General features: G+C 46.5%; 43 protein-coding genes and 8 tRNA genes (2 of these 51 cut by a window edge). 35 read left to right on the forward strand and 16 right to left on the reverse strand.

Features of this window, described 5'->3' with window-relative positions; all coding sequences use genetic code 11:
* Positions 1–375, forward strand: partial view of a pyruvate kinase gene (gene pyk, locus L5M37_RS15250; protein WP_105252459.1) — the 3' end only. The gene continues 1,065 nt to the left of window position 1, outside the view; 375 of the gene's 1,440 nt are visible here — the last part of the coding sequence; its start codon lies off the left edge, out of view; the stop codon is at positions 373–375.
* 256 nt (positions 376–631) lie between these two features.
* On the opposite strand, the gene L5M37_RS15255 is transcribed toward pyk, so the two are convergent.
* Positions 632–2,911, reverse strand: a complete 2,280-nt coding sequence (locus L5M37_RS15255) for an acyl-CoA dehydrogenase (protein ID WP_168825236.1) — start codon at positions 2,909–2,911, stop codon at positions 632–634.
* A 16-nt stretch (positions 2,912–2,927) separates the two neighbouring features.
* Positions 2,928–3,566, reverse strand: coding sequence for a TetR/AcrR family transcriptional regulator (locus tag L5M37_RS15260; RefSeq protein WP_028760001.1), 639 nt, complete (start codon positions 3,564–3,566; stop codon positions 2,928–2,930).
* 220 nt (positions 3,567–3,786) lie between these two features.
* Here L5M37_RS15260 and L5M37_RS15265 point away from each other — a divergent pair, with 220 nt between their 5' ends.
* Positions 3,787–5,661, forward strand: a complete 1,875-nt coding sequence (locus tag L5M37_RS15265) for a M2 family metallopeptidase (RefSeq protein ID WP_263201031.1) — start codon at positions 3,787–3,789, stop codon at positions 5,659–5,661.
* A gap of 84 nt (positions 5,662–5,745) precedes the next feature.
* On the opposite strand, the gene smrA is transcribed toward L5M37_RS15265, so the two are convergent.
* Positions 5,746–6,336: a DNA endonuclease SmrA gene (gene smrA, locus L5M37_RS15270; RefSeq protein ID WP_198573474.1), complete on the reverse strand. Its 591-nt coding sequence runs from the start codon at positions 6,334–6,336 to the stop codon at positions 5,746–5,748.
* Positions 6,337–6,454: 118 nt separating this feature from the next.
* On the opposite strand from smrA, the gene L5M37_RS15275 reads away from it, so the two are divergent.
* Positions 6,455–7,030 (forward strand): nuclear transport factor 2 family protein, encoded by a 576-nt coding sequence (locus L5M37_RS15275; RefSeq protein WP_263201032.1) that lies wholly within the window; start codon positions 6,455–6,457, stop codon positions 7,028–7,030.
* 104 nt (positions 7,031–7,134) lie between these two features.
* On the forward strand, positions 7,135–7,650 hold the full coding sequence (locus L5M37_RS15280; RefSeq protein WP_263201034.1) for a YchJ family protein: 516 nt from the start codon (positions 7,135–7,137) through the stop codon (positions 7,648–7,650).
* Positions 7,651–7,804: 154 nt separating this feature from the next.
* Here the strand turns inward: L5M37_RS15280 and L5M37_RS15285 are convergent, their stop codons facing one another.
* The 3 genes from L5M37_RS15285 to L5M37_RS15295 form a co-directional block, all read right to left on the reverse strand.
* Positions 7,805–9,988: a putative bifunctional diguanylate cyclase/phosphodiesterase gene (locus tag L5M37_RS15285; protein ID WP_263201035.1), complete on the reverse strand. Its 2,184-nt coding sequence runs from the start codon at positions 9,986–9,988 to the stop codon at positions 7,805–7,807.
* Between the two features lie 244 nt (positions 9,989–10,232).
* Entirely contained in the window at positions 10,233–10,520 is a 288-nt protein-coding gene (locus L5M37_RS15290; RefSeq protein ID WP_113939682.1) for a DUF406 family protein, read from the reverse strand.
* A gap of 208 nt (positions 10,521–10,728) precedes the next feature.
* Positions 10,729–11,217, reverse strand: coding sequence for a VC2046/SO_2500 family protein (locus L5M37_RS15295; protein ID WP_263201037.1), 489 nt, complete (start codon positions 11,215–11,217; stop codon positions 10,729–10,731).
* Positions 11,218–11,342: 125 nt separating this feature from the next.
* Between L5M37_RS15295 and L5M37_RS15300 the strand changes: the two genes are divergently transcribed.
* The 4 genes from L5M37_RS15300 (at position 11,343) to L5M37_RS15315 (ending at position 13,186) form a co-directional block, all read left to right on the forward strand.
* A tRNA-Tyr gene (locus tag L5M37_RS15300) sits at positions 11,343–11,427 on the forward strand.
* Between the two features lie 71 nt (positions 11,428–11,498).
* Positions 11,499–11,583, forward strand: a tRNA-Tyr gene (locus tag L5M37_RS15305).
* A 141-nt stretch (positions 11,584–11,724) separates the two neighbouring features.
* Positions 11,725–11,809: transfer RNA gene (locus L5M37_RS15310), tRNA-Tyr, on the forward strand.
* Between the two features lie 231 nt (positions 11,810–12,040).
* Complete coding sequence (locus L5M37_RS15315) at positions 12,041–13,186, forward strand: PLP-dependent cysteine synthase family protein (protein ID WP_263201038.1); 1,146 nt, start codon at positions 12,041–12,043, stop codon at positions 13,184–13,186.
* Between the two features lie 98 nt (positions 13,187–13,284).
* On the opposite strand, the gene queE is transcribed toward L5M37_RS15315, so the two are convergent.
* The gene (gene queE / locus L5M37_RS15320; RefSeq protein ID WP_263201040.1) at positions 13,285–13,953 is read right to left on the reverse strand and encodes a 7-carboxy-7-deazaguanine synthase QueE; all 669 of its coding nucleotides are present in this window, start codon (positions 13,951–13,953) and stop codon (positions 13,285–13,287) included.
* Positions 13,954–14,124: 171 nt separating this feature from the next.
* Between queE and queC the strand changes: the two genes are divergently transcribed.
* Positions 14,125–14,847, forward strand: a complete 723-nt coding sequence (gene queC, locus L5M37_RS15325; protein WP_263141931.1) for a 7-cyano-7-deazaguanine synthase QueC — start codon at positions 14,125–14,127, stop codon at positions 14,845–14,847.
* Entirely contained in the window at positions 14,844–15,440 is a 597-nt protein-coding gene (rrtA, locus tag L5M37_RS15330; RefSeq protein WP_263185585.1) for a rhombosortase, read from the forward strand. The genes queC and rrtA overlap by 4 nt, the downstream gene beginning before the upstream one ends.
* 76 nt (positions 15,441–15,516) lie before the next feature.
* On the opposite strand, the gene uvrB is transcribed toward rrtA, so the two are convergent.
* Entirely contained in the window at positions 15,517–17,523 is a 2,007-nt protein-coding gene (gene uvrB / locus L5M37_RS15335; RefSeq protein ID WP_028760013.1) for an excinuclease ABC subunit UvrB, read from the reverse strand.
* Positions 17,524–17,828: 305 nt separating this feature from the next.
* A complete protein-coding gene (locus L5M37_RS15340; protein ID WP_158497640.1) occupies positions 17,829–17,981 on the reverse strand; it encodes a hypothetical protein in 153 nt (50 codons plus the stop codon).
* A 610-nt stretch (positions 17,982–18,591) separates the two neighbouring features.
* Between L5M37_RS15340 and L5M37_RS15345 the strand changes: the two genes are divergently transcribed.
* The 13 genes from L5M37_RS15345 (at position 18,592) to nth (ending at position 28,508) form a co-directional block, all read left to right on the forward strand.
* Positions 18,592–18,667 (forward strand) — tRNA-Asn (locus tag L5M37_RS15345).
* A 57-nt stretch (positions 18,668–18,724) separates the two neighbouring features.
* A tRNA-Asn gene (locus tag L5M37_RS15350) sits at positions 18,725–18,800 on the forward strand.
* A gap of 32 nt (positions 18,801–18,832) precedes the next feature.
* Positions 18,833–18,908, forward strand: a tRNA-Asn gene (locus tag L5M37_RS15355).
* A gap of 43 nt (positions 18,909–18,951) precedes the next feature.
* Positions 18,952–19,027, forward strand: a tRNA-Asn gene (locus L5M37_RS15360).
* A gap of 50 nt (positions 19,028–19,077) precedes the next feature.
* A tRNA-Asn gene (locus tag L5M37_RS15365) sits at positions 19,078–19,153 on the forward strand.
* A gap of 210 nt (positions 19,154–19,363) precedes the next feature.
* Positions 19,364–21,268, forward strand: a complete 1,905-nt coding sequence (locus L5M37_RS15370; protein WP_263201042.1) for a GGDEF domain-containing protein — start codon at positions 19,364–19,366, stop codon at positions 21,266–21,268.
* A gap of 125 nt (positions 21,269–21,393) precedes the next feature.
* Positions 21,394–21,972 carry an electron transport complex subunit RsxA gene (rsxA, locus tag L5M37_RS15375; protein ID WP_006081543.1) on the forward strand — a complete coding sequence of 193 codons (579 nt, stop codon included), beginning with the start codon at positions 21,394–21,396 and terminating at the stop codon, positions 21,970–21,972.
* A 1-nt stretch (position 21,973) separates the two neighbouring features.
* Entirely contained in the window at positions 21,974–22,588 is a 615-nt protein-coding gene (gene rsxB / locus L5M37_RS15380; protein WP_028760015.1) for an electron transport complex subunit RsxB, read from the forward strand.
* Complete coding sequence (gene rsxC, locus L5M37_RS15385) at positions 22,582–25,194, forward strand: electron transport complex subunit RsxC (RefSeq protein ID WP_263201043.1); 2,613 nt, start codon at positions 22,582–22,584, stop codon at positions 25,192–25,194. Before rsxB ends, rsxC begins: the two co-directional genes overlap by 7 nt.
* Before the next feature lie 26 nt (positions 25,195–25,220).
* Positions 25,221–26,270, forward strand: a complete 1,050-nt coding sequence (gene rsxD / locus L5M37_RS15390) for an electron transport complex subunit RsxD (protein ID WP_263201044.1) — start codon at positions 25,221–25,223, stop codon at positions 26,268–26,270.
* 74 nt (positions 26,271–26,344) lie between these two features.
* On the forward strand, positions 26,345–26,983 hold the full coding sequence (rsxG, locus tag L5M37_RS15395) for an electron transport complex subunit RsxG (RefSeq protein ID WP_263201045.1): 639 nt from the start codon (positions 26,345–26,347) through the stop codon (positions 26,981–26,983).
* Positions 26,976–27,674 (forward strand): electron transport complex subunit E, encoded by a 699-nt coding sequence (locus L5M37_RS15400; RefSeq protein ID WP_028760019.1) that lies wholly within the window; start codon positions 26,976–26,978, stop codon positions 27,672–27,674. The genes rsxG and L5M37_RS15400 overlap by 8 nt, the downstream gene beginning before the upstream one ends.
* 192 nt (positions 27,675–27,866) lie before the next feature.
* Positions 27,867–28,508 (forward strand): endonuclease III, encoded by a 642-nt coding sequence (gene nth, locus L5M37_RS15405; protein ID WP_168825144.1) that lies wholly within the window; start codon positions 27,867–27,869, stop codon positions 28,506–28,508.
* Positions 28,509–28,519: 11 nt separating this feature from the next.
* Here the strand turns inward: nth and L5M37_RS15410 are convergent, their stop codons facing one another.
* Complete coding sequence (locus L5M37_RS15410; protein ID WP_226058513.1) at positions 28,520–28,777, reverse strand: hypothetical protein; 258 nt, start codon at positions 28,775–28,777, stop codon at positions 28,520–28,522.
* A gap of 463 nt (positions 28,778–29,240) precedes the next feature.
* On the opposite strand from L5M37_RS15410, the gene gloA reads away from it, so the two are divergent.
* Complete coding sequence (gene gloA, locus L5M37_RS15415; RefSeq protein WP_006087315.1) at positions 29,241–29,651, forward strand: lactoylglutathione lyase; 411 nt, start codon at positions 29,241–29,243, stop codon at positions 29,649–29,651.
* Between the two features lie 157 nt (positions 29,652–29,808).
* Here the strand turns inward: gloA and msrQ are convergent, their stop codons facing one another.
* Positions 29,809–30,480 carry a protein-methionine-sulfoxide reductase heme-binding subunit MsrQ gene (msrQ, locus tag L5M37_RS15420; protein ID WP_263201046.1) on the reverse strand — a complete coding sequence of 224 codons (672 nt, stop codon included), beginning with the start codon at positions 30,478–30,480 and terminating at the stop codon, positions 29,809–29,811.
* 46 nt (positions 30,481–30,526) lie between these two features.
* The gene (gene msrP / locus L5M37_RS15425) at positions 30,527–31,561 is read right to left on the reverse strand and encodes a protein-methionine-sulfoxide reductase catalytic subunit MsrP (RefSeq protein ID WP_263201048.1); all 1,035 of its coding nucleotides are present in this window, start codon (positions 31,559–31,561) and stop codon (positions 30,527–30,529) included.
* A gap of 264 nt (positions 31,562–31,825) precedes the next feature.
* Between msrP and rmuC the strand changes: the two genes are divergently transcribed.
* The 10 genes from rmuC (at position 31,826) to L5M37_RS15475 (ending at position 51,218) form a co-directional block, all read left to right on the forward strand.
* Positions 31,826–33,400, forward strand: a complete 1,575-nt coding sequence (gene rmuC / locus L5M37_RS15430; RefSeq protein ID WP_263201051.1) for a DNA recombination protein RmuC — start codon at positions 31,826–31,828, stop codon at positions 33,398–33,400.
* Between the two features lie 81 nt (positions 33,401–33,481).
* On the forward strand, positions 33,482–35,407 hold the full coding sequence (locus L5M37_RS15435) for a transglycosylase SLT domain-containing protein (protein ID WP_263201052.1): 1,926 nt from the start codon (positions 33,482–33,484) through the stop codon (positions 35,405–35,407).
* 239 nt (positions 35,408–35,646) lie between these two features.
* Positions 35,647–36,351 (forward strand): EAL domain-containing protein, encoded by a 705-nt coding sequence (locus L5M37_RS15440; RefSeq protein WP_219250463.1) that lies wholly within the window; start codon positions 35,647–35,649, stop codon positions 36,349–36,351.
* 185 nt (positions 36,352–36,536) lie between these two features.
* Positions 36,537–37,448: an AAA family ATPase gene (locus L5M37_RS15445; RefSeq protein WP_028760026.1), complete on the forward strand. Its 912-nt coding sequence runs from the start codon at positions 36,537–36,539 to the stop codon at positions 37,446–37,448.
* A gap of 71 nt (positions 37,449–37,519) precedes the next feature.
* Complete coding sequence (locus L5M37_RS15450; protein WP_263161078.1) at positions 37,520–38,617, forward strand: DUF58 domain-containing protein; 1,098 nt, start codon at positions 37,520–37,522, stop codon at positions 38,615–38,617.
* Positions 38,614–40,785 carry a DUF3488 and DUF4129 domain-containing transglutaminase family protein gene (locus L5M37_RS15455; protein WP_263201054.1) on the forward strand — a complete coding sequence of 724 codons (2,172 nt, stop codon included), beginning with the start codon at positions 38,614–38,616 and terminating at the stop codon, positions 40,783–40,785. The genes L5M37_RS15450 and L5M37_RS15455 overlap by 4 nt, the downstream gene beginning before the upstream one ends.
* A gap of 155 nt (positions 40,786–40,940) precedes the next feature.
* Complete coding sequence (gene recC, locus L5M37_RS15460; protein WP_263201056.1) at positions 40,941–44,738, forward strand: exodeoxyribonuclease V subunit gamma; 3,798 nt, start codon at positions 40,941–40,943, stop codon at positions 44,736–44,738.
* Complete coding sequence (gene recB / locus L5M37_RS15465) at positions 44,735–48,532, forward strand: exodeoxyribonuclease V subunit beta (protein WP_263201057.1); 3,798 nt, start codon at positions 44,735–44,737, stop codon at positions 48,530–48,532. The genes recC and recB overlap by 4 nt, the downstream gene beginning before the upstream one ends.
* Positions 48,529–50,727: an exodeoxyribonuclease V subunit alpha gene (gene recD / locus L5M37_RS15470; RefSeq protein WP_263201060.1), complete on the forward strand. Its 2,199-nt coding sequence runs from the start codon at positions 48,529–48,531 to the stop codon at positions 50,725–50,727. Before recB ends, recD begins: the two co-directional genes overlap by 4 nt.
* A gap of 95 nt (positions 50,728–50,822) precedes the next feature.
* On the forward strand, positions 50,823–51,218 hold the full coding sequence (locus tag L5M37_RS15475; protein ID WP_217363085.1) for a hypothetical protein: 396 nt from the start codon (positions 50,823–50,825) through the stop codon (positions 51,216–51,218).
* 164 nt (positions 51,219–51,382) lie between these two features.
* On the opposite strand, the gene L5M37_RS15480 is transcribed toward L5M37_RS15475, so the two are convergent.
* A complete protein-coding gene (locus L5M37_RS15480; RefSeq protein ID WP_263201061.1) occupies positions 51,383–51,853 on the reverse strand; it encodes a GNAT family N-acetyltransferase in 471 nt (156 codons plus the stop codon).
* A gap of 321 nt (positions 51,854–52,174) precedes the next feature.
* Between L5M37_RS15480 and L5M37_RS15485 the strand changes: the two genes are divergently transcribed.
* Positions 52,175–53,188, forward strand: coding sequence for a D-alanine--D-alanine ligase (locus L5M37_RS15485; protein ID WP_263201063.1), 1,014 nt, complete (start codon positions 52,175–52,177; stop codon positions 53,186–53,188).
* 187 nt (positions 53,189–53,375) lie between these two features.
* Here L5M37_RS15485 and L5M37_RS15490 read toward each other — a convergent pair whose 3' ends face one another.
* The 3 genes from L5M37_RS15490 to L5M37_RS15500 form a co-directional block, all read right to left on the reverse strand.
* Positions 53,376–55,640: an EAL domain-containing protein gene (locus L5M37_RS15490; RefSeq protein ID WP_263201066.1), complete on the reverse strand. Its 2,265-nt coding sequence runs from the start codon at positions 55,638–55,640 to the stop codon at positions 53,376–53,378.
* 148 nt (positions 55,641–55,788) lie between these two features.
* Positions 55,789–57,003, reverse strand: coding sequence for an RsmB/NOP family class I SAM-dependent RNA methyltransferase (locus tag L5M37_RS15495; protein ID WP_263201067.1), 1,215 nt, complete (start codon positions 57,001–57,003; stop codon positions 55,789–55,791).
* Between the two features lie 143 nt (positions 57,004–57,146).
* Positions 57,147–57,671 carry the final stretch of a sugar MFS transporter gene (locus L5M37_RS15500; RefSeq protein WP_263201068.1) on the reverse strand. It continues 747 nt past the right edge of the window, so the window shows 525 of its 1,272 coding nt (coding positions 748–1,272); its start codon lies off the right edge, out of view; the stop codon is at positions 57,147–57,149.

Here is a 57,671-nt window from a genome sequence, read left to right on the forward strand (position 1 = left end):
TTCACTTCAGTTGAAGAGACCATTGCGCTATCAACTATGTATGCAGCAAACCACCTAGAAGGCGTTAAGGCGATTATCGCTCTGACTGAATCAGGTGCAACACCACAGTTGATGTCTCGTATCAGTTCTTCACTGCCAATCTTGGGTTTATCACGTCACGCAACAACCCTAGCCAAAATGGCCTTGTACCGCGGCGTGTTGCCAATCTACTTCGATTCAACTATCCACCCAGCCGATGAGCTAGCGCAAAAAGCGTTAGAAGCATTAACAGCGGCTGGTTATTTGAATAGCGGTGATATGGTATTAATGACCAAAGGCGATGCAATGGAAACGATTGGCGGCACTAACACCTGTAAAGTGTTGATCGTAGCTTAAGTTGCTTAAGCTTCTTCTAACAACTCAAGCGCGTTAGAAAAAAGCCAATAAAAAACCACCTCATGAAGGTGGTTTTTTTATATTGACTGTTTTCTGTAAGTGCAGATTTCTGTTGGTGCTGATTCATCGGTCTCTCATTGCTGAGGGAAATCCAAGCGGCCCAAGCGGCGTAGCCATCGAACTTAACACCGCTTAGACCAAACTGCACTAACATTAAACGCTAACATTAAACGCTAACATCAAACACTAACAATCACTATAACGCTTCGAAATCATTCACATTAATTGCCGCTAAGCGCAGCTTATCAGCATGCTGTAACTTTTGTTCTTCGTCGGCAGTGATAACGCCAGTCTCGAGTGCTTTTGCAAACAAGACGAGATTCGGCACTTTTGCTGGCAACTCACCGGCACGCTGCGCTTTCTTCAGTTTTTTATAGATATCTTTACAGGCATATTGCGCGATAAATGCTTGCTCAACTTCAGCAATACCACCCTTATCCCCTTCAAATTCAGGACATAAGAAAGTAATACGTTCACGAGCAGGGCCAGGCTTCAACATACCGCTAACTAAATCGGTCGCCATTTTGTCGCTCGGTGCAGTGAAGTGATTACCCAGAGGGAAAATTAAGCCGCGCAGTAACCAGGCCACAGGACGGCTTGGGAAGTTACGAATCGTGTCTTCCAACGCTTTCGCCGCCAAGTGCAAACGATTGGCCATTACATAACGTACCGCAGGCAAATCGTCCTGTTGACGGCCATTATCTTCAAACAACTTCAAGGTTGCTGAGCCTAAATATAACTGGCTGAGCACATCACCCATACGTGCTGAGAGCATTTCTTTGCGTTTTAAATCGCCGCCCATGATCAGCATTGATAAATCTGTCATTAAGGCTAATGCAGACGAAATACGCGACATATCTTTATAGTACTGCTTAGTTTCACCGCTCACTGGCGCACTGCCAAAACGGCTACCGCTTAACGCGCTAAACAAAGCACTGAAAGCATTACGCGTGGCATAACCCATGTGACCCATTAATAACGCATCAAAACGCTCTAAGGCTTCATGTTGGTTTTCCATCGCTGCGGCTTCCATTTCGGCAAGCACGTATGGATGGCAGCGAGTCGCACCTTGACCAAAAATCATCAACGAGCGGGTTAGAATATTCGCGCCTTCCACAGTGATCGAAATTGGATTCGACATATAAGGGTGGCCTAAATAGTTTTTAGGTCCTAATTGAATGCCCTTACCCGATTGAATATCCATGGCATCGTTCATCACTGAACGGCCTAATTCAGTCATGTGGTACTTAGCTATCGCGGTCACGACCGAAGGTTTAACTTTAAGATCGATACCCGTGGTTGTTAAACGGCGTGCGGCTTCTAACTGATAAGTGTTGGCAATAATACGCGCCAGCGCTTCTTGCACCCCTTCAAACTGGCCAATTGCCATACCAAACTGGTGACGCACATAGCTGTAAGCCGTTGTCGTCTTCGTCGCCATGTGACCAGAAGCCGTAGCCAATGCTGGCAATGAAATACCGCGGCCCGCTGACAAACACTCAACCAGCATACGCCAGCCTTTACCAGCAAACTCAGGGCCACCGATAATCCAATCGAGCGGAATAAACACTTCTTTACCTTGAGTAGTACCGTTCATAAACGCCATACCCAGCGGATTATGACGACGACCAATCACCACACCAGGATGATCCGTTGGGATCAACGCACAGGTAATGCCTAAGTTTTTCTTATCGCCAAGCAGACCTTCAGGATCGCGCATTTGGAACGCTAACCCCAGCACTGTTGCTACAGGAGCCAGCGTGATATAACGCTTATCCCATGTAAGTTTAAGCCCAAGCATTTCTTCGCCGTTGAAAGTATCACGACACACAATACCGACATCGGGGATAGCGCCGGCATCACTGCCCGCTTCTGGACCGGTTAATGCAAAACAAGGAATTTCATCGCCTTTAGCTAAAGCAGGTAACCAACGTTCTTTCTGCTCGCTCGTACCATAGTGGGTCAGCAACTCACCAGGGCCTAAAGAGTTCGGCACCATCACAGTCACAGCGGCGCTTACGCTACGGCTGGCTAATTTGCTGACAATGGTCGAGTTTGCATAGGCAGAGAAAGCTTTACCACCAAATTTCTTCGGAATGATCAGTGCGAAGAAACCTTCTTTCTTAAAGTATTCCCACAGCTCCGGCGGTAAATCCTTGCGGTTATGCACTATGTCGAAATCATCGATCATCGTCAGTGCTGTCATCACTTGATTATCAATAAAGTCTTTTTCTTCAGCTGTCAGCGTCGGCTTACCGTAGCTGTGCAAGGTATTCCAGTTAGGATTTCCGCGAAATAACTCCCCTTCCCACCAGACATCACCGGCTTCCATCGCTTCGCGCTCGGTATCTGAAAGTGGCGGCAAGACCTTCTTGAAAAAACTAAAAACTGGGCGGGTAATAAACTGCATCCGGATATTTTTCACCGCAAACAACACGACAATGGCTATCAGGGCAAGAATTATAATCGTCAACATTATCAAGACCTTTTAATTAAGAAGAAACGGGGACTGATACACCAGCCGCCATGTAGGGGATCACTTTACGGATCACGGCTTCGATGTCGTTATGCTCACCAAACTCAGCAGCAGCAATGTCATTTAGGGCATCAGCGGACGCCATAGTGAACACGATAGTGCCTAAGGTAAAGTGTAAGCGCCAAAACATTTCAGCGGGTGGAATATGTGGTGCACTGGCCGAAACGGCTTTAACAAAAGCATCGAGATGCTGGCCGTAATGGGTAGTAATAAACCAACGTAAATGCCCTTGGCTTTCGATATAGCCACGGCCTAAAAGCTGCAGGAAGATCGTGGTACCTTCGGTACGTAGCGCGTTTAAATCCAATAAAGGATCGACCAAAGAAGACAGGATCTCTTCGAGTGTAGCTTGTGCTGGAGCGGCATTTAAACGGTGAATTTGGCTTGAAGCAGCAGGCATAAATACGTCTAAATAGCGGGCTAACACTGCACGGATCAGCTCTTTTTTAGAACCAAAGTGATAATTGACCGATGCTAAATTCACCTCAGCTTTGCTGGTAATGAGTCGCAAGGAAGTCTCAGAAAAGCCCCGTTCGGCGAACAGTTTTTCTGCGGCATCAAGTATTCTAGTTTTTGTATCGGATCGACTTGCCATTCCGTGACCTTGAATTAATTTAAAACACTCGTTTAAATTAAACATTGGCACCACGGATGTCAAACTAAAATTGGACAAATTCACCGCTTTCTAGTCTGTGATACAAGCGGTATGTCGTACATGTCCGAATAAGTGTTAAAAACAAGTCAATTAACCCTTGTGCAATAACCCTGTGGTTTAGGTAAACTGTGTAACACAAAAACAACAAGGAAAACTAGACATGGTTATTTCATTGAATCGTCGCAGTAAAATCGCCCTCACAGTGGCACTCGCGCTGGGATTAACGGCCTGTAATGATGCACAAAGTAAAACAGACAAAACAGACAAAACAGCTACTGCAGAAGCAGCTGTCATCAATATCGCCCCAGATAAAGCACAAGCCATTGCTTTTATTAACGATGCTGAAGCCAAGATGGCCGAATTATCGATTGAATCTAATCGCGCCGAGTGGATTTACAGCAACTTTATTACTGATGATACCGCGGCCCTGTCTGCCGCAGTCGGCGAAAAGGTCAGTGCCGCGTCGGTAAAATTTGCAACCGAGGCGGCTAAGTATGCCAATGTGCAACTCGATCCCGTAAATGCCCGCAAGCTCAATATCCTGCGCAGTGCGTTAGTGTTACCCGCGCCGCTCGATCCTGCGAAGAATACCGAGCTGGCGCAAATTAGTTCAGAATTAAATGGCTTGTACGGCAAAGGAAAATACTGTTTTGCCGACGGCAAGTGTATGACTCAGCCTGAGCTATCGAGCTTAATGGCCGAATCACGAGATCCCGTAAAATTACTGGAAGCGTGGAAAGGCTGGCGTGAAATAGCTAAACCCATGCGCCCCTTGTTTCAACGCGAAGTTGAACTGGCCAATGAAGGCGCAAAGGATCTCGGTTATGCCAACCTGTCTGAACTATGGCGCAGTCAATACGATATGAAGCCCGATGACTTTTCACAGGAACTCGACCGTCTTTGGGGCCAAGTTAAGCCACTTTATGAGTCCTTGCACTGCTACGTACGGGGAGAATTGAATAAAGAGTACGGCGATACCGTCGCACCGACCACTGGACCCATCCCGGCACACTTACTTGGCAACATGTGGGCCCAGCAATGGGGTAATGTGTATGATCTCGTCGCCCCTGACAATGCCGATCCGGGTTACGATGTCACTGAGTTACTGGCAAAGAAAGGCTATGACGAGCATAAAATGGTGAAACAAGCCGAAGGCTTCTTCACATCATTAGGGTTCGCATCATTGCCAGAAAGTTTTTGGGCACGTTCTCTATTCGTTCAGCCAAAGGACCGTGATGTGGTTTGTCACGCTTCGGCGTGGGATCTCGATAATCTCGACGATATCCGCATTAAAATGTGTATCCAAAAAACTGCCGAAGATTTTAGCGTTATCCACCACGAACTTGGGCATAACTTCTATCAACGCGCTTATAAGCAACAACCCTTCCTGTTTAAAAACAGCGCTAACGACGGTTTCCATGAAGCAATTGGTGACACGATTGCACTGTCAATCACGCCAAGCTATTTAAAGCAAATCGGCTTATTAGAAGAAGTACCTGATGCATCTAAGGATATCGGCCTCTTACTAAAACAAGCCTTAGACAAAATTGCTTTCTTGCCCTTTGGCCTGATGATAGATCAGTGGCGCTGGAAAGTGTTTAGCGGCGAAATCACGCCCGCCCAATATAACCAAGCTTGGTGGGATCTGAGGGAAAAATACCAAGGCGTCAAAGCACCAACTGAACGTAGTGAAGCAGATTTTGATCCGGGTGCTAAATACCATGTACCAGGCAATGTACCCTACACCCGTTACTTCCTAGCGCATATTTTGCAATTCCAATTCCATCAAGCGCTGTGTGAAACTGCAGGCGATAAAGGTCCGGTACACAGATGCAGTATTTATGGCAATCAAGCCGCGGGAGATAAACTCAATAAGATGCTCGAGTTAGGCTTAAGTAAACCTTGGCCAGAAGCATTGAAAGAAGTCACCGGCAAAGAAGCCATGGATGCAAAAGCGGTGCTCGATTACTTCGCACCACTTAAAACATGGTTAGATGAGCAAAATACCACCGCAAACCGCCAGTGTGGTTGGTAAGGGTTTATTAAATCATCACCCAATAACATAAAACAAAATGCCCAATAAAATTGGGCATTTTTATTCAATACTTATCTGTTTAATCTAACGCCATCCCATGCCTTTACGATTGGCTTCACGGTTTTCAAGCTTGAGCTGTTCTGACTTAGTTAACATCACATAAAGTGCCCCAGCACCGCCCTGCTCGGTTTTCGCCGAATGATAGGCAAGCACCATGTCGAGTTGTGATAACCAATAGCACACAGCGGATTTGAGCAATCCCGCAAAGGGTTGACTCTGATAGCCTTTACCGTGGATCAACATGACACAGCGTTCACCATGTGCCTGCGCTGCCAGTAAATAGTTAAGGACGGCATCACGAGCTTGGTTTAACCGATAAGCATGCACATCAAGCTCCATCTTGATGCTGTATTGCCCCATTCGGAGTCGTTTAAAAACGCCGCCCTGTACCCCCTCACGCTTAAAGCTCACAATGTCATCTGGCGCTTGCTGTGGAAACGCTTTTAAATCCAGTGGCATACACGCTAGGAAGGCTTCCCGTTGTAAAGCATCGCGTCTGTGTATTTGCTCAGCCGTCAACGCTTTCGGTGCTAAATTTACCACTGGCATATCGCCTTTTAGTGGCACGACTCCAGCCATTTCCTCAAAAAACAGTGCTGATTCATCATCCAGCATGGCAAGCTCCTTTACTTCACACTCTTGTACAGAAACACACTTTGTAAACATTCAAGGCTTTAGTTCAGCGGGCGCCTCCATTATAGTGACGCCATGATTGCCAGATTAGAATAAAGTAATGAAATTTTTGCCGCTAGTCCTGATGTGCTTATTGTCACTGCCATGCTTAGCCAATCCAGCTAAAACTCATACAAAATCCACTGATGATCAATTGATCAACGCTAATTATCCTTTGTTTATTAGCGCTTTTAATCAATTGTCCCCTGAGGTGACTCGTGAGATTTACGCTGATGACGCTAGCTACTTATCTGAGAGTCAAAGTAAAGAAATTTACTATGGACGAGACAATATTGTCGCCATTTACAAGAAGTTTTTCGATAAAATCCGCGCCAAAAAAGCCACTATTGACGTGGATTTCCGCATTACTAAACGCAAAATTATCGGTAATGGTGCCATAGATACAGGCTATTATTTGGTTCGATTTTACCCAGCACAAGAAACTGGCGAACCTGTGAGTGAATTTGCGGGCAAATTTGCTATTGGTACAGAAAAAGTCTCATCCACCCAATGGAAAGTGAGCTTAGATACCAATAACCGCGCAGAACCTAGCTATTATCTGAATGCGAAACCAGTGCCTAACTTGTATTATGGTCGCCAATTTCCGCCTTTACCTGCGGGTAAAAAATTACCCTAATGTTAATGCCTATTACGTTTAAATGGACTATCTCACATCTAACGCATTTAGATAGAAATCGAATAAATTTAAACAAATACAATTAAATTAAAGATTTAGCTAACATGACTACAACTAAGCAAACCTGTCCCTGTGGCAGTGGGCTAAGCTATCAAGATTGCTGTGGTCCACTGCATACGCATGTAGACACTGGGCAAGTGATTGCCCGTACACCTGAACAGCTTATGCGCTCACGCTACTGCGCATTTGTATTGAAAAATTTTGATTACATTTTAAAAACACATCATCCAGACTATCTAAATGGCCTTACTCTCACGAGCCTCAATGCTGATCCTCATCCACATTGGTTAGGATTAGATGTACAGAGCAGTACTGAAACACCAAGCCACAATGCTCAAGCGGCGATAGTTGAACAACGACATGGCACTGTTACTTTTAAAGCTTGGTATAAGCTCGATGGTGAAATTGATGCTATCTATGAGCGATCCGAATTTATCTACCAAGCAAGTCGCTGGTATTACAGCCAAGGCCAGCAAATGACGGCTAAATTACCCGGTAGAAATGACCTCTGTATTTGCCATAGTGGCAAAAAATTCAAACAATGCTGCTTAAAATCTTAATAGGTATACAGTGCTGAACTGCACTGGAGAATGACGGTGAAGGTTTATAGTGCTGATTGAACAAGCACAGAGATGAATAATAAAGGCAACCTAGATTACAAACCTAGGTTGCCTTTATTTTATCGTGAGCAGCACATTTGAAATAATTGTAACTTTAGTGGGTTATGACTGAAGCGCTTTTAGCCGACAAGATAAATTGTGCAAACTCAGGCTCCCGTAATGCAGGGCTATAGAGATAACCCTGTGCCTGATGGCAAAAACTTTTCGCTAAAAACGCTTCTTGCTCAAGGGTTTCAACCCCTTCTGCCGTCAAAGATATATTTAATGCATTCGCCATGGCGATAATGGCTGACACAATTTCGCGACTTTCGCGGCTGACGGTAAGATCTGAAATAAACGAACGATCAATCTTAAGTTTACTGATCGGAAACTGCTTCAAATAACGCATAGAGCAGTAACCCGTCCCAAAATCGTCAATCGCGAGCCCTACGCCTAATTCCGCTAATTCTTGACATAACAAGGTCGCGTGGCGAATATCACCCATCAATTCAGTCTCTGTGATCTCTAAGATTAACGTCTTAGGTTTCAAGCGATAACGTGTCAACAACTGCCACACTTGCTCGAATAAATTACCACTGAAGAACTGGCGGGCCGACACATTCACATGCATTGTCATATCTGCATTATGATGCTGCCATAGGTTCAACTGTCGACAAGCAGCCTCTAAAACCCAGCTGCCGATGGAATTAATCATCCCCGACTGCTCAGCAATATCAATAAAGGAAGCTGGAAATAACACGCCTCTTTTAGGATGATGCCAACGGATTAAGGCTTCGGCGCCAATATAGGTATTCTGCTCAAGATCCCTCAGTGGCTGATAATAAAGCTCAAACTGACGACCACGGATCGCACTGTGTAAATCACGTTCTATCTGCGCATCCTCTTTAAATGCGCTCAATAACGTGCTGTTAAATACTTGGATTGCAGTGCCTTTTTTCTTTTTAGCATACTGCACTGCAATATCGGCACAGGTTAATGGGGCAAACAAACTCGCCACAGAGGCAATATCAACCACAGCTAAAGCAGGCTTTGGTTCGACTTGCTCGCGGCCGATTAAAATAGGCATGGCAAGATGTTGATACAGGCGCGTACTAAAATAATCGAGATCGTAAACCGCATTACCATCGGTCAACAGCACGGCAAATTCATCGCTGCCGACGCGGGCAATTTCGGTGGCCTTATTAATCTCAGAAAAATGTTTCAAACGGCGGGCAATTTCTATCAACAAACTATCGCCATTTTCATGACCATAGGTATCGTTAAAACGCTTAAATCCCACTAAATCAACTAATAACAACAGTCCCTTCGTGGTACGTTCAAGGACTCGATTAAAATGAGTACGGTTATGGAGTCCCGTTAATCCACAACGCCAAGCAAGCCGTTCAAGCTCTGACTTATAGTTATGCTCGTCGGTATTTTCTTCACACGAGACCAAGGCATAATGATTACCGCGATCGGTAATGAACTGACTCAGCACGTATGTCAGCCAATAACGACTGCCATCGGCACGACTAAACTGCACTTCGCCTTTGGCAATTTCGCCCCTAAAGATTTGCGCTAGGGTTTGCTCGGCTAATTGGGCATGCTGCTTGAAAAAAGCCAACTCACGGATATTCGCGCCGATAATCTGTTCACGGGGCATGCCAGTGATTTCACTGTGCGCCTGATTCACATACTCGACTTTTTCAGTATGCAGATTAATTAACATACTGATTTGTCGCGATTGTTCAGTGGCACAGCGAAATAAACTCAAGCTTTCTTCTTTATCGTAGCTGTGTTTTGTCGCTAAGGTCAGGGCTAATTGGTCGGCCATCTGGCACGCGAGGTGAATTTCACTGTCATGCCAGTGGGGAGTCAATTGTGCCCGCTCGATGCAGAGCACACCTTCGAGATGGCCATTGATACGAATGGCGATGTCAAGACTCGAGTTGATTTGCCGCGGGATAAAATAGCACTCAGCCAATTCACTTAAACGTGGATCGGTCAGGGCATTGCCTGCATCGATATGGCGCAGAGTTTTGAGCTCGTGTACATACCGGGGACAATCTTGTAATAACTTAGGTCTATGAATGTCTTGCAACATCATAGAACCAAATTGTGCGACGAGTGATTGGGTTTGTTGATCAGATGAAAAAGTCCACACTGATACCAAAGAAACCGCTAAATTCTGGCACAACAACTCTGTGGTTAACTCTGCCGTCTTTGTGAAATCGCCCTGCTGTTTTGCAGTTGACTGTACCAAAGACTCCAATAAATGCTGATGCTGACGTCGCTTCACGCTGGTTCCCTACAAAACTTCGTGTTGGGCTAAAGGTCTTTGCTGTTAGCAAACTTACCTCAAAATGTGGAATTAAGCTGATTGAATTATTCTTATTTGGAGGCAGATTACACTAACTGTTGTAAGCACAGCAACATGTGGCACAATTTATTACAATTTGGTTAACAATAGCAGCATTTTTAGGCAATTAGCGCGATTTCCGGATATCCATAACCGACTAAAAACTAAAGTGCTGCTTTAAAAATTACAGGCCGTTTTCCAATTGAAAAATCATTTTTTCCGCGCTGACATTGAAGGTCAGCAGTAAGTCGACGCCTTCAGTCTTAGTCACAAATTCAGTTTGCACTTCAGCAAATCGAGTTTGAGCGCGTGTTGCCATGCTTTCGGCATCCGCTTGAGCGCTATCGCCAACAAAATTTAACGTCAATAACGTATCGTGTTCATCAATAACGGCGCCGATATCGACAAAGCTGCCGCAATCGGTGCAAGTGTCATTCACTGTCGGGCTCTGTGCTTCTATTATGCCTTTCATCTGTATTCCTTAATGTATAGAGCGACTGATTAACGGCATCACTAAAATATGCTCGTTAAATTTTTAACGTGGTAAATTTTAACTCGATAGGTTAATACGAATTATAGGTAATTAAGCTTCAAGATAACTGGCTTTAGCTCACGCTTATTTATCGAAATGGATCAGATTGACTTAATGGGTATTGAAGACCACTTGCGGGAAGACGGCCTTAGGCTGAGGCGAGCAAAGACACAAGATTACGTTGGATTGCCAATTGATCAGCAAAGTGCATGATCTCGACTTTGGGCGCGGTTAGTTGGCCCCTTTGCCTCAGCTGAGTGACATGGTCACAGTTACTTAACGCTTCTGCCATTGCGACTGACTCGCCGCCACGGATGACTAAGGCTTCCGGTCGCAATGCTTGTTGTAATTGAAACGCACGTGGACCTTGAGCCATAAAAATACTGCTGTTATCAACCACTGGTTCAGCAGACGATAAATCCGCCATTAAACTTTGCTGCGGTGGCAATTCGAACTGACGTTGTAATTTTTGCGACATATCAAGTTCATTTTGCCATTGGAATTGCGCCATGTCCCGAGCGTCAACCGACAGTAACGACAGCAACAGGGCGAATTCGCCCCGTCTGTCGTTTTCTATCGCCGCGTTTAAGCGGGTGCCAATTTGGGCTTCGTTGACTAAAGGAACATCAATTTGCATAAAAAAACATCGTCAAAACAATTCGTTGTTAGTTAATCGACCATTTGATACATAACTTTAGGAATATTTTTAAATTGGGTATTTACATGGAAAAGGTTTCTGACTACTATGGCGGCCGCAATTGAGGAGGGGTTCCCGAGTGGCCAAAGGGATCAGACTGTAAATCTGACGGCTCAGCCTTCGAAGGTTCGAATCCTTCTCCCTCCACCATTTGCACTGCAAGTTTTATCGTGTTGTTCGAAAATGATGTAGAGTTTTACAAAAGCGTTAAAGGTATTCGTGGAGGGGTTCCCGAGTGGCCAAAGGGATCAGACTGTAAATCTGACGGCTCAGCCTTCGAAGGTTCGAATCCTTCTCCCTCCACCATCTTTATCTCTAACGCAGAGAATCATTTTCAAAGACTAAACATGGCCAATGTTTAGTTTTCTCTTGATAAACAAGTCTGTTATTGATGATGTTTTGAAAGACAATTTAAAAGTCAGTTGTAAAGCTAAAAAGAAAGTTTGTGGAGGGGTTCCCGAGTGGCCAAAGGGATCAGACTGTAAATCTGACGGCTCAGCCTTCGAAGGTTCGAATCCTTCTCCCTCCACCATTTCTTTCACTCTCGCATATCCTTCTTGTTCCACTTCCGTCTAGTCTGTTCCAACTTAATCTGACTGTTCCAGCTTAATCTAATTAAATTCTTGGCATTTCTATATTAAGTAAACCTCTTGGTGAGCGACATTTGTTTTTGATTTCAATTACGTCGTGCTCTACTTTAAGCGAATGACTTCAAGCTCATCCAATAAAACCGCTTTGCCCGTCCCTGTGATATGCTCTGAAAATGATCCCTTTCGATGTGACTACTATGATTTCTAACACGATTCAACCACCAGTGGATTCTCACAGCGCTCACAGACTCTGCCCAACATGGGAAGCCCACGCGATAGGCAAGATTGAAGCGGATTTTCAGCGCAGCGCCGATACCCACTTGATTAAGCTTGAATTACCTATGCTCGATGGCATAGATATTTATCTTAAAGATGAAAGTACCCACCCGACAGGGAGTTTGAAGCATCACCTCGCCCGCTCACTCTTCCTCTATGCCCTGTGTAACGGCTGGATTAAGCAAGGCACGCCAATTATCGAATCCTCATCGGGCAGTACGGCGATTTCTGAAGCCTACTTTGCCCGCTTACTCGGTTTATCTTTTATTGCCGTAATGCCCAAAAGCACAGCTAAAAAGAAGATTGAGCAGATCACTTTCTATGGCGGTCAATGTCATTTTGTCGATCATTCCAGTGAGATTTACGCAGAATCGGCGCGCCTTGCCGCAGAGCTTGGCGGCCATTATATGGATCAATTCACCTACGCCGAGCGTGCAACCGACTGGCGCGGTAATAACAATATCGCTAACTCGATTTTCAATCAGATGGAGCGCGAGCCACACACTATCCCGCGCTGGATAGTGATGAGCCCTGGCACTGGTGGCACATCGGCGACCATAGGCCGTTACATTCGCTATCAAAGGTTGGCGACACAACTTTGCGTGGTCGACCCGCAAAACTCCGTTTTTTTTGATTTCTATCAGAGCGGCGATGCCAGCTTAACCTGTTGCAATGGCAGTAAGATTGAAGGCATAGGTCGACCGAGAGTCGAGCCATCGTTTATTCCTGGAGTTGTCGATACTATGCTGCAAATTCCCGACGCCGCATCAGTGTCGACAATTCATTGGTTAGAACAATTAATTGGCCGTAAAACCGGCGCATCCACAGGAACCAACCTGTACGGTGCATTACAACTGGCTGTACAAATGCAAGCGCGTGGAGAGCAAGGCTCAATAGTGACCCTCATTTGTGACTCGGGTGAGCGTTACCTTGATACTTATTACGATACAGATTGGATTACAGCTAACATCGGCGATATTGCGCCCTATCAGCGCCAACTTGCAGCATTTAATCATTTCGGCCAGTTAAGTGAGCTTGATTAAGCGACTGTATTAAGTCGTTAGGTTTAGAATCCACAAAACATCCACCATAAAAAACGCCCCACAACTGTGAGGCGTTTTTTATGCTTTGCAGATTAGCATTAATCAATATTCAAATACTTATGGGTCTGGATCGATAAACGCCAATTACGGGCGATACACACTTTCATCGCCAGTTCTGTCGCTCTAGGCTTTTGACTAATCGGCTGCAGGCAAATCGTTTTCGCTGAAATATCGATGTCATGCAGTAACTCATCAAGTTCATCGATGTGATTTTCAGTAGCGATAGGATGCTTAATCTCATTGGCGCGGTTCAGCGCCTGTGCTAATACCTGATAGCCCCCTTTCATGTTCACCTTGGGTGATACTGTCACCCAAGTGTCATCGGCACAGTTGATTTCAAAGGTGCCACTGGTTTCGATTTGAGTCGCAAAGCCTTGACTGTGCAAGGTCTCGGTTAATTCGCGTAAATCGTACATACAAGGCTCACCGCCGGTGATCACGATATGCCGCGCAGTAAAGCCTTTAGCGTGAAAAGCAACAATAAGACTTTGCGCCGTATGATCTGCCCAGCGACCAATAGTGCCGTCTACGCTAATGACTTGCTCTGGCGTCACTTTATTCACTTCAAGCACATCCCATGTCTGTTTCGTATCGCACCAAGCACATCCCACGGGACAACCTTGTAGGCGGACAAATATGGCGGGTACTCCGGTAAAGACACCTTCACCTTGAATGGTTTCAAATACTTCGTTGACAGGGTAGTTCATACTGACGTTCCACTTTTCTGGGGCGGCATTTATAGTGGATTTTAGCTTGAGCTGCAAGTTTTTGCGCCGAGAAAGCCTATTTCGACCCTATAGTCAGAGTTTGCAAGCCATAAGGCCTGAGTTACACTAACGACCTATTTATACCTGTTCTACGGTGAAGTGAAATCCTTTATGTCAACGAGCTTAGTGTCAAAAACAGTGGTGTCCAAAGCAGTGGTGGTATTCAGTGGCGGTCAAGACTCAACAACCTGTCTTATTCAAGCCCTAACCCAGTACGATGAAGTACATGGGATCACTTTTGACTACGGTCAACGTCACCGCGAAGAAATTGAAGTTGCCAAATCCTTAGCAAAACGCTTGAAGATCACCAGCCATAAAGTCATGGATGTCACCTTACTCAATGAGTTAGCTATTTCAGCCCTCACCCGTGATGCGATACCCGTTTCACACGAGTTGATGGAAAATGGCTTACCCAATACCTTCGTACCCGGCCGTAATATTTTATTTTTAACGCTTGCAGGTATTTATGCCTATCAATTAGGGGCGCAGGCGATTATCACAGGCGTGTGTGAAACTGATTTTTCAGGCTACCCTGATTGTCGTAACGATTTTGTCAAAGCGATGGAATCCGCCTTAGTTCAAGGCATGGATAAGCAACTAAAAATCATCACGCCTTTAATGTGGCTCAATAAGGCACAAACCTGGGCACTGGCGGATAAATATCGGCAACTTGATCTGGTTCGCCACCATACTCTCACCTGTTATAACGGCGTGATTGGCGATGGCTGTGGTGATTGCCCTGCCTGTCATCTTCGCAAACGTGGATTAGATGACTATCTACAGAATAAAGCAGCGGTCATGGCTGAGCTTGACGCCAGCGAGCCTAAAGCATGACACGCAGTCCCTATTGGGTCGCGCTGATGGTGAGTCTGATCTGTGCGGGTTTGTATGCAGCAGGCTTAGCAAGCCCCGATGTCGATAACTTACTCGCCTATCGCCGCAGTGCAATTAGTGAGGGTGAATGGTGGCGATTAATCAGTGGAAATTTACTGCACACGAATCAATGGCATCTATTGATGAACCTTGCAGGGCTGTGGGTGGTGCTATTTTTGCACCATTTTCATTATCATCTCAAAGGCTTAAGTGCACTATTTTTCGTGTTATGTTTACTTGAAGGTATAGGCTTGTATTTAGGCTATCCGCAATTGCTCGGTTATGTCGGCTTAAGCGGTATGTTGCATGGTTTGTTCGCCTACGGCGCAGTGCAGGATATTGTCCGTAAGCTGCGCTCAGGCTATCTGCTGCTCGTTGGCGTTATCATCAAGGTCGGTTACGAACAGCTTTATGGTGCCAGCAGTGATGTCACCGCCATGATAGGTGCGCGCGTGGCAACCGAGGCGCATTTGGTCGGCTTAATCTGCGGGCTGATTTGCGCTTTAGCGGTGTTTATCAAGCTAAAAATGAGCCAATCAAAAGTCCCTGCTTAATCCAAGTCAAGATATTAAAAAGCCGTCGCAGCATAATTGCTGGACGGCTTTTTTAATGCTGAGCGCAAGAATAAATCTAGGCTTTGATCAACAGGTCCCGCAGGTGCTTGACTTCATCACGCATTGCCGCCGCTTGTTCAAACTCTAAGTTGCGCGCATGTTCATGCATCTTCTTCTCAAGCTGATCGATTTGATGGCTCAACTCTGCCGCATCGGCTTTATGGTAATGGGACTTAGGCTCAGCCACTTTGCCATACACAGCTTTACTGTCGCGGCCATCATCCACATCCATCACATCGGTGATCCGTTTAACGACGCCCTTAGGCGTGATACCGTGTTTTAAGTTGTGCGCCCGCTGACGTTCACGACGTCGGTCAGTTTCACCTATCGCTTTCTCCATCGAATTGGTGATGCGATCGGCATAGAGGATCACTTTACCATTGACGTTACGCGCCGCGCGGCCAATCGTTTGGATGAGCGAGCGTTCAGAGCGCAAGAAGCCCTCTTTATCGGCATCTAAAATACACACCAATGACACTTCAGGCATATCTAAGCCTTCGCGCAATAAGTTGATCCCAACCAGCACATCAAACTTACCTAAACGCAGATCGCGGATGATCTCGACCCGTTCGACTGTGTCTATGTCCGAATGCAGATAACGCACTTTTACGCCATGTTCGTCGAGGTATTCAGTCAAATCCTCCGACATACGCTTAGTCAACGTCGTCACTAACACCCGCTCATTGACGGCCACTCGCTTGGCGATTTCAGACAATAAATCGTCCACTTGGGTCCCAACAGGGCGCACTTCTAATTCAGGATCGAGCAATCCCGTTGGCCGCACAACCTGCTCAGCAATCTCGCCTTCGCTCTTTTCCAGCTCGTAGGCACTCGGTGTTGCCGACACATAGATAGTTTGCGGCATCAATTGCTCAAACTCTTCAAACTTGAGCGGCCGGTTATCCAAGGCGGACGGTAAGCGGAAACCGTATTCCACAAGTGTGGTTTTACGGGAACGGTCACCTTTGTACATAGCGCCGATTTGCGGCACAGTCACATGGGATTCATCGATAATTAATAAGCCGTCGGCAGGCAAATAGTCGAGCAAGGTTGGTGGCCCTTCCCCCGGTGCGCGGCCAGACAAATAGCGCGAGTAGTTTTCGATGCCAGAGCAGTAACCCAACTCCACCATCATTTCCACATCGTATTGCACCCGCTCATGGATACGCTGGGCTTCAATTAACTTGTTGTTATCGAGTAGATATTGTTTACGCTCACGCAGTTCTTCTTTAATAAACTCAGTGGCAGCGATAATTTTTTCCCGCGGCGTGACATAGTGTGTTTTAGGGTAAACCGTCGTACGGGCGATACGTTTAATAATATGGCCCGTTAACGGGTCAAACTCACTTAAGCGTTCAATCTCATCGTCGAACAACTCGACTCGAATGGCATTACGCTCAGAATCGGCAGGGAAAATATCAATCACTTCACCGCGCACACGATAAGTACCACGTTGTAGTTCAATATCATTGCGCTTGTACTGCAATTCACTGAGACGAATTAAGATGTCACGCTGCCCCATCACATCGCCTTGGCGTAGATGCAGCAACATTTTTAAATAGGAATCGGGATCGCCCAAGCCATAAATGGCCGACACCGAAGCAATCAGCACCACATCTTTACGCTCTAACAGCGCCTTAGTGGCGGATAAACGCATCTGCTCAATGTGAGCATTAACCGAAGCGTCCTTTTCGATAAAGGTATTTGACGCAGGTACATAGGCTTCGGGCTGGTAGTAATCGTAGTAAGAAACGAAATACTCGACCGCATTATGGGGAAAGAACTCTTTCATCTCGCCATAAAGCTGCGCCGCCAAGGTTTTATTAGGCGCCATGATAATCGTGGGCCGACCTAACTTTTGGATCACATTGGCAATCGTGAAGGTTTTACCTGAGCCCGTCACCCCGAGTAAGGTTTGGCAGGCCAGACCCGCTTCGAGTCCATCGACTAATTTGGCAATCGCTGTAGGTTGGTCGCCTGCGGGGGCGAATTGCGATTCAAGCTGAAAAACAGATTCTGACACGCGCACATATCCTTTTAGTGAGTCGCCCCATTCTAATCAAGTCACCGACTAAGCTCCACAGTTATCCTTCCTGTCGTCATATCAATACGATCTAAAACCGCAAGATGACAATTTAAAGGAAGAAACATGAAACTTTTAAACTAAGGCGTTTTCAGCGTTTTTTGCTCACAAAACACCCGCAAACTAAGCAAAAATGCCAATTTAATACACAAGAAATCAATTTCGTTCGATTACAAAATTGCAACCTTGTTTTCACCCTCAACAAAAACCACTTGCTTTTAGTATGCATTTGATAATACTTAAATTTATTTTTGAACCCCAAAATAGTGCATTTTAAGTCCGCCGCCCATACCCCAAGGCTTTGGCGGCCATTTTTCAGGACAACTCACAGGGTTATCCACAGATTTTGTTGATAAGTCGAAATAACCTAGAAACCACGCGGGATTGGAGGCTGTCATGTGTCTTAACAACCGTCTCTCGGCATTTAGTAATTTAATTACATTTGATAAATGTTGCTACTTGTATCAATTTCACTAACTGTAATTAACAAGCGCTGTGGTAGCGCATCTGGTGCCACAACCAATAGTGAAGTGCATCACTTAATTTGAAAAACAGCTCACGCTAATTCGATAAAGCCTCAATTAACACCTCCATCAACAACAGCAAACTTGTTAAAACAGAAAAACGGGCTTTAACAGCGAAAAGATAACCCACGTTTTCTATCGGTATAAAGAACTGAGTAAATTCACATTACCCCACCTGAGATCCTTTTTTGAGCGGTTTGAGTCTTAAGTACTCGACCAAGTACCGAAAACGGTGTCGATTATTTAGCGAATGATTTCAATTTCATAGAATCACCGCTTAAAAACGATGGACTCAATTATGGCTATATTGCGAATTGTTAAGTGGTTTTTCACGAAAAATGTCGAATTCTGCACCACGATGCACATTAGATGAGCACTTAACAGCATAATTACACTTTTTTTAGTAACTCGAGTTGACTCATCCAACAGAGCGTTTTACTATGCGCTCCGTTCTCAACGAGTCGCTACGATTGTGTGAAACGATTCCCCTGTAGTTCAGTCGGTAGAACGGCGGACTGTTAATCCGTATGTCACTGGTTCAAGTCCAGTCAGGGGAGCCACTTTAAGCACATGATAAAAATGAGTTAGAACAAGCAGTAAGATAAGTTGTAAACAATTCCCCTGTAGTTCAGTCGGTAGAACGGCGGACTGTTAATCCGTATGTCACTGGTTCAAGTCCAGTCAGGGGAGCCAATTACGTTATCAAGCTGAAGCATTAAAATGATTCCCCTGTAGTTCAGTCGGTAGAACGGCGGACTGTTAATCCGTATGTCACTGGTTCAAGTCCAGTCAGGGGAGCCAATTTAAGCAAGCTAAAAAGTCGATAGTAATATCGCACCTCGATTCCCCTGTAGTTCAGTCGGTAGAACGGCGGACTGTTAATCCGTATGTCACTGGTTCAAGTCCAGTCAGGGGAGCCATTTAAAAAGTGTTATTTCTGTAAAGTCGATAGCAATATCGCACCCTCTACTCCCCTGTAGTTCAGTCGGTAGAACGGCGGACTGTTAATCCGTATGTCACTGGTTCAAGTCCAGTCAGGGGAGCCAATTTATTCTTCGTTTTGTTCCCGTGCCTTTGCCTCTTCCGGCTTCTAGTTACCTTTTCTTTTCCGTTTTGTTTTTAAGCAAATGCAGTTACACTGTTATCAGCTTATTAATAAAAATTTATGAGTGTCATCACACAGATAGCTGCAGTTAAATATTCTTGACTTAAACTTATCCTGTTTGAGCTCACCCAAAAAAATAGAGCGGATTTTTATGGCCATGTCAAAATCATATCCAATTTTTTTACTGCTTATTTTCTTAGGTCTTTTTGCTTGGGTATATCAAAGCGAAAATAGCCAATTACAAGTCCAACAACAGCAAGAACTGGATAGCTTTAAAACCAGTTTAACCCGCTACCAACAATGGCAAGGTGATGGCGCCGAACTCTTCAAAAAGCTTTCTGAAAATTACCCATTCCAATTTTTCCAATATATTGATGATACCGATGGCCAACGGAGTCATACCGAAGGTCGTTTAGACAGCCAACATCCTCATCCTTTAGCCCGTTTATTTTCTATCGAGCTCAGTCATACACAAAAATTGGCAACCGGTCGTTTACAAGTCAAACTCAGTGCAAACCAAGCGATTGAAACTTCGATTAGTCATACTCAAAAGCTCGGTGTCATGTTACTGGTGGCTTACCTTATCTTGCTCTTAGTGTTTATTCTGTTAATGTCAAAACATAGGGCGGCGATACGTTATGCTGCTGATTATATTTCAAAAATACCTGAGTTAGGTTTTTCTGCTGTCGCATCATCAAAACTCACAGGTGAGCTCAACCCCATTGGAATATCCCTTGAAGAGTGTCGTCTTCAACTTAAAGCCCAAATCGATAAACTCAATCAAGAGAATGAAAAGCTGCATAAAGCGGCCTATCAAGACACAGTGACAGGTTTTGGTAGTCGCCAGCGCTTTACCCAAAAATTAGAAACCATAAGCAATCCCGATATTCCTCAATTGGGGCTGATGGCAATGGTTAAAGCCACAGAGCTTGCGCAAATCAATCAAAAACAAGGGCGAACTGCAGGGGATGATTATCTTTCAAGGGTGGCCAATTGTATCCGCAAAGCCTGTAGTAAGTATTCAGATGCAGAATGTTTCAGGGTATCGAGTGCTGATTTTGCCATCTTTATTCCTGATGTCATGCTGAAGGATGCGCCAAAATTTTTAGATCAATTAAAAATTTATCTTGATGAATATTTGCAGATGACAAAAGCGGAATCTGTTGCCCATATCGGTTTAGTTCCCTATCACCAAGGTACCGATGCGGTTAATTTGCTGACGATTGCGGATACCGCAGTCAGCATAGCGCAGACCCTTGGACCTAATAGCTATCATATCCAAGAAAAACTCAATGGTGACGAGCAGTTTGGTGATGATCGCTGGAAAATGGCGATCAATGATTTAGTCACTCGCCAAGCATTAAAATTCTACCAACAGCCAATTCAGCCCTGCCGAACTGATGTAGAGGTTTACCGTGAGTTGTTGGCGCGCTTTTACAATAGCGAAGGTAAGTTTTTACCGACCACCACAGTGATCGCTATGGCCGAACGTCACGGTATGAGTTCTGAATTAGATAAACTGGTGGTGATCAGTGCATTAAGAATGCTTAAGGAAAACCCGACCATTTCGGGTAACTTTGGTATCAATATCAGCGCATTTTCTGCGCATCAAGATATGTTTGTCGCTTGGCTAAAGGACATTTTAGGCAAGCAAAAATACATCGCCTCACGCTTAGTATTTGAGATCAATGAGTCCGGTATGCAGTCTAACTTAGGGGCAAGCTATAAGTTCGTTCGCGAAATACATAGCGTTGGATCACGAGTGTCGATAGAGCGTTTTGGCATGAGCTTTACGTCCTTCAAATTCTTCAGTGAAGTGCGTCCAGACTACATAAAGCTTGATGGCAGCTACACATCGAACATTGATGAAGACAGCAATAATAAGTTCTTCGTCCGTATGATGGTGGATGTTGCAAGACGGATAGGCATTCGGGTTATTGCGACCAGCGTCGAACGCCAAGAAGAAAAACTCACCCTCGAAAAACTCTTAGTTGATGGATTGCAAGGCTATTACATAGCACAGCCCCAAGCCATGGCGATTACAGATCAAATTTAATACTTTAACGGGTTAATTCGTCGCCAAAATTTACAGTAAAGATGGTTAACCCTGCATTCTATATGTTGTTTATGCAAACGGAAAAGTCGATAATACGGCCAAGATCCGTTTAGAAAAGTATTGAGATGACTGAATATCTCCTCTTGTTGATCAGTACAGTACTGGTCAACAATTTCGTTTTAGTGAAATTCTTAGGCTTGTGTCCTTTCATGGGGGTCTCCAGTAAACTGGAGTCCGCTATTGGCATGTCTATGGCGACCACTTTTGTACTGACGTTAGCCTCTATTCTCAGTTACCTCGTCAACCAGTATCTATTATTACCCTTTGATCTGAGCTACCTGCGAACCATGAGCTTTATTTTAGTGATTGCGGTTGTAGTGCAATTTACTGAAATGGTAGTGCAAAAAACCAGTGCTGCACTGCATCGCGCTTTAGGCATTTACCTGCCGCTGATCACAACTAACTGTGCGGTGTTGGGTGTTGCCCTATTGAACGTTAACGAGAAGCACGATTTTATCCAATCGGCTATCTATGGCTTTGGTGCTGCGTTAGGCTTCTCATTAGTGTTAATTCTCTTCTCGGCGATGCGCGAACGTTTAGCTGCCGCAGATGTCCCCTTACCTTTCAAAGGCGGCGCCATAGCGATGATCACCGCAGGTCTTATGTCCCTCGCCTTTATGGGATTCACAGGATTGGTTAAGTAAGATGTCCGGAATTTTAATTGCAGTCATATTGTTGACCCTATTGGCATTAGTCTTTGGACTATTACTCGGTTTTGCCGCCGTTAAATTTAAGGTTGAAGGCAATCCGATTGTCGATGAACTCGAAGCGATTCTGCCACAAACCCAATGTGGTCAATGTGGTTACCCTGGCTGTCGCCCTTACGCTGAAGCGATTGCCAACGGCGATAAAGTCAACAAATGCCCTCCCGGCGGCACTGCCACCATGGAAAAACTGGCGACCCTGATGGGCGTCGAGCCAGAGCCGCTGAATGCCGAAGCACAATCTCAAGTGAAAAAGGTCGCCTACATACGTGAAGACGAATGTATTGGCTGCACTAAGTGTATTCAAGCCTGCCCCGTGGATGCGATTATCGGTGCAGGTAAGCTTATGCATACTGTGCTGACAACCGATTGCACGGGTTGCGATCTCTGTGTTGAGCCTTGTCCCGTCGATTGTATTGATATGATCCCAGTCACCCAGAATCTTAAAAATTGGAACTGGCGCTTAAATGCCATCCCAGTGACTCTCATCCAAGACACTCTCATCAAAGAGATTCAGAACCAAGACCCACAGTTAGAAGAGGAAAAGCGGTGTTAACTTTATTAGATCAATTAGATAAAGGAACCCTTTGGCGCTCACCCGGTGGTATACATCCACCCGAAGTCAAATTCCTCTCGAACGCGACGCCGATTAGCCAACTGCCCTTAGCCGCTAAGTATTTAGTGCCCATCCCTCAAGTCGGTGAAAACTGCACACTTGCGGTAAACATCGGCGATAGCGTATTAAAAGGCACACCGTTAACGCAAGGCACCTCCATTTGGCATTTACCTGTGCATGCGCCGACATCAGGCACTATCGTTGCCATTGAGCCAAGGGCCAGTAACCATGCTTCAGCATTGCCAGTTAACACTTGCGTTATCCAAGCCGATGGCAAAGACACTTGGTGTGAGCTGGTGCAAAATGAGCTTGAGGATTTAACCCATCAGCAGATGATCGATAAGATCCGTGCTGCAGGCATTGCAGGCATGGGCGGCGCGGCGTTTCCAACTCATATTAAGCTTAATCCGGTCAGTGAAATTGATTTAGTCATCATCAACGGCGTCGAGTGCGAACCTTATATCAGCGCCGATGACAGATTAATGCGCGAATACAGCCAAGATATCCTCGCCGGTATTGGCATTATTCATCGGCTATTAACGCCAAAACGCATTGTTATCGCCATTGAAGATAATAAGCCAGAAGCGGCAAAAGCCATGCAAGCTGCAGTCGTGCAATGTGGGCTCCCAGCGGACAGCATTCGGGTAACGGTCATTCCGACAAAATATCCTTCTGGTGGTGAAAAGCAGTTAATTCAAATCATTACTGGCCGCGAAGTGCCCTCGGGCGCTATTCCCGCCAAACTCGGTATCGTCGTGCATAACGTCGGCACTGCCTTTGCGATTCATCAAGCGGTTACCCAAGGTAAACCGCTGATTGAGCGTGTTGTGACTGTGACAGGCAAAAATGTCGGTAAACCGGGGAACTACTGGTTACCGATAGGCACACCTGTTGAGCATGTGCTTGCTGCGACTGAGTTCACGCCAGAGCCTGAACAAAAGGTGATTATTGGCGGGCCTATGATGGGCCATGCATTGGCGAATATCCAAGTGCCTATTTTAAAAGGTACTAACTGTATTCTGGTGCCAAGCAGCCAAGAAATAGGAACTACGCCAGAAGAAAAAGCCTGTATCCGCTGCGGCGAATGCGCCAATGCCTGCCCTGCACTCTTATTGCCACAGCAACTCTTTTGGCACGCCAAGGCCGAAGAATATGACAAAGCTGCCAGCTACAATCTAAAGGATTGTATTGAATGCGGTTGTTGTAGTTACGTCTGCCCGAGTGATATTCCCTTAGTCGAGTATTACCGCATTGCCAAATCCGCACTCAAACAAGCCGCCGATGAGAAGCAGCAAGCGGAGCGCGCTAAACAGCGTTTCGATGCCCGTTTAGCGCGTCTTGAAGAAGAAAAGCTTGCCCGTGAAGCTAAGGCCAAAGAAGCCGCAGAGCGCCGACAAGCGACTATGACTGGCACGGATAAAAATGCCGTCGCCGAAGCCATGGCACGGATCGCCGCGAAAAAAGCCGCAGCGGCAAAATCAGCAACTGAAGAGTTGTCGACTGAAGAATCATTGAATCATCAATCAAACGTAACAAGCACTGATACGACAGACGCGCCCAAGGGTAAAGCTGCCGTTGCCGCAGCTATCGCCCGTGCTAAGGCGAAGAAAGCCGCCCAAGTTAATGCCAATGGTGCTGATACAAATGGTGCAGACACAAACAATGTGGTGAATGTTGATGCCAGTGATGAATCCTTCTTAGCAACAGATGCAATCGCGCAAGAAGCGCCGTTATCTCAGAAGGACAAAGTCGCCGCGGCCATTGCTCGCGCCAAAGCTAAAAAGGCGGCTCAGCAAGCCGATACCGCGCCGCTTGAAACGGCTGAAACGGCTGAAACGGCTGACAGTACACCAGAAGCTAGCGCTGCCGATGATAAAAAGGCCAAAGTGGCTGCCGCAGTCGCGCGGGCAAAAGCCAAGAAAGCGGCGCAGCAAGCAGAAACCGCCGCTAGTGATATTGAAGTTAGCAATACTGACGTTAGCGTTAGTGATGTTAGCGTTAGTGACGTTAATGATTCAGAAGCGATTAAGAAAGCCAAAGTAGCCGCCGCGGTTGCCCGTGCTAAAGCGAAAAAAGCCGTGCAGCAAGTTGAGACAAATGCTGACAATGATTTAACTCAGACCGCGACTCCAGCAGTTGATTCCGCAGCTAGCGTTCAAGCAGATGTGAATGATGATACAGAAGCTGCCGCTACTGACGTTAACGACGCTGAAGCGATTAAAAAGGCCAAAGTGGCCGCCGCTGTTGCTCGTGCTAAAGCGAAGAAAATTGCTTCGGCATCAGCAGCTGAGTCTGAAATAGAGTCCGTTGACGACATTCAAACTAAAGCTAACGTGGCATCGCCGTCGATAGCAACACTTGACGCCGTCGCAGCTAAACCCGAAGCCGTTTTACCATCCGCAGAACCCATTGAAACGGCAGCCTTATCAGGCGATGAGCTTAAAAAAGCACGGATTGCTGCGACCATCGCCAAGGCAAAAGCCAAAAAAGCGGCACTCGCTAAACAAACCGAAGCTTCGAGCGATTCAAGTGTTGCTAATGATTAAGAACAGAATGATAAAAAGGGAACACAATGGCGTTTAAAATAGCCTCATCACCCCATGTTACACGTAATTTGCATACCTCAACTGTGATGCAAAGGGTGATTTTATGTTTACTGCCGGGCCTTGTGGTGCAATGCGCCTTTTTTGGCTGGGGCACGCTTGTTCAAGTGTTGCTTGCGATTATAGTTGCCCTAAGCTGTGAGGCCGCGGTGATGAAACTTCGCAATCGTAATATCAAAGCGAGCCTTAACGATAATAGCGCCATGCTGACCGCAATCTTGATTGGTGTCGCCATTCCTCCCCTAGCACCTTGGTGGATGATAGTGATGGGCACCGCCTTTGCGATCGTTATCGTTAAGCACCTTTACGGCGGTTTAGGCCATAACCTGTTTAACCCTGCAATGGCGGCGTATGTATTGCTGTTAATCTCATTCCCAGTGCAAATGACCACTTGGATAGCACCGAGTACCGTTGCGCTGCATTCGCCTAGCCTAGCTGAGAGCTTGCAACTTATCTTCAACATTGGCGCCCACGTTAACTTGGAACAGTTTCGTTTAGGGATAGATGGCATCGCAATGGCGACGCCACTCGATACCCTTAAAACCGATTTATCCCTAGGATTAACCACCACTGAAAGCCTGACTAAAGCCATTTTTGATGGCAGCACAGGCGTAGGTTGGTTCTGGGTGAATTTAGCTTATCTGGCTGGCGGTTTAGTGTTACTTAAACTGAAAGCCATTCGTTGGCACATCAGTACTGGCGTGTTATTAGGGCTCTTTGTGGCATCGAGTATCGGTTTCTTACTGTCACCCGATACCCAAGGCAGTCCCCTATTACATTTATTTTCTGGCGCGACCATGTTAGCGGCATTTTTTATCGCAACCGATCCCGTCACAGCTGCAACCAGCCCCCGTGGTCGCATTATCTTCGGCGCGTTAATTGGTGTGTTGGTGTATATCATCCGCATTAAAGGCGGTTACCCTGACGCCTTTGCCTTTGCTGTGTTATTGGCTAACCTCTGCGCCCCCTTTATTGACTACTATGTGCGGCCACGCACCTATGGTCATTCAGCTAGCTAAGGCCATTGGGCGGACTACCGTCATGCTACAAGATAATGTCATTCTGCTGGCAACGAGAGCTTAAGGAAAAAGAGTTGAAAAATCCGATGATTAAAAATGGTTTTTTATTGGCGCTGTTTGCCTTGATTTGCACGGGTCTCGTCGCCGCGGTCAATCAACAAACCTTTGACAAGATTAAGCAGCAAGAACAACAGGAATTGATGCGAGTATTGCAACAATTAATCCCTGATGAAATACATGATAACGAGCTTACCGCTCAGTGTACCTTGCTATTAAACAAAGAAGCATTAGGCACGGATAGTCCAATGCCGGCCTATATTGCTACCCATGCAGGCAAGCCTGTCGCTATCGCCATGGAAGCCATCGCACCCGATGGCTATAGCGGTAATATCAAATTAATTGTTGGGATTAATATCCAAGGTGAAGCCTTAGGCGTACGTACCTTGTCCCACCAAGAAACCCCTGGGCTGGGTGACAAAATTGAACTACGTAAATCGAATTGGGTCACTCAGTTTGTTGGTAAAGTGTTGGGCTCTGCAGATGATAAGCAATGGTTAATTAAAAAAGATGGCGGCGATTTTGACCAATTTACCGGTGCAACCATTACCCCGCGCGCTTATGTTAAAGCAGTCAAAAACGCGGTATGGTATTTCAGCACTAACCAAGCACAAATTTTCAGCCAGCCGCTAAATTGTGAGGCCAACCATGACTAATTATCGCGAAATTGCGTGGCAAGGACTGTGGAAAAACAACCCAGGCCTAGTGCAACTGTTAGGTTTATGTCCGCTACTTGCGGTTACTGCAACGATCACTAACGCCCTTGGCCTTGGTCTAGCCACTATGCTGGTGCTGATTGGCTCTAACATTTTGGTGTCACTGGTGCGCGACTATGTACCCAAAGAAATTCGTATTCCTGTGTTTGTGATGATCATCGCCGCGCTAGTCACCACAGTGCAACTGCTCATCAATGCCTATGCCTACGGCCTGTATTTATCCCTTGGGATCTTCCTGCCATTAATTGTGACGAACTGCATCATCATCGGCCGCGCCGAAGCCTTTGCCTCGCGTAATAATGCGTTTAGTGCCGCCTTCGATGGTCTAATGATGGGCCTTGGTTTTACTTTAGTGCTTACAGTGCTGGGCGCAACGCGGGAAATCTTAGGTCAAGGCACACTGTTTGATGGTGCGGATCAACTGCTCGGCCCATGGGCTAAATCGTTAACCATGCATCTATGGCAAGTCGATACCCCATTTCTCCTTGCTATGCTGCCACCCGGCGCATTCATCGTGATGGGATTATTGATTGCATTGAAAAATGTGATTGATAAAAAAGTCAAAGAACGCCAACCTCAAGTCGCCGCAGAGCCGAGTGTTACCCGCGCACGGATCACTAAGGTAGGTTAGGCTTTCAAGTAACGACAGGCATTATGGCGCTCGTGTTAACGCGTTTAATGTGTGCCTAGCACATGATTAGCGGCAAAACTCAAAGCATAAGAAAATCAGCGAACGTGGGTTGTAAACTCATCAATCATCATTAATAAGATAGTGATAATGAGCGGTTGAGAGTTGAACCCCACCACAGCGCAGGAATCGTACATGAATCAAGAAAAACGTATCCAGATCCTCACTCGTCTTCGCGATAACAATCCCAAACCTGAAACCGAACTCAATTTTTCAAGTCCCTTCGAACTACTAGTGGCTGTGACGTTATCGGCCCAAGCAACAGATGTGAGTGTCAACAAGGCAACAGACAAGCTCTTTCCTGTGGCAAACACAGCCCACAGCATTTATGCCCTTGGCGTAGAGGGTTTAAAGCAATACATAAAAACCATAGGCTTATATAACAACAAAGCCATCAATGTGATCAAAGCCTGTGAGATCTTAATTGAGAAATACAATGGTGAAGTGCCAGAAAACCGCGAAGCTCTAGAGTCTCTGCCCGGCGTTGGCCGCAAGACGGCTAACGTGGTACTAAACACTGCCTTTGGTTGGCCAACCATCGCCGTCGACACCCATATTTTCCGCCTCGCCAATCGCACTAAATTCGCGCCCGGCAAGAACGTAGTCGAAGTGGAAGAGAAAATGCTAAAAGTCGTGCCGGCGGAATTTAAAGTCGATGTGCACCACTGGTTTATCCTGCATGGCCGCTACACTTGTCTTGCGCGCAAACCCCGCTGTGGTAGTTGTATCATTGAAGACTTGTGTGAATTTAAAGAAAAAATTTATCCTGAAGAGTAAACCCAAGCCAGTTAGCCTTGGCTTTTCTTCTCGAGCAAACTGACTAGCTCTTCATATTTTGGCCCTTGCCCAAATTGCGGCAAGGCCACTGCAAAAACCACGATTCCAAAGGCCATATAAATGGCGAATTCATTGACCCACAAGCCAGATATCGTCAGCCCAGTACCCAGCACGACTAATGCAATCACAGCTAATCGCACTTTCTGCGCCATCTGTACTTTTCGCTTGGCCGACGCAATTAATGCTATTTCAGTTTCGCTAAACAACATCTTCAAATCCTTGTTAAGTTTTACATGCATTAAATCACAGACAAACAAAAAGCCGCAATAGCGGCTTTTTTGCTTAACTTGGAACTGGGTTAACTCAAACTTGTATTAGTCGTTAAAACATTGAAACAAAGAACGCACTGAAAAATATAGCAATTACAAGTGTGGTGCCTAAAGCCATTTTAAGTTCGGTGTTCATCATTCACTCTCCTAGTTGGTATGGCCATATTATCGTCAACCCTGCGGTAAAAACCCATGTTTGTATCTGTGTTTTGTGAGCGACAGCCAATTTATCGGCAATTTTCTTTTCAAAATCCGCAAAATCGTCCGCCGACAGCAAGCGCTTCACTATCCTAGCCAGTCGTATTGGTCAAGTTCGATAAAAACACAATGGATGACATTTGTAGTCATACGCACATACATTTTTGATATACTCCTCGCCGTAATCTATTTATAGAGAGGACCTATGTCGCAACTATTACACACTATGATCCGCGTCGGTAACTTAGAACGCAGTATTGCTTTTTATACTGAAGTGCTCGGCATGAAACTCCTTCGCACCTCTGAAAACCCAGAGTACAAATATTCTTTAGCTTTCGTAGGTTACGGTGAAGAGTCCACTGGCCAAGCCGTTGTTGAACTGACCTATAACTGGGGCACAGACAAATACGATTTAGGCACAGGCTTTGGCCACTTAGCCATTGGCGATGAAGATATTTACGCCCGTTGTGCTGCAATTGCTGCAGCCGGTGGCAAAGTAACACGCGCCCCAGGTCCAGTCGCAGGTGGTACCACTGAAATTGCCTTTGTTGAAGATCCAGACGGTTATAAAATTGAGTTCATCCAAATGAAATCGGCGACTCAAGGTTTAGGTTAAGTCTTGCAACCTGAGCAAGAAGATTAACTGAGCAGAACAGTTCGCTAAATGAGAAATGCCGAATCTTGATTCGGCATTTTTGTTTTTATAATTTATATCTTGCGTAGGCACAAAGAAAGGTAACACAAGCCAACGATTCACCGCTCGCACCTTGCGTTTAAGCCGATTTTATCGACGTTTTATCTTGTCCACTAGTCGTCGTCTTTTTCACGGTTTTACTCATCCCTTTGCCGCTGAGGATGCGCTTAAGCCAAGGCGTGCGCCACAGTAATAACACGCTAAAACCTAAGATATACAGACTCGGCTCGATAATTTCCGATTTTACCGACCAGTAAAAATGGATTGGCGCTAATATCGCGACTAAATACACCCCATTATGCAAGGTCTGCCAACGACGTCCCATCTTACGCATCAAGGCTTTAAACGATGTTATCGCCAAAGCAGTGACGATAAGATAAGCCACAGCGCCGACTAAAATGTACGGCCGTTTTACCACTTCGCTAAACAGTAATTCCCAAGCAAACAACAGATCTAAACTAAAGAATGCCAGAATATGCAAAGTGGCATAGGTGAACACATATAACCCCACCAAGCGACGAGTCTGCATTAATAGCCCTTGCTTAGTCAGCTTGGCAATCGGTGAGATCAGCAAGGTCGCCGCTAAGGCATTTAACGCGCCTATACCTGTGTAGTGAATAATGTGCTGCACGGGATCACCGCCCGCACGGCCTAACACTACGGTGAGCACCAGGTAGACGATGGGCACTAAACCCAGCAAATGAAATAACGCTTTTAACCAAAACAAGTGCTTAGCGGTTAATCTCAACATAAGTCATCCCCGCTTAATGGCGTATTTCCAAACAGCAAACCAAGCATCAATAGTTTTTCCTCAGATCCATACCGTCATAGAGTGAAGCCACAAACTCGCCGTAACCGTTGAACGGCTGGGTATCAATACGGGTTGCAGAGAATAGTCCGCCCTCGCCAATACGACGTTCACTGGCCTGTGACCAACGTGGATGATCCACCGCCGGATTGACGTTGGCATAGAATCCATACTCGTGTGAGGCAAGCTGATTCCAACTGGTGGGCGGTTGTTTATCCATGACGCGAATTCGCACTATCGATTTAATGCTCTTAAAGCCATATTTCCACGGTACCACTAAGCGGATCGGCGCGCCGTTCTGCGGTGGCAGGGTCTTGCCGTACAAACCGACCGACATTAAGGTTAAATCGTTCATGGCTTCGGCTATCGTCAGGCCTTCAACATAGGGATAATGAATGCCACCGCCCATTAATCGACTCTTCTGCCCCGGCATTTGCTCGGGATCAAAAGCGGTTTCGAAGGCGACATACTTGCCCTTGCTAGTTACACCCACTTTTTTCAATAATGCCGCCAGCGGGAACCCCACCCAAGGGATCACCATGGACCAAGCTTCAACGCAGCGCAGACGATAATTACGCTCCTCAAGCGGGAACATTTTAGTCAGATCATTAAAATCTAAAGTCATGGGCCGTTCGACTTCACCTTCGATACGCAGTTGCCAAGGATCGACTTTAAAACCTTGGGCATTATTGAAGGGATCTTGCTTATCCGTACCAAACTCGTAAAAGTTATTGTGCTGCGTCACCTTATCAAGCGGGGTTAACACATCGGCATCACCGTATTGCTTATTGGTTTGAAAGGTCAGTGGCGTAGTGATAAATGAGGACTTAGGTTGATCGCCAAATAAATCGAACAATCCGGCCTGCACGTAACCTGGCACACTGGCGCCGATAGCACCAAGCCCAATGGCTTTCACAATCTGCCGGCGCGAGCGAAACACCGCTTCGGGCGTCACTTGGTTGTCTTGCGTGTGCCACTGCGCTTTTTTAAGAATACCTGGGGTAAAACGGGAATGTTTAGCCAATTGACACCTCTACCATCTAATGATTAACGCCACCGAGTCGCGATAAAAGCTTATCTGGCGCTCGTCTGTATCGCTCACTTCTATGCTCACTTTAATATAGACAGGTAAAAGCCAGAAAAACTTTCCACCCGTGAATAAATTCACCTTAAACGTATAAGACTTGCTCATTCAAGCATTAAGCGCAGATATAGTTGATTAAAGGGCTTGAAGCCTATTGGGCGGCATGCGAACCTAAGCGCCAAAGCTAAAGGAGTGCTATTGATCATGCCATTTTCTCAATCTTTTTCCGTCGCCGAAATCATCGGCCTTCTCGCCATTGCCTTCTTAGGCCTGTTGATCGGTGCTCTGCTTAACCAAAGACTCACCCGCCAACGTTGGCAACAACACAAGGACCAACTTGAGCAAGAGATGCGTCAAGTGAATGAAGATGCTGAATTATCCTTAGCACAACAACAGATTTTGGTTGATGACAAAGAGGCGCAACTGCGCCAATACCAGCAGCGCCTTGAGCTCAAAATTGAACAATTAGGTAAAGCCGAGGCCCTAGCCGAACGCGTTCCCACCTTAGAGCAGCAATTAAATGACAGCCAGCGCCGTCAGTTAGAAATTCAATTGGCTCTGTCAAAATCCAATGCCATGCAGCAAACCATTCAAGCCAAGGCCGATGCCCAGCAAGAATCACTACAGGATAAAATTGCCAGCTTAGAATCGGCAGAAGTGCGATTACAGACCCAATTTGAAAACCTCGCTAATCGCATTTTTGAAGAACGGAGCGAAAACTTTAAGCATCAAAATGCCAGTCAACTCGAAGGCGTGCTTGGGCCATTGAAACAACAGCTTGAAGGATTCAGACAGCAAATTCGTGAATCCTACACCCACGAACAGTCCGAGCGCAGCGCCCTTAAACATCAACTTGAGCACCTCAGAGATCTCAATCTGAAGATGAGCCAAGATGCAATCAACCTAACCAAAGCGCTCAAGGGTGATAACAAGCAGCAAGGTAACTGGGGTGAAGTGATCCTCGATCGCGTGCTGCAGGAAAGCGGTCTACGTGAAGGCCATGAATACCATACCCAGCAAGATCTCAAGGACGACAACGGTAAGCGCTTTAAGCCGGATGTGATTGTGCATCTGCCAGAAAATAAAGACGTGGTCATCGATGCTAAGATGTCCTTGGTCAGTTATGAGCGTTACTTTAACAGTGAAGATCCTGCCCTGCGCCAACAGGCGATTAATGAGCATGTAATCTCGATTCGCAGCCACATTAAGGGATTGAGTCAAAAGGATTATCAACATCTGCACGGGCTCAAGAGCCTCGATTATGTGTTGATGTTTATTCCTATTGAACCGGCATTTTTACTGGCGTTAGAGCATGATCCTAGCCTAGTGAATTTCGCTCTTGAGCAGAATATCATGTTGGTGAGCCCGACGAATTTACTGGTGGCCCTGCGCACCATTAACAATATTTGGCGCTACGAATATCAAAATCAACACGCGCAAACTATTGCTAAGCAAGCGGGTCGAATTTACGACAAGTTATGTGGTTATATTGAAGACATGGAAAAACTCGGTCGTGCCTTAGATAACGCCGAAAAAACCTATCACAGCGCCATGAACAAGCTGTCATCGGGCAAGGGCAACCTAGTGCGTCAAGCACACTTAATGCAGCAACTCGGGGTCGATACCAGTAAACAGCTGGATAAAATGCTGCTAGAAAAAGCACTCAATGAAGCCCAAGACGACAACGACACACAGGATGATGACGCTGAGCTAACGCTGCCGCCAACGCGCGATCCTAAGGACACAGAACTCGAACCTGTCGAGTGCAATGATAGATAACAAGAATTGAACACCCATTAATTACCTCAAATCGATACGGACATGTCGATTGATACCTTGATGCCCGGAGGCAAACGCTCCATGTGCAAAGCAGTTATAAATGTGGTTATATCCAGTGCAATATTGCTCGCAGGCGCATTGAATGCCCCTGCTGCACTTGCGTTAACGTCAACGCAGAAAACCTTTCTTGAGGCTGAAAAAGCCCTGAAGAAGCAAGATTATGCAACCTATAAACCCCTACGGGCAAAACTAGGTAATTATCCGCTCGCGATTTATTTAGATCATGATATCGACATAGGTGCTCTTAATGCCTTACAGGGTTATGCAGCTAAAGCCTTGATTGAAAAATATGAAACCACACCCATGTACAATAGGTTACGGTCTAAATATTTAAACAATGCTGGTAGCCAAAAACGCTGGAATGATTATCTTGCGATCACCCCAGAAGCGCCTACAGACATCCGCCTGCAGTGTTATTACTATGAGGCGAAACTCGCCAAGGGCGATCTAAAAACGGCTTATGCGGCCGCACAATCACTTTGGGTATTTGGGGGTTCGCGACCAAAGGAATGTGATCCTCTTTTCAACACATGGACCAAAGCCGGTAAACGCACTCAAGATGTCGTATGGGCGCGAATGATGCTGAGTTTCGAGGCTGGCGAAACGAGTTTACTGAGTTTTTTGTCCCAAAAAATCACCACCCATAGTGACGAAGCTAAGCGTTTAGTCGCCGTCTATAAAGATCCTAATAGCCTGCGCCATACCGAAAAGTTTAAAGATAAAAATCCCATTGTCGGTGACATTGTTGCCGCAGGATTAAAACGCCTTGCCCGTAAAGATCTCGACCAAGCCATTAATTTGTGTGAACGGTATCAAAAAGCCCATCGTTTTACCCCAGAACAAGCGCAGCAACTCGATAAATACCTTGTTCGCCGCATTTTAATTGAACAAGATGATAACTATAAAAACTATGTCGATAATGTGCTCACTGAGCTGAAAAATGACGACTTATTTGAGCGCCGTTTAAGATGGGCTATCCGCGATCACGACATGCGCAGTATTGCCCGTTACTTGAACCTACTCCAACCAGAAACCTTGGCAAAGGAGCGTTGGCAATACTGGCTTTATCGCACCAATGCTAAAGAAGCGCCTGAAAGCGCCATAAAAGCGCTCGCGACAATCAGTAATGAACGTAATTTTTACGGTTTTGCTGCTGCGCAGTTCTTAAATAAACCGGTATCACTCAATCAAAGCCCTGAGCCTGTTGTTGATGCCAATAGCCAAAAGTTAACCGATGATCTCGGCTTTGTCAGAGTGCAAGAGTTAATGGCGCTCGACCGTTATTTCGATGCTCGCTATGAATGGATGTCGCTACTAAAACGCAGTGACAATACGATGCGAGCACGCTATGGACGCTATGCCCATGAACAGGGCTGGTACGATTTTGGTGTTGAAGCCAGTATTCAAGGTAAGCTGTGGGATGATATTCCTCTACGCTTCCCTATGGCACACCAAGCCGGTTTTGAGCACGCCAGCAAAAAGCATAGGGTTAACATCGATGAGATCCGTGCGATTAGCCGCCGCGAAAGTGCATTCTATCTTTATGCGACTTCGGGTGTAGGTGCCCGTGGCCTAATGCAAATTATGCCCGCCACGGCCAAAGCTACCGCCAAAAAACACGGGGCCAGATATAGCGATCCAAAGGATCTCTACAGCGCAGAGCTTAACCTCAATCTTGGTAGCGCTTACTATGCCCAGCTGTTGAAAGAGTTTAACCAAAACCGCATCCTCGCCACGGCGGCCTATAACGCAGGTCCCTCTCGCGTGCGTCGCTGGTTATCAAACTCTGATGGCAAACTCGATGCCATGGGTTTTATCGAGGCCATTCCCTTTACTGAAACCCGTGAATATGTTCAAGCCGTCCTCAGCTATCGATTGATTTATGAGGCGCAAAAGCAAAAAGCACAGCCATTATTCAGCGAAGCTGAGCTTAAGTTTGCTTACTAACTCGTGACATGAAAAGGAACTCGATACTCAGCAGCATCGAGTTCCTACTTTTCAGCATACCCTAGGGTAAAGCTCATGCTTTAACCACCAAAAATTCTAAATGTTATTCTCTAAATTCAAATAATTAGCAAAGCGAATAATTATTCAGCAATCACGCCGTTTTATCGAAAACTTGTTTGCACTGAAGGGCGTTAAATGCGAATAATTAGTATTAAAGCATTAAGAATCCCATTACACCCATGATTAACCTTAGTTCGTTAACCCTTAGCTGCGAATACCAACCCTTTGTCAATCCTCATACTTTAGCCATCGACGGCTATGAAGCCTTAGCGCGTTTTTACTTGCCTAATGGTGATGCGGTTGCACCTAATATTGTGTTCGAGCAATTGCATGAATCCACAGAATTACTCGCCGCAGTTGAATATCAAGCCAAGGCATTTCAACTCATCCATGCGCCGAGTCAGCAGCGAATTTTTATCAATGTTGATCCCCACGCCGTCGATGGACCACATACCGCCAAGCTCATTCGTTTACTGTCCCACTATGAACGAGTCACAGTCGAGATCATCGAAAACACCTGCATTAACGATGCCCAGCTGGCCAGTCAATTATTCACTCAATTTAAACAAGCTAAGATACATGTGGCGCTGGATGATATTGGTGCGCCCCACTCCATGCTCAGTGTCGATCTGATGATGAACGTGGATTATCTTAAATTTGACCGTCATTGGTTAACGCACATAACACACCCCGAGGGAGCCCAATTATTAATTGCATTGGTCAACTTTGCCAAAAAGACTCACAAACAATGCATTTTAGAAGGCATAGAAACTGAAGCTCACTTAGCCTTTGCGCGCGATATCGGTGTCGACTTTGTCCAAGGCTTTTTGTTTAAATCCTGGTTTATTCGCCCCACCAGCAGCCAAGCACTGTGCCTTACGTAAGATCAGGCTAAAACGGTTTACATTCGCGCCACCAGCCCACTCAAGACCAAACCTAATGCTGTCGAGTAATTGATTTAGCACTAGAAATGCCACTGGATATACGGGCGATGATCCGCCATAGTGATAACGCACATCAGCTTGCAAATGCACCTTAAGCACACTTCCAAATGTATTAGGAGTCGCCCGTGGCACAATCTGGGATCAGCGAATTACTACAACAACTCGAACAAGTATTGCTGGGCAAGCCTAGGCAAATTCGTCTCGCTCTAGCCTGTATTCTCGCCCGTGGGCACCTGTTGATTGAAGACTTACCCGGCATGGGTAAAACCAGTATTTCCCATGGTATAGCCCAAAGCTTAGGTTTGAGCTATCAGCGGATCCAATTCACCAGTGACATGCTGCCTGCCGACATTCTCGGCGTATCGATTTTTGATAAGCATCAAGCACAATTTATCTTTCATCCTGGACCGATTTTTAAGCAGATGATTTTGGCCGATGAAATTAATCGCGCCAGCCCTAAGACACAAAGTGCTTTACTCGAAGCGATGGCCGAACAACAAATTTCCGTCGATGGCATCACCCACAGATTGCCCAATCCTTTCTTTGTGATCGCGACTCAAAATCCCACCGATCAATCCGGTACATTTTCGCTACCAGAATCGCAGCTCGACAGGTTTATGATGCGTCTGTCTATTGGTTATCCAAGCCACGATGCTGAGCTCGCTATGCTTAAGAGCAATCACAACCACTTAACCTTAGATCAATTGCCCCAATGCCTGACACCGATGGCCTTAATGCAACTGCAAGAGCAGTGCGACAAGGTCAGCGCTTCCGATGCCTTACTCAATTATATTCTGGCCTTAGTGAGTTTTTCCCGTAGCCAAAGTGACAGCGTAGGGTTATCACCGCGTGCCACCAAAGCGCTATTACAAGCGGCTAAGGCATGGGCCTTTTTAGAAGGTCGACATTATTTAGTCCCTGAAGATGTACAAGCGGTATTTTGCTGCGTGGCTGAGCATAGACTCAGAACCAGTAGCCAATTACAGGGTGAAGCCCTTTCTGAGCGAATTCTCGCCAGCGTTAACCCTATTATGTAGCAAGATACTGTAATGAGAAGATATCGCTAAAGTATGCAGTTAACGCATTAAACTAAGGAAATAACTCAGAAGTGAAACGACTGATACTCCCGACTTTCATTCCGACGTTAGTCCCGATTTGGCAACGTTGGTTAGCAAGACGCTTGCCACCGAGTCCCGAAATAACCTTAAGCCATCGCAGCATTTTTATTCTGCCGAGTGGTTTTGGGTTAGTTTGGCTCGGTCTGGTTTTACTTTTATATCTATTCGGCACTAACTATCAAAATAACTTAGTCATTGGCCTCAGCATCTTACTCCTAAGCCTTTTTAATACCTGCATTCTCTACAGTTACAAAAATCTGGCTGGCTTACATTTACGGGCCACGACGCCGCCCGAAGTCTATGCGGGCGAAACCTTAACTTTTCCCGTCCTCATCAGCACTCACCATAGTGGCCATAACATACAAGTTAACTATCCGAATAATCGCACTTATACGGTGCAGAACCTTGGTACAGATGAACAACAAGCGCTCGTGCCCTTTGAGTATCATCAGCGGGGTCAAGTGTCACCGGGTCGGCTCAAAATTGAATCCTTCTATCCCTTAGGGCTTTGCCGCGCATGGTCCCATGTGGATTTAGCCATTAGTCACTTAGTCTTTGCCCAGCCGATTGAAGCGCCGCTACAGCTTGAGGCTGATCATACTCAGTCTGAGCAAGATCCCCTGTTACTCGCGGGTAAACATGTATCGGGGATTGATGAGTTTAAAGGCCTTAAACCCCATGTGCTCGGCGAATCCCTCAAGCAAGTGGCATGGAAACAATGGGCACAGGGTCGCGGCATGCTGACTAAAGAATTCCAGCAGCCCCAAGGTGATCCCGTCTGGTTAAGGCTCAGACCCGATGCCAAACGCCTCGAAACCCAATTGGGTCAGTTAAGCTGGCAAGTCAATAAACTCACGCAACTTGAGCAGTATTTTGGCTTACATTTGCAAAACCCAATGGGAGACGATGTGCTGATCGCGCCCGCGATAGGCAATCACCATAGGATCGCCTGTCAAAAAGCCATTGCCTTGTATCCACAGCTAGCGCCGTCAGCCGTTAATTCGTCATCAGCGGCAAAGCACTCAAATAAAACGGCGAAAACCACCAGCAAGAAACGTCATATCCCTACATCGAGGGAGCAAGTATGAAGTCAGCGGCCAATAGCACGACACCTCAAATCGGCGACAATATTAGCCGCCAGACACTTTTTTGGTTATTGATCACCAATATTGCGGTATTAAGCCCACTATTTGATAAAACCACGCCTTGGACTTTGGGCATTTGCGCTATCTGTTTGCTGTGGCGTGTGGGGATTTATGTCGGCAAAGTGGCAAAACCACCGCGTTTTTTGGTGACCAGTCTTGCGATCGGCGCCGCAACCACACTGGCACTCGTCTCAAAGGAAATAGGCTTACTCAATGCGCTAGTGAATCTGCTGCTGTTAGGTTATGCCTTAAAATACATTGAAATGCGTAATCAAAGGGATGTACGCGTTGTCGTCCTCGCGGGCTATTTTATTATCGCGCTGACCTTTATCGACCATCAATCCCTGCTTAATACCGCGCACTTGCTCGTGGTGACGTTGATCAATACCTGCGTGCTCGTGACTTTGTATCAAGATAAGCAATCCTTAAAACACACGGCTTGGATCGGTGGCAAATTTTTACTCCAGAGCCTTCCCCTCGCGCTGCTGTTATTTTTAGTATTACCGCGTCTTGCACCGCTCTGGTTAGTGCCCAACATGAAAGAAGCCCAAACGGGCTTGTCCGATAGTCTGGCGATTGGTGATATAGGTAAGCTTACCCGTTCGACTGAACTTGCCTTTAGGGCGAGTTTTACCAATGCAAAGCCCATTAATGCCGAGTTATATTGGCGTGCCCTCGTGATGGAGAACTATGATGGTGTCACTTGGCGCCAAGAAGCGGGGATTAAACAGTTGCAAAAAGATGCGCTGCTGTTTCCGCCCTCACGGCCCAGCCCAGCATTGATGGTCAATAATCCTGATCCCATGAGTGATCCCATGAGCAATAGTCCTGCTCCGATAAGCAGTGAAGATCAAGAGATCGCATTAAGTAAGCAAGATAAGCATAGTATTCGTTATCAAGTGATTGCTGAGCCGAGCCACCAGCCGTGGTTATTTGGTCTCGATGTGGCCTATAGCCAAGATGATAACGTGGTCAATATGCCCGACTATCGGCTGTTGGCGCTGCGCAATATCGATCAGCGAATGAGTTATCAAGTAGAGTCTTGGCCTAAGGCTAAGATGGATCTCAGGCTATCTGCGCGGCAAAGGCAGATTAACCTCGAACTACCGAGCCAAAGTAATCCACGCACTTTAACGTTAGCTGAGCAGTTTAAGACTCAGTATCCCGCGCCTAAGCCACGACTATGGGCCATGATGGGCCACTTTAATCGTGAGCCTTTTTTCTACACTCTCACGCCGCCTCCCCTTGGGCCGCAGCAAGTGGATGATTTCTTATTTGAAAACAAAGCCGGTTTTTGCGTGCACTATGCCGCAGCCTTCATTTTTATGGCGCGGGCCACAGGCTTACCCGCGCGTATGGTCACAGGCTATCAGGGCGGTGAATTTAATCCGCAAGCGGGTTACTACAGTGTGTATCAATATATGGCCCACGCATGGGCAGAAGTCTGGCTTGAAGATGAAGGTTGGGTGCGTTTCGACCCCACCGCTATGGTGGCGCCCAATCGTATCGAGCAAGGATTCGACGCCCAGTTTGATCCAGAGCAGAGTTACCTGCAGGAAAGCCCTTTTAGTAGCTTACGATTTAAATCCATGCCTTGGCTCAATGAGTTAAGACAACGTTTTGCCAGCATAGATTATTACTGGAGCGTGTGGGTACTGGGTTTTAACCAAGAGAAACAGAATCAAGTGCTCAGTGGCATTTTAGGCGATGTGACTCACACTAAAATCGCGGTATTTATGGGGCTCTGTATCAGCCTTATCGTGCTCTATATCGCCTACAGTGCGGGCTTATTACATTTTAGAGTTCAAGGCGATCCTATTAGCACTCGTTATCAACAGATCTGTAATCGTCTTGCACACCACGGCATTAAGCGCAAAGACAGTGATGGACCAAATCAATTTGCGCAGCAGATTATTGAGCAATACCAACACAGTACACCAAAGCTTTGCACGCTGTTCCAAACCTTGACACAAAGTTATGTGGCGCTGAAGTACCAAGATTTACCGGCTAAAGACTATCATGCGCATTTAACCGCATTTAAAGCGGCGGCGAAGCAACTCAACTGGTTATTGCTCAGAGCCAAAGTGAAAGATAAGTTCAATCTAGCCTAGCATTCGTCAACTGAGCTGTAACTGACGATACATCATCGGAGCAAGCACCAATAAACACCTAAAATTGCGGGTTAATTCCACAGAAGCTGCAATAGTGTTGAATCTTATAAATCAAACACATAGAATTGTTTTATTGTCACCATGCCGAGTTGCACATGCTAAAGTTAATCCAGTCCAATCAGATGGAAGTGCTCTGCGCCCATTTAGCCGCTTACCTGACCCAACCCCTTGCTTTTGCACGTCTACTGAGTAACGAGCATATTCTGGTACAGAGTCCCGGCATGTCGACTTGGCTACGCCTCGAAATCGCCAAACAGAATGGAATTGCTGCCGCACTGGAATTCCCGCTGCCATCGAGCTTTACCTGGCAGTTGTGCCATGACTTATTGCCCAATGTGCCTAAGGATAACGCCTTCACTAAGGCGGCAATGACGTGGAAGCTGATGCAACTCTTACCGCGCATGCTACAAAATGACGCCTTTGGGCCGTTGAGACACTATCTAAGTCATCAGCAATCCAGCACAAATGCCGCCGACGCGAGTGAACAGCACAACACCCGTGATATGACGGCTGACGATATTAAGCTGTACCAACTCTGTGGCCGCATTGCCGATATCTTCGACCAATACTTAGTGTATCGCCCCGATTGGATTTTAGCGTGGGAGCAAAACGAGCAGCCCGACTCACTCACAAAGCCGCTGAATGAAGACCAACGCTGGCAACCCATTTTATGGCGCGCACTGATTGCCTTTAATCGTGATGAGCTTAATCAAAGCCATTACCACAGGGCCAACCTGCACAGTGACTTAATTGCAGCGCTGAATCATCCCGACACGTCACTCGCCAAATTGCCACAACGCTTATTTGTGTTTGGCATTTCCTCAATGGCGCCGCAAACCCTTGAAGTGCTTTACCATCTAGCAAGTCGTATCGATGTGATCGTACTAGGCTTAAGCCCGTGTCAGCACTATTGGGGCGACATTGTTGATCCCCGTAATCGGGCTCGCATGGCGGTGCAATATGCGGGTAAACGCCAATTAGCCGAGCTGTGGGAAGATAAACTCGAAGTAGGCAATCCGCTGCTTGCCAATAACGGCAAGATGGGCCGTGAATTACTCGATATGCTGCTTGAGCTCCCCGCCGAACACTGCGACTTTGGCGACGATGTGTATTGTGAACCCTGTGACGATCCCAACTCGCCACACAGTCATGCCAGCATGCTCCACGGCGTGCAATACGATATTTTAGAGATGCAAACCTTAGACAGAGTACTAGGGCCTGATGCCGAGCTGTACCAAAATGTCGAGAACAGACGCCTGCTTAAGCGCGACGATGAATCCATTCGAGTCAAGAGTTGTCACAGTCCACTGCGGGAAGTCGAAACACTGCACGATCACTTGCTTGAGTTACTCAGCAATAATGTCGACCTGACACCCAAAGACATAGTGGTCATGATGCCCGATGTCGCCGCCTACGCACCCTATATCGATGCCGTCTTCTCGGCGAAGCAAGGCCTGCATTACATTCCCTACGCCATTGCCGATCGCGGCGCAGCGCAGGAATCACCGCTCATCAATAGCTTTTTAAATTTACTTGGAATTAATCAGAGTCGTTTTGGTCTGACCGACATTTTGAGCATACTCGAAGTGCCCGCCATTTTGCGCCGTTTCCAGCTCGATGACGATGAATTGCAACTGATCCGCCGCTGGTTAGATGAAGCGGGCGTGCGCTGGGGCCGCGATGAACAAAGCCGCCTTAAACAAGGTGTGCCAGCGTTTGAGCAAAACTCGTGGGCCTTTGGTATTAAAAGGCTGATTTTAGGTTACGCCTTGAGTGACGATGCGCCGCTCTACCAAGACCATCTTGTCGTCACTGGCATCGAAGGCCAATCGGCGCAGGCGTTAGGTAAGCTACTCAATTTTATTGAAGTACTCGATGAAACGGCGCAAATACTCGCCCTGCCGCAAGTGGGCGCCCTGCGTTTAGCGGAATTAACTGAGCTACTAGATGCCTTCTACGACACCGATGAAGACGAACGCGAACAATTACAGGAAATCCGCGATGCCATTGCCGCCCTAGAGCAAGAGTTACTATCGGCGGGCAGGCCATTAGATACCTCACCGTTAGCTTTTTCTTTAGATATAAGCCCGTTAGCGCCGCTAGCCCAAGAGAACATAAGCGGACTTAGCCTCAGTATCGAAGTGCTGCAGCAGTGGTTTAATCAACGCTTAACCGAATCTCGGGTCGGCCAGCGTTATCTTGCGGGAAGCGTGAACTTTTGCACCTTGATGCCGATGCGCTCGATTCCTTTTAAGGTTGTGTGTTTACTCGGCATGAACGATGGGGTTTATCCTAGGGTTCAACATCCCGTCGGCTTTGATTTAATGGCGCATTTCGGTGCCCGTAAAGGCGATCGCTCCCGCCGCCTCGATGACAGATATTTGTTTTTAGAAGCCTTATTGTCGGCGCGGGAACAACTGTATATCAGCTATATTGGCCGCAGCGAACGGGATAACTCTGAGCGTATCGCCTCTATGCTCGTCTCTGAACTGATTGAATATTGTCAGCTGTGCTATCTGCCTGAAACGCTATTGTCTCAATCGCAAAAAACTTCAAGCCCCATAGACCCAGAGGATGCCGAAAAAGCCCTCTATAACGCAATTGTCAGCCACCAGCCACTGCAACCCTTCGATCCTAAGTTGTATCAAGCCTCAGTAAAAAATGATGGCGAAGATAGCTCAAACATAGATGGATCAAGCAGAACCCAAAATAGCTCGGGCATAGGCCAAAGTTATAGCCAGCAATGGTGCCCGCCCACTGCGGCAGCAGGCACACATGCGGGCCGCTTTATCGGCGTGCAAACTCGCATCATGCTAGACGCGGATGAACAAGACTCAGTGCCAGATACAGAGGCACAGCCAGCTTCTGAGCACGAACAACAGCCAAGTAAGCAAGTGGATGTGTCAGCCCTGATCCGTTTCTTTCGAAATCCAGCGCAGTACTTCTTCAACCGTACGTTAAAAGTCGATCTCAGCCTTAATATTCAGGCCGATGATAATGACGAGCCCTTTAGCTTGAATGCCCTAGAGCGTTATATGTTACAGGCCCAGTTACTCGACGATGCCATAGGCCAAGGCCTAACTGAGCCCGATATTGAACTGATTAAACGCCTCAAAGCCAGTGGCACTTTGCCCATGCAGCCCTTCGATGATTTGCTATTGCGCCAATATCAGCATGATATTAAACCTTTGATTGGCAGAACCTTGTTCCTCAAGGGAGAACAAGCCAGCAGCCATGCGGATATTAAACTCGTGTTTGACTTGCCCATCACGGCGGGTAAATCCCAGCAAGTGTTACTGCAAGGTCGTATCGATGACATCAGCCCTAAGGGGTTAGTCAATTACCGCCCTGGTAGCGCACACGGTCGCGATGTGCTGAGGTTGTACCTTCGCCACCTGTGTTTAATGGCAATGGGCCACACACATGCAAGCTATCTACTCGACATGGGGCACTTCCACGCCTTGGCTCCAATCACTGCTGAGCGCGCCAAGGCGTTACTGGCCGATTTGTTGGTGTTGTTTTACCAAGGCCAACAACACCCACTGTGTTTTATGCCGCGCACGTCACTGGCCTACGTCAGCTGCGAGGGTGAGCACGATGAGCGTTTGCAGCAAGCGTTACCCGAATGGTTAGATGAGCAGAGTCAATTGGGTGAAGGGAACGAACCCCATTACCAGCGATTATTTAGTTTCCCGCGGGATTTCTCTGAGGATAGCTTTGGCGCATTAGCCGAGCGTATCTATCGCCCTATGGTGAGTTTATATCTCAAAGACACACTGGCTCAGCTTGAGGAATTTGCGCTTAACGATGGCATGAGCCAAGGCCCTGCTAATGAAACACAGGCTCTCGCACCACATTTGAACCGCAATAGCGCACAGGGAGAGCAAGCATGAGTGAACAGATGCCGTTGAACACGCAAGCCTTACAGTCTGCACCACAAGCGCTTGATCCTCTCACTCTGCCCTTTGGCGGTAGTCGTCTTATTGAGGCCAGCGCTGGCACAGGTAAAACCTACACGATTTCAGGTCTTTACTTACGCTTATTACTTGGTGATGGCATTCCTGCGCCGCTCACCTGCGAACAAATTCTCGTGGTCACCTTCACCAATGCGGCCACCGAAGAGTTAAGAGATCGTATTCGCCGGCGTATTCAAGTCGCCTTTAAGTGCTTCTTAGGGCTAACGATTGCCGATCCCTTTGTGCAGGCGCTGTATGACAACACCCCAGAGAGTGATCGCGCCATTGCCCTGAGGCGATTCGATCTCGCCCTTAAATCCCTCGACGAAGCGGCGATTTTTACCATTCACGGTTTCTGTCAGCGAATTTTATCGGATCTCGCCTTTGAGTCTTCCTTGCTGTTCGAATCGGACTTTACCTTGGACGACAGCGAATTTTTGCACCATGCCGTGCGGGATTTTTGGCGTGAGGCCTGTTATCCGCTGCCCGATTACTTAGCGCAAATCATTGCCAAGGAATTTGGCGAGCCCGATGGTTTAGTCAAACAGTTGCGACCGCTCCTTGGCGCCAGTCAAGCAAAGCCTCTGAAACCCGCGCTTAAGTTTGATGCCTTAGCCCTGTCACTACGCCAAAGTTTAGAGCGCTTTAAATTAGCTTGGCCAAGGGGACGCGATGGCTTATTGGCATTGCTACACAGTTTGCCGCTCAACGGCACCCGCTTTGGCAAAGCAACGGATAAGTACCCCAAGCTCGCCGCCATGTTCGATGCGCTGGATAACTGGCTCGCTTTCGGGCATGGGTTGCCGCCACTGAAAGAATTAGAAGCCTTATCGCTGTCTGAGTTAAAACTCAACAAGGGCGGCGTGATCCCAAGTGTGAGCGAAGCGCCGCTAATGGATCATATGGAGCAACTCGCCACATTGATTGCCGCCATTAAACCAGCATTTTTATATAGCGCGAAACTTGGCATAAGCGAGCGATTTGCCCAGCAAAAACAACAAAAAAATGTGCTGACCCCCGATGATTTACTCACGACATTATCGAGCGCGTTAAACGCCAATAATGAAACCTTGCCCAAAGCCGTGGCAACACGTTTTCCCGTCGCGCTTATTGATGAATTCCAAGATACCGATCCGCTGCAATTTGCGATTTTCTCAGGCATCTACCAAGACCGCTACTCGTTTGAGCAGCAAGGCAAAAACGATACAGAAAATAAGCTCAGCCTGTTGATGATTGGCGATCCTAAGCAAGCCATTTATGCCTTCCGTGGCGCCGATATCCATACCTATATTGAGGCCCGTCATCATACGCAGGCCCACTATCATCTGGATACCAACTACCGCTCAAGCGCAAACATGGTCGCTGGGGTTAACCATCTGTTTAGTCAGCATCACGATCCGTTTATCAGTCAATCGATCCCCTTTGATAGCGTGAAAACGCCCAGCAGTGCTAAAGGGAAAATCCTCACTGAAAAAACCGCCAATCCAGCCGCTTTAAGATTAAGACTCTTAAGCGAAAGCGCAGAAAACGGCCTCAACAAAACCACGGCAAGACACTTGCTCGCCGAAGACGCGGCGGCACAAATTACCCGTTTACTGACAGATGCGGCCAATGGCGAATGCCACAGCCCTAAAGGGCCTTTGATCGCTAAAGACATCGCTATCTTAGTGCGGGATCGCAACGAAGCGGCTGTGATGAAAACCGCATTAAGTAAACGCCACATAGGCGCGGTGTTTTTAAGTCGCGACAGTGTGTTCGATACCCTTGAAGCGCGGGAAATGGCGTTAATTTTGCGATCTCTAGCGAACCCAAAAGATGAACGGGCACTGCGCAGCGCCCTAGCCACGGCATTATTAGGTTATAGCGCCGAGCAAATCCATGCCTTTAACCAAGATGAAGAGCACAGACAGCTTTTATTAGAGCAATTTTTTAACTTGCACCAAGTGTGGCAGAAACGCGGCATCATGCCCGCGCTACTCAGCCTTGCCAATAGCACTAAACTGATTGACCGTTTACTGCACACCACCAGTGCTGAGGTAGATGCTCAAGAGCAAGATGCCACCAACGGCGAGCGCCGCCTGACGGATTTTCGCCACCTTGCCGAACTATTACAGCAAAAGGCCACCGAACTTGATGGTATGAGTGCCCTACTCAATTGGTATGAACAGCAACTGATTGATAACACAGGCACCGATGAACAGCAGCTGCGCCTTGAGAGCGAGCAGAATCTAGTGCAAATTGTGACTATCCATAAGAGTAAGGGCCTTGAGTATCCCGTGTGTTTTGTGCCCTTTGTCAGCCTAGCCCGTGATAATCGCCGCCGCCCGACGCCTATGCTGTACCACAGAACCAACGATGCAGGTGAGCAAGAGCTAGTGTGGGATATCGAAGGCACGGATGAGGGTTGGGATCGCGCCAAACAAGAAACCTTGGCCGAAGACTTGCGCTTGCTATATGTGGCGCTCACTCGCCCAGTGTATTTGTGTTACTTGTATATCGCCAATCACAGTCGTCAGCTTAAAAATGGCCTTAAAAGTCAGCTACATGAAACCGCTATCGGCTATCTATTGGGCATAGGCGACTCAGAATGTGACTTTGCCCGTATCTGCAATGCTGCGCAGCAGCTCGCTCAAAATGTGGAAGCCATAAGTATTGATAAGGTGCCCGATGACATAGACGAGCGGCCATTGCCCTCAAGCCAAGACATAGCGCAAATACTGAGCGCGAAAACCTTAACCCGCCAATACAGCACGCCGTGGCGAGTCGGCAGTTATTCAGGCCTAGTCAAAAATACCAGCCATGGCAAAGCCGCTCCGGGTGCCGACGATGAAATATTAGGTACGCTTGAATATACGGCTGTGCAAACACTCTCTATTCCTGATGAGGCAAGTCATTATCTGCAGGATGACATGCTCAATCGCTTTAACTTTGAGCGCGGCGCCAATGCCGGTAGCTTTATGCATTTAGTGTTAGAAGAGATTGATTTTACGCAGGCAGAAATCGACTTACCGCTGCAATTGCCTAAAGCCATGTTGCAATACGGTATCGCGCCCGAATGGCAAACAGTATTACATACTTGGTATTTGGATGTGCTGCATGCACCGCTCTGCGCTATGCCGCACGCCTTAGAGTCGCAGGTCACTAGCCATGTAAGAGCCGTAAGCGCCGTCAAACCTGCTCATCCAGATCTGTGTTTAGCCAAGTTATCGCCGCAGAATACCTTAGTCGAAATGGAGTTTTATTTACCCTTAAGCGAACTTAAAGATACTGAGCTCAATGCGCTACTGCAGCAGTTTGGCTATGAGTCGACACTTAAGTTTGATGATCTCAAGGGCATGCTCAAAGGCTTTATCGATTTAACCTTTGAATACCAAGGTCAATATTATATCGCCGACTATAAGTCGAATCATTTAGGCGACAACATCAATGCCTACCATCAGAGCGCGCTGCAAAGCGCAATAACCGATCACAGGTACGATTTGCAGTACATTCTCTATTCATTGGCGCTACACAGGTATTTGAGTTTACGCCTGCCAAGTTATGACTACGACAGCCACATCGGCGGTTGTTATTACTTGTTCTTACGGGGAATGTCGGCTCAATATCCCGGCTATGGTATTTATTACGACAAGCCACCGAAGGCACTTATTCTCGCGCTAGATTCACTTTTTAATGACAATTTATTTCACAGCAGATTGGCTGGTGCAATAGATACAGGAGTCACGGCATGATGCGCTCAACCCAAGGGCTAAATGCACATTCACTCACTGCGCCGAAATGGATAGATCATGGCGTAATTCAGCTTACAGCGCCGCTGCCAGAGCTGTTAAAACAGTGGGAGCAAGAACGACTGCTCACACCGCTCGATCGGCATTTCGCACTCGAAATGAGTCTCTTACATCCAAGCGACAGCCAACAACCCTTATTTATTTTGCTATGTGCGCTATTAAGCCAGCAATTATCTTCACAGCACAGTTGCCTAGTGCTCGCCCATATTGTGCCACTCAATCCCATGGCCGAACAAAATAGCCATTGTAAAATCACCTTAAGCCTCGAAGCACTCACAGAGACCTTACAAACTTTTGATGCCGTCGGCCAAGCAGGCAGTAACAAACCGCTTATTTTTGATAATGGCAGACTCTATTTACAACGTTATCATCAATTTGAAACCTCAGTGGCCGCCTCATTAATCCGCTTGTCCGGAAGCGTATCTAGGCAATTATCTGAAGAAGCAAGCCACCAAGAGCAACCGCAAATCGCTAAGTTGAGGTCACTGTTAGATCAACTGTTCCCTACCAATGTGAGCGATCCCCATTCACTCACTAACAGTGAAGACACAGCACCTATTGATTGGCAAAAGGTCGCCACGGCCACAGCGCTGGGTAAAAAACTGTCGGTGATCACTGGCGGCCCAGGGACGGGCAAAACCACCACTGTAACTAAACTTTTGTTATTGCTACAAATGGAATCACAACAGGAAATCCGTTTAGTCGCGCCAACGGGAAAAGCGGCGGCTCGATTAAGCGAATCGATCAAAGCTTCAAAAGCGCGTCTAGCGAAGGAACTCAGCGCCCATACTGATGTTGTTGATGAAGCTCGCAATAGACATAGCCAAGATTTTTTAACGGCACTGGGGCGCATTCCAGAGGAAGCATCAACCTTACACAGACTACTTGGGGTGATCCCCAATTCGCCGCACTTTCGCCACCATCAAGGTAATCCGCTTAGGCTCGACTTATTAATCGTCGACGAAGCCTCTATGGTCGATTTGCCCATGATGTATAAGCTGCTGAGCGCACTGCCTGAGCACGCCAGTTTGATTTTACTCGGCGATCAAGACCAACTCGCCTCGGTTGAGGCGGGCGCTGTGCTCGCCGATATTTGTGCGGGCCTTAAAATACCAGTTGTTCCCAATAACCTTGCGCAAAATAACATAGCGTCAAACAGCCCTGCTCTGTGGCAAATGCGCTATTCCAAGGAACAAGCCCAGCGTCTGAGTGCGTTAACGGGTTTTGAGTTAACGCCCTATATCAGCGACGCCCCTAAACTTGGCGATAGCTTATGTATGCTAATGCACAGCCACAGATTTAAAGGCGATGCGGGGATTGGACTGCTCGCCAGTGCCGTCAATCGCGCAGATCTTCAAGGCATTTTGCAGGTATGGCAACAGGGACCTGCAGAATTGAGCTGGTTAGAACACAGTATGGTTGTAAGCCAAACCCAAGCCAAAGTGAGCGAGCCTGCTAATAATATGGGACTCAGTTCACTTCTGGAGCAAGCCTGCCAGCAATATGGCGCTTATCTCGGTGCCTTGAATAGCCATGCAAGTAACAATGATGCAAGTAATAGTGATGTAGGCACACGTCCAAGCACAGCTGACATCATTGAACGCTTTAACCAATACCGTATTCTATGTGCTATGCGCTCGGGCGATTATGGGGTTGAAGGCATCAATCAGTATGTGACTCAAGCACTGGCAAATGCCAAGCTGATTAAACCACTACAGGAGTTTTATCTGGGTCGGCCGATTATCATCCAAAGCAATGACTACAACTTAGGCCTGTTTAACGGTGATATCGGATTGATTTTGCAGGATGAAGATAAACCCGAACGTTTAATGGCGCACTTTATCAAGGCCGATGGCAGCCTGTTAAAAGTCTTGCCAGCCCGTTTGCCAAGCCATGAAACCTGTTACGCCATGACAGTACACAAGAGCCAAGGCAGCGAATTTAGCCGTGTGGCCTTAGTATTGCCGCCGAGCCCCAGCCTAGCCCAGTGGCAACTGCTGACCAAAGAGTTGGTCTACACCGCCATCACCCGCGCTAAAGTCCACTTTACCTGCTTAGGCACCCAGCACGTATTCGAGCGGGCCAGTAGCCAAGCAACCCAACGCGCATCGGGTCTTGCCGACCGCCTTTGGGGGTGAATGAAGCTTTGTGGTCAATGGGGAACACTTTAAGAACTACATTTTAAGATATGACTTTTAGATTTACTCTAACCATGAAACTAAGGATTTAAACATTGATTAAAAAGGACATTATTACACTTAAGGATCTACAAGCCGTTATTGCCTTGTTTGACGCCATAGCACCAGATGCCGCTTTACCTAAGCGTTATTATGAAAAAACCCGCTATATCCAGTGGTCAGAATTTAAAGACATGCAGGTATACGCACTCGACTTTGAGCCCTATTTAACGATTAGCCAGCGTTGTAATATGACGTATTTTGGCATACATCAAAGTACGCGACGTTTATACCTAGCACACTGTAATGATGCTGGCCACGCACCGCGCTGGGAAGCGAGACCAGTGACCTTAGCGCAACTGATGGATGTCGAGTTAATGGTGAATTTACATAAAAATCATGCCTATAACTTAGGGCTAAACATCTGTTTTGATCTGAACTATTTACTCTGAGCTTTGGTATTAATGTACAAATTCGCATGACTGAATATCGGTGGTGGGCCAGACAATATCAGTTGCTAAAATCAATTTGAAATTATCAATGTCACCCGCAACGTTTTTCCGGTACCCGAAGGCACAAAGACAACGGATCTGATTATGCTCGCTCGAGCCAAGAATTAGCCGTTTGGTTCGCTCAAAACTAAGCTGTAGCGAAAGGATGTTTTGGTAAACCCTATACTTTCATAGTATTGCTGTGTGGCAATGCGCTGCATCGATGTAGTGAGTTCGAGTAACTGGCAATTCTCTTGCTTTCCCCTCTCTTTCGCAAAGGCAATCAACTGAGAGCCAACGCCCTGACCCCGCATGTCGGCATCCACCACAATTGTGGTTATACGACAGATACGACTCAAGGCGGGGAAATAATCAAAGAACATTAAGGCCATCACAGCGACAACTTGCAGGTCACCCTGCGCATTATGTTGCTCATACACCAGTAATTCATCACTGCGGCGCAAAGAGTCATGCTGATATTGGCTTAACGTCTGGGCTAAAGCGGCATGGGGCAAAGAATAACCGAGTTGCTCAAGTAATACCTGCACACTATCTGTATCCTGTAAGCGGGCTAACCGAATGTTTTTATTCACCATGAGATACCATGCTGTAATCTGCCTAAAGTAAGTGTCACTCGTACTGGGTTGCACAGTTTAGATGACGGTGACGAAGCAATAGTCCAACGACATTGCCATCTCACGCCACAAAAATCAAAATAAACCCGACAAAGGCACAACCCCATATTTGCAATGCGATGTAATGCGTTAAAATTCACCACTTAATAGCCATCAGTCAGCAAAACCTTGCACTCATAGGGGCAAGAAAACTAAGATGACAGCGGCTGTACTATAGGATGATATTCGTATTGCCACAGGCCGATGTCATCCGATTTTGCTCACTTTGAGGAATCACTCACAATGTCTAAGATCAACCTGCTTTTGCTGTGCGGCGGCGGAAGTGCCGAACACGATATTTCACTCATGTCGGCCAATTATTTTGAAACCTCACTGGCAAAATCCGAGCAGTTTTGTGTATTGCGTGTCGAACTGGATAAATTTGGTCAATACCGCACCGCTGCGGGTGATGATTGTGAACTGACCAATAGCCGTGAAATTCGCTTCCGCGATGAGAGCAAAGCCCCATGGCCGGTCGATTACGTCATTCCCTGCATTCATGGCTATCCCGGCGAAACAGGTGACATTCAATCCTATTTTAACCTGATCCAACTGCCCTATTTTGGCTGTGAATCCGAGGCTAGCAGCAACTGCTTTAATAAGATCACCGCTAAAATGTGGTTCTCGGCCTTAGGTATTCCGAATACCCCGTATATTTTTCTAAACCAATTCGATGATGCAGCAATAGAGCAAACCCAAGCCGCATTAGCACTATGGGGATCCATCTTCGTTAAAGCAGCCTCACAGGGTTCCTCAGTTGGTTGTTATAAAGTCGATGACAGCGATAAAGTCGCCGGCGTGCTTAAAGATGCTTTCGGCTATGCGCCCTATGTTATCGTTGAAAAAACCATTAAAGCCCGTGAGTTAGAAGTCGCAGTATACGAGTACAACGGTGAAGTGGTGGCGACAGTACCAGGTGAAATCATCTGTGATACCCACACCTTCTACACCTTCGATGAGAAATACGCCAAAAATAGTAAAGCACGCACCGATGTGGTGGCACAGCATGTGTCAGCTGAGATCAGTGAACAAATCCGCGCCTATGCAATCAAAGCATTTAAAGGTATGAAATTGCGTCACCTATCGCGCATCGACTTTTTCTTAACCGCGGACAATGAAATTTTACTAAATGAAATCAATACCTTCCCAGGTTCTACGCCGATTTCTATGTTCCCCAAAATGCTGCAAAATCACGGTCATGACTTTACTGAATACTTGAGTCTAGTGATTAACAGCCAGATAACCGCTAAATCTTAGCGCTCGCCACCTGACTCAATGTAAACTCAGAGACTCAGTGCAGCACCTGTTTCCAGTAATAAAAAGAGCGCCTCGGCGCTCTTTTTATTACTTTCAATGAATAATATCTAAAACTTGAATTCTTACCTTAATCTAAACCCTATATTAAAATCAGACTGTCACTGATTAAGCCGCCCTCACATCTAGGTCAAACGTCAAACTCCTTATGCAGCTCAGCTTGCTTTGCCAACAGGGCAAAGAATGCAGCTTTGGGCATAGGCTTATAAAATAAATAGCCTTGAATTTCTTGAATATGATTCGCCATTACAAATTTAAGCTGGGACTCAGTTTCTACCCCTTCTGCCGTCACAGTTAAATCTAACGCATGGCTTAAACGCACTATGGCCTCCACCAACGCTTCGTGACGTTTGCCTTCATCTAATCTGTCGATAAAGCTCTTATCGATTTTAATTTGATCGATCGGGAAATTAGCCAAATAGGACAAGGACGAATAGCCAGTGCCAAAGTCATCCAAAGAAATTTTAATCCCCTTAACCCGCAAACCATTAAGCACATCAATCAGATACGTATGTTGCTTCATCAGCAAAGATTCAGTGATCTCAAGGGTTAATCTGTCATAGGGGAAATCTGTCACCTCAAGTTGCTCGGTAATCGCAGCAAAGGATTCCACAAAGGCATCTTGTAGTTCATGGGACCAAAACTCAAAAGTCGAGACATTCACCGATAAATTAATGGGCCAATTTCGTTCCTGCATTTCTAAAATAGTCTGCATAGCACCAAGGCGAACATCTCGACCAATATCAACGATTAAACCACTGTTCTCAGCGATTGGAATAAATTCATCGGGTGGAATAAACGTTCCCTCATGCTGCCAGCGCAACAGCACTTCAGCACGGACAATCAGTCCAGTGGTCGCATTGACTATAGGTTGGTAATAAAGCTCGAAGGTATGCTGATCTAATGCCTGCTTAAGCTGATTATGAAGGCTAGCAACACGCTCGGCATTTAGCTGCATTTGTTCAGTAAAAAAATGATATCGATTGCGGCCATTTGCCTTAGAAATATACATGGCCTGATCGGCACAATTTAACAACTGTTCAAGATCGAGGGCATCTTCAGGAAAACGTGCAATCCCTATACTTACCGAGCTATAAACGCCTTTTCCATCGGCTAGCACATAATGTTTTGCCACATTTTTGTTAATTGTATCTGCAATTTGTGCCAATTCTTTCTGGTTAACAATCCCAGGTAATAGCAAGGCAAACTCATCCCCTCCTAAGCGTGCAAACACCATAGTGTCATCAACACACTCGCTGATCTGTTTAACCACTTGCACTAACAGTGCATCTCCTTTGTCATGGCCATGGGTGTCGTTGACTTGCTTAAAGTTATCTAAATCCATCAACATAAAACTAAAGCCGGGTGTCAAACTGTCGGAGGTAATTAACGCTTGGATCTGCTTGAATAACGCATTGCGGTTAGCAAGTCCGGTAAGAGAGTCATTATTGGCCTGATACTTAATCAGCTGCGCCGCTTTCTTACGTTCACTAATGTCTGAAAATAGCCATGCAAAACAGGGTTGCTGACCATTGGATTCTCGGAAGGTCGTGACGATAAGGTCAAGATAAAACTCCTCGCCATTTCCCCTAAGACCCACCAACTCACCCTGCCACATTCTGTCCTGAGCTAAATGCTCAAATAACCCCACTAATTCATTAGATTGGGATGATGCTAAAAAAATCTTAGGATGAAAGTTAGTGATATCAGTATCTTGAGGGATAACTATATGTCTGAAAGCGGGATTAGCATAGAGAACTGCATCGTCAGAATTGGAAATAACCAGAGCAAGGGGTAACCGGTCAAAAATTTTCACAGCTAAATGCTGAAATTCCATTGCACGACTGCGTTCAATGGCTAAACTCGCCAGTCTTGCCGCCTCTGAAATGAGCTCTAAATCCTGCTCTGTTGGGGACTTTATCGTATCATAATACATGGCAAATGTGCCTAGCACTTTACCATGAGTATCTTTGATAGGTTCTGACCAGCAAGATTTAAGACCTGCACGTAATGGCAGTTCTTTATAATTAACCCAGTAAGGATGTTGAGCGATATCTTCAACGATAACACGCTGCGCATAATAGGCAGCCGTGCCACAAGAACCCACATTGGGGCCAATTTCAACACCATTAATGGCTTGATTGTAACTGTCGGGTAAATTGGGGGCGGCACCTAATAACAGACGTTTACCGTCAGCACTGAGCAGTAACACAGACCCTCTGGTTCCTACTTTTTGAGCTTCGATTTTTAAGACTAAGGCGTGCAAGATTTCATGTAACGGTGCGCCATTAAGCAGCATAGAAAGAATACTGCTATAACAAGCTATGCTGACATTGTGGGCGAGTTTAACGTCTGCATGATCGAGCAGATCTGGAAGGTTAACGCCGTACGCCATAATTTCCTTAAGAGCAAAGTTGCAATATAAATACTGATTAACAATGTTAAATATTTATAACTTATAAGAAATTCTAGGCACTAATGTTAATTAAGTAAACCCTTTACCTGCGCGGTAAAAGGTTTACTTTAGTCTAAAAAGCAATGCTTTATTCTTGAATACGTTCAAGTTTGGCAAGGTAAAAGCCATCAAAGCCGCTATCGGCTGGGCTGATACTTTCATCCTCAATCAGGCGAAAGTTGGGGTTCTCGGCTAAAAACGCATCCACTTGACCGCGGTTCTCGCAAGGGAAGATAGAACAAGTCGCATAGACGACTATGCCACCGACTTTGACCATGCGGCTGTAACTGCTCAAAATGTGTTTTTGCAGTTCCATTAACACGGGTAAACGCTCTACGGTATCACGCCATTTTGCATCGGGATTACGCTTTAATACACCCAAACCAGAGCAAGGCACATCAAGCAATACTCTATCGGCACTGAGCTTTAAGCGTTTAATGGTTTTACTGCTGGCGATAACACGGGTTTCGACATTGTGTGCCCCATTACGACGGGCACGCTCTTTGAGTTTGTCAAGTTTCCATTGCTCCACATCCATGGCCAACAAGCGTCCTTTACCCTGCATTTGCGCAGCTATGTGTAAGGTTTTACCGCCCGCACCCGCGCAAGCATCAATCACTTTCATGCCTGGCTTGGCATCAAGCGCCGCAGCTACGCGCTGAGAGCCCGCATCCTGCTGCTCGAATAAGCCATCTTTAAAGCTTTGTGTACGGAACAAGGCTGAATCGGAGGTCACTTCAAGGGCGGAATCAACCCCATCAACACAGAGCGTGCTCACAAACTCGGCAGCAAGCTTAGCGGCCAGTTCATCACGAGTCACCTTAAGGCCGTTAGCGCGTAAAAAACGTTTCGGCGCAGTACTTAACGCGGCGCGCTCTTTTTCCCAAGACTCACCTAGTTGCTCACGGCCCATAACATCGAGCCACTCAGGGCAACCGTCCCACAACACAGGCTTAGTTTTCGCTTGCTCGGTGCGCTCAGCTAAACGCGCCTCATCAACTTGCAACGAATATTGCATTTTAGGCAATTCAAGCCCATGGAATAAATGCCAGGCATTAAGCAATTTAGAGCCAAAACGCTCCATCTCATCTGGGCTGATTTCCGCCAGATAACAATATAGATTTAAACGACGTAGGATATCACCCGTCGTCAATGCGATACGCGCCTGCTCGGCGGGTACTAATTGCAACCCAGAAAAATGCTGAGAATAGGCCCGATCTAAGGGTTTTCCTTGGCTCAGCACCATAGTTAAGATACTGATCACTAATTCGTTCGAGCTGGCAGAAAGCGGAGAATTCAACATTTAAAAGGTCACCATGAATGATAAAACCGGAGGATCATAGGAGGTCAGGCCCTAATACGCAAGCGCGCTGGCGCCGAGTTAAGGTTAAAGCCATAAAAAAAGCGATCCTAAGATCGCTTTTTTGCCACAGTCAGTTTAATCCATTACATTTTTGAGCCTTTAGCCCCGTAGAACAGGATAAACCCATAACAAATCACGGGCAGAATAAAGGCGAGCTGAACGCCAAGATTATCCGCTAACATGCCCTGGAATAAAGGCAAAATCGCGCCGCCCACAATCGCCAAACACAGAATGCCACTGCCCTGTGAAGTGTGTGGACCTAAATCACGAAGCGCTAAGCTGAAGATCGTTGGGAACATAATCGAGTTAAATAACTCCACCCCAAGGATTGCCCACATAGCAATGCTGCCACTGGTTGTCATCGCTGCAACCACAAGTAGCGCCGCCATAAAAGCATTAAATGCAAGTACTGAGCCTGCTGGTACTTTTTGCATCACCACAGAGCCAATGAAACGTCCCACCATAGCGCCGCCCCAATAATAGGCGATGTAATGGGCGGCTTCAGCTTCTGGCATACCCGCTATATGGCTTTCACCTAAGAAGCTAACTAAAAAGCTACCGATAGACACTTCTGCGCCGACATACACGAAAATACCCACAGCGCCGAG

This window comes from Shewanella sp. SM69, from assembly GCF_025653985.1.
Lineage (GTDB): Bacteria > Pseudomonadota > Gammaproteobacteria > Enterobacterales > Shewanellaceae > Shewanella > Shewanella oncorhynchi.

Coding starts and splice junctions, on each gene's coding strand:
- L5M37_RS15255 (WP_168825236.1), bottom strand. CDS start 2,911: ATGTTGACGATTATAATTCTTGCCCTGATAGCCATTGTCGTGTTGTTT.
- L5M37_RS15260 (WP_028760001.1), bottom strand. CDS start 3,566: ATGGCAAGTCGATCCGATACAAAAACTAGAATACTTGATGCCGCAGAA.
- L5M37_RS15265 (WP_263201031.1), top strand. CDS start 3,787: ATGGTTATTTCATTGAATCGTCGCAGTAAAATCGCCCTCACAGTGGCA.
- smrA (WP_198573474.1), bottom strand. CDS start 6,336: ATGCTGGATGATGAATCAGCACTGTTTTTTGAGGAAATGGCTGGAGTC.
- L5M37_RS15275 (WP_263201032.1), top strand. CDS start 6,455: ATGAAATTTTTGCCGCTAGTCCTGATGTGCTTATTGTCACTGCCATGC.
- L5M37_RS15280 (WP_263201034.1), top strand. CDS start 7,135: ATGACTACAACTAAGCAAACCTGTCCCTGTGGCAGTGGGCTAAGCTAT.
- L5M37_RS15290 (WP_113939682.1), bottom strand. CDS start 10,520: ATGAAAGGCATAATAGAAGCACAGAGCCCGACAGTGAATGACACTTGC.
- L5M37_RS15295 (WP_263201037.1), bottom strand. CDS start 11,217: ATGCAAATTGATGTTCCTTTAGTCAACGAAGCCCAAATTGGCACCCGC.
- L5M37_RS15315 (WP_263201038.1), top strand. CDS start 12,041: ATGATCCCTTTCGATGTGACTACTATGATTTCTAACACGATTCAACCA.
- queE (WP_263201040.1), bottom strand. CDS start 13,953: ATGAACTACCCTGTCAACGAAGTATTTGAAACCATTCAAGGTGAAGGT.
- queC (WP_263141931.1), top strand. CDS start 14,125: ATGTCAACGAGCTTAGTGTCAAAAACAGTGGTGTCCAAAGCAGTGGTG.
- rrtA (WP_263185585.1), top strand. CDS start 14,844: ATGACACGCAGTCCCTATTGGGTCGCGCTGATGGTGAGTCTGATCTGT.
- L5M37_RS15340 (WP_158497640.1), bottom strand. CDS start 17,981: ATGACAGCCTCCAATCCCGCGTGGTTTCTAGGTTATTTCGACTTATCA.
- L5M37_RS15370 (WP_263201042.1), top strand. CDS start 19,364: ATGGCCATGTCAAAATCATATCCAATTTTTTTACTGCTTATTTTCTTA.
- rsxA (WP_006081543.1), top strand. CDS start 21,394: ATGACTGAATATCTCCTCTTGTTGATCAGTACAGTACTGGTCAACAAT.
- rsxB (WP_028760015.1), top strand. CDS start 21,974: ATGTCCGGAATTTTAATTGCAGTCATATTGTTGACCCTATTGGCATTA.
- rsxD (WP_263201044.1), top strand. CDS start 25,221: ATGGCGTTTAAAATAGCCTCATCACCCCATGTTACACGTAATTTGCAT.
- L5M37_RS15400 (WP_028760019.1), top strand. CDS start 26,976: ATGACTAATTATCGCGAAATTGCGTGGCAAGGACTGTGGAAAAACAAC.
- nth (WP_168825144.1), top strand. CDS start 27,867: ATGAATCAAGAAAAACGTATCCAGATCCTCACTCGTCTTCGCGATAAC.
- L5M37_RS15410 (WP_226058513.1), bottom strand. CDS start 28,777: ATGTTGTTTAGCGAAACTGAAATAGCATTAATTGCGTCGGCCAAGCGA.
- gloA (WP_006087315.1), top strand. CDS start 29,241: ATGTCGCAACTATTACACACTATGATCCGCGTCGGTAACTTAGAACGC.
- msrQ (WP_263201046.1), bottom strand. CDS start 30,480: ATGTTGAGATTAACCGCTAAGCACTTGTTTTGGTTAAAAGCGTTATTT.
- rmuC (WP_263201051.1), top strand. CDS start 31,826: ATGCCATTTTCTCAATCTTTTTCCGTCGCCGAAATCATCGGCCTTCTC.
- L5M37_RS15435 (WP_263201052.1), top strand. CDS start 33,482: ATGTGCAAAGCAGTTATAAATGTGGTTATATCCAGTGCAATATTGCTC.
- L5M37_RS15440 (WP_219250463.1), top strand. CDS start 35,647: ATGATTAACCTTAGTTCGTTAACCCTTAGCTGCGAATACCAACCCTTT.
- L5M37_RS15455 (WP_263201054.1), top strand. CDS start 38,614: ATGAAGTCAGCGGCCAATAGCACGACACCTCAAATCGGCGACAATATT.
- recC (WP_263201056.1), top strand. CDS start 40,941: ATGCTAAAGTTAATCCAGTCCAATCAGATGGAAGTGCTCTGCGCCCAT.
- recB (WP_263201057.1), top strand. CDS start 44,735: ATGAGTGAACAGATGCCGTTGAACACGCAAGCCTTACAGTCTGCACCA.
- recD (WP_263201060.1), top strand. CDS start 48,529: ATGATGCGCTCAACCCAAGGGCTAAATGCACATTCACTCACTGCGCCG.
- L5M37_RS15480 (WP_263201061.1), bottom strand. CDS start 51,853: ATGGTGAATAAAAACATTCGGTTAGCCCGCTTACAGGATACAGATAGT.
- L5M37_RS15485 (WP_263201063.1), top strand. CDS start 52,175: ATGTCTAAGATCAACCTGCTTTTGCTGTGCGGCGGCGGAAGTGCCGAA.
- L5M37_RS15490 (WP_263201066.1), bottom strand. CDS start 55,640: ATGGCGTACGGCGTTAACCTTCCAGATCTGCTCGATCATGCAGACGTT.
- L5M37_RS15495 (WP_263201067.1), bottom strand. CDS start 57,003: ATGTTGAATTCTCCGCTTTCTGCCAGCTCGAACGAATTAGTGATCAGT.